The following is a 56287-nucleotide window of genomic DNA, read 5'->3' as shown; positions in this document are numbered from 1 at the left end:
TCTGACAAAGATCCTGCCATCATTGCGGCGTGATGAACGATTCAGACGTCAGTGACGACCTTGACCAGCGCATCGTGGCAGCGCTCCAGATCAACCCCCGCGCCGGAGTCGCAGAGTTGGGGCGCATCCTCGGCGACCACGAGCGCACGGTGGCACGGCGCATCCAGCGGCTCCTGAGCACGGGGACCATCCGCTGCACGGCCGACTACGACCCCCTGTACAGCGGACGGGGACACTCCGTGCACCTTCGGCTGCGGACCGCGATGGGTTGTCTGGAAACCATCCCTCAACGATTGGCAAAGCTCCCCGGGGTGCTTAACGTCGCCGCTGTGAGCGGAGGGGCCGGCCTGTGGTGCCACCTGCTCGTGGAGGGACGGCCACGCCTGCCCTCCCTGCCGCTGGAGGAAGTACCCGGTCTCCCCGAAACCACGGTGCTCAGCTCACACATCACACTGCGCTCGTTCCGAACCGAGGCCGAGTGGCACGCCCCTGTCCTGGCCGAGGAGGAGGAGAAGCGCTTGCGGGCAAGCCTGGTCCAGCCCTTGCCCGGACCCGCACCCCGGCACGACCTCACGCCCACCGACCGCCGCGTCGCCGATGCCCTGACGAGGAACGCCCGCATCAGCCTCACCGATCTCGGCAGGGACCTCGGCTTCTCCACCGCCACGGCGGGGCGGCGGGTGGCCTCCCTGCTGGAGCGCCGGGTGCTGCGGCTGCGCACCGTCGCCGACCCGGCCTTCCTGGGCCGCCCCGTGGAGGCACGGGTACGGCTGAAGGTCCATCCGGCGGGCATCGAAGTCGTCGGTACCGCCCTGTCCCGATGTCCCGAGGTGTCCTTCTGCGCAGCGGTGACGGGGTGTCACAGCATCCTGGCCGACGTGTGCGTCGAGGACGAGACCAGCCTGTACCGCTTCGTCGTCGACACGATCGGAGCGCTACCGCACATCCTCGACTGCGACACGGAGATCCTCACCCGCGTCTCCGGACCCGGATCCGCTGCGCCCGACGCGCCCTGAGGAGCCGTGCCTCCCCCTCCCCCTGCCAGCCGCGACCACGGGAGCCCTCTCTTGGCCATGCCGCCGAAATCCACGACGACCAAGCACCTCTTCGTCACCGGGGGTGTCGCCTCCTCGCTCGGCAAGGGGCTCACCGCCTCCAGCCTGGGCATGCTGCTGAAGGCCCGCGGCCTGCGCGTGACGATGCAGAAGCTCGACCCGTACCTCAACGTGGACCCGGGCACCATGAACCCGTTCCAGCACGGCGAGGTGTTCGTCACCGACGACGGCGCCGAGACCGACCTCGACATCGGCCACTACGAGCGCTTCCTCGACCGTGACCTGGACGGCACCGCCAACGTCACCACCGGCCAGGTCTACTCGACCGTGATCGCCAAGGAGCGCCGCGGCGAGTACCTGGGCGAAACCGTCCAGGTCATCCCGCACATCACCAACGAGATCAAGCACCGCGTCCGGTGCGTGGCGACGGACGCGGTGGACGTCGTCATCACCGAGGTCGGCGGCACCGTCGGCGACATCGAGTCGCTGCCGTTCCTGGAGACCGTCCGCCAGGTCCGCCACGAGGTCGGCCGGAACAACGTCTTCGTCGTGCACATCTCCCTGCTGCCCTACATCGGCCCCTCGGGCGAGCTGAAGACCAAGCCCACCCAGCACTCCGTCGCCGCCCTGCGCAACATCGGCATCCAGCCCGACGCGATCGTGCTGCGCGCCGACCGCGAGGTCCCGCAGGCGATCAAGCACAAGATCTCGATGATGTGCGACGTGGACGAGGCCGCCGTGGTCGCCTGCCCCGACGCCCGCTCGATCTACGACATCCCCAAGATGCTGCACGCCGAGGGCCTGGACGCCTACGTGGTGCGCCGCCTGGACCTGCCGTTCCGCGACGTCGACTGGACCACCTGGGACGACCTGCTGGACCGCGTCCACAACCCCGATCACGAGATCGTCCTCGCGCTGGTCGGCAAGTACGTCGACCTGCCCGACGCCTACCTGTCGGTCACCGAGGCGCTGCGCGCCGGCGGATTCGCCAACAGGGCCGGCGTGAGGATCAAGTGGGTCGCCTCCGACGACTGCGAGACCCCGGCCGGCGCCGAGGCCCGGCTCGGCGACGTCGACGGCATCTGCATCCCCGGCGGCTTCGGCGACCGCGGCGTCAACGGCAAGGTGGGCGCCATCACCTACGCCCGCGAGAACAAGGTCCCGCTGCTGGGCCTGTGCCTGGGCCTCCAGTGCGTCGTCATCGAGGCGGCCCGCAACCTGGCCGGCCTGCCGGAGGCCAACTCCACCGAGTTCGACTCCGCCGCCAAGCACCCGGTCGTCTCCACCATGGCCGAGCAGCTGGCCGTCCTCGACGGCAAGGGCGACCTGGGCGGCACCATGCGCCTGGGCCTGTACCCGGCCAAGCTCGCCGAGGGCTCGATCGTCCGTGAGGTCTACGGCGGCGAGCAGTACGTCGAGGAGCGCCACCGCCACCGCTACGAGGTCAACAACGCCTACCGCGCGGACCTGGAGAAGACCGGCCTGGTGTTCTCCGGCCTCTCGCCCAAGGGCGACCTGGTCGAGTACGTCGAGTACCCGCGCGAGGTGCACCCCTACCTGGTCGCCACCCAGGCCCACCCGGAACTGCGCTCCCGCCCCACCCGCCCGCACCCGCTCTTCACCGGGCTGGTGAAGGCGGCCGTCGAACGCCTCACCGGCCGCCACCGACTCGAAGCGCAGTCGACGTGCCCGCCTCGAAGCGGGGAGGAGCCCGGTCTCCGCCACCTCTGACGGCCCGCACCGGGCCGAACGCCGTTGACCGGGACAGCAGTTCGTCCGCCGCCCCGGCCGTCGGAGACTGCGGCGCACCCGGCACCACGGCAGCCGACCGAACAGGCTCCGGCGGGACGTCGTACACCGCTTGCCGGCCTCCGGGTCGTCAGCGGCCGTCAGCGACCAGGAAGCGCCCGGAGTTCCAGTGCAGCCGGGCCGGGCCGCCGGTCGGCCAGTCGTGGTTGAGGCGGCGGCGGTCGCGGCCGAGCGCGCCGAGGCCGCGCGGTCGCAGGGTGCCGGCGGTCAGGCCGGTGGCCTCGTCGGCGGTCACCGGCATGATCGTCACGTACTGGGCGTCGTCCCCGCCCATCCAGTCGACGACCTCGGTGAAGATCCAGACGAACCGCTGCGAACAGTCCCGGCAGCGCCGCAGGTTGACCGCGAAGCGCGAACCGTCCACCACCGCCGTCTCGTGCTCGAACCCCACCTGCTGCCGCCGCCACACCGCCTGCTCGTCCTCGCCGTAGCACTTCGCGCAGCCGAACTCCGCCATCGGCCTACCCATCGGTCGACTCCCTGTCCCGCGACGTCCCGGTCGCGGCCCATGATGCCCGCAGAGCCCCGGAGGCGGCTGGGCTGTCACTCTGACCGGTGAACAATTCACAGTGAGTTCCCGCACCGTTGGCGCCCGGAGGTGGATCCCGCGCACGCCGGTTGACGGCCGCGCCGCCGTCGCCGCCCGGGCCTTCCGGCGCCCGGGCCCGCGGCGCTCAGCCGGGCCGCAGCGTCGCGGTGGCGATCTCCAGGAAGTCGCGCAGCACCCTCTCCCGCCGGTCCGCGCGGGCGACCAGGCAGGTCTCGATCCCGAGGGCGTCCGTGACGGGCCGGTGGGAGGTCGGGGCGGGTGCCATCCGCTCAGCCGAACTCCAGCAGGACGGCCGGGAGCGCGGCCTCCCGCACCTGGGCGCGTGGCAGGGTGAGCCCGAAGTGGCGGCCGATCACCTCCAGGCTCGTCCGGTGGAGGTCGTCGCCCGCACGGTCGTGGTCGGGCACTCCGGCGGCGGCCGGCTCGGCTGCCAGGGCCGCGGCGGTGGCCGGCTCGCCGTCCACGCCGTCGGAGCCCCAGCTGCGGTCCCCGCCGTAGGCGATCGACTGGAATTCCGCGAACCAAGTGAGTGCGTCCGTCATGATGATCATCCTGCCGCACTCGCCGCCCGTTCGGTATTGCGAACGATCCGGCGGTGCGCCGAACCACCCGGGCCGCTCAGTGCCAGAGCCCCCACGCGGCCGGCCGGGCCGTCTCGGCGAGGTGGCGGTGCTGCTCGGCCCGGTACTGGAGCACCAGCACCGAGCGCACCGGCTCGCCGGCCACGGCGGTGTAGCTGTGCGGCAGCGAGGCGTCGAAGCCGATGTAGTCGCCCGGGCCGAGCTCGACCTCCTGGCGCCCCGCCCGCACCCGCAGCCGGCCGGCCTGGACGACGGTGTGCTCGGTCCCGCTGTGGCCGCCGGAGATCTGGGTGCCGTCGGTGCGCACCACCTGGTCGTACAGCTCGAACACCGCGTCCCCGGACTCGATCCGGCGCAGCGGGCGCAGGTCCACGCCCCGTCCGCTGAGCACCTCGGCCTCGGCCGCGCGCACCACCGTGACCTCGCCGGCCGGCCTGGCCTCGACCAGGTCGGAGATCGGCACGCCGAGCACCCGGGAGAGCCCGAGCACGGTCTCCAGGGTGGGATTGCCCGCCCCCGACTCCAGCTGGGAGAGCGTCGCCTTGCCGACCCCGGCCCGCCGGGACAGCTCGGACAGCGACAGTCCGCGCTGGGCCCGCACCCGCTTCAGGTTGGCGGCCAGGACGCCCCGGACGGATTCCTCGGCATCGTTCACGCTCGAACCTCTTCTCTCCCGGCATTGTTCGATATACCGTACGGGACGCACACCGACGGACGGGGCAGCGTAGCGAAGCACCGCGCTTCCCCCACCCTCACCAGGAGACCGCAGTGACCGAGCCCGCCGAGACCATCAAGTACCGGAAGAACGGCCTGACCCGCGGCGTCACGGACGAACTCGCCGCGAGCATGACGCAGGGCTGGGCCGACACCGAGCGCACCGCCCTGGAGCCGATCCCGCAGGCCGCGCACACCGCCCGCCGCCGCGCGGAGCTGTCCGCCGCCTTCCCTGGCGAGCTGCTGGTGGTCCCGGCGGGCAACCCCAAGGTGCGGGCCAACGACACCGACTACCCGTTCCGCCCCTCCTCCGACTACGCCTACCTGACCGGCGACCAGTCCGAGGACGCCGTCCTGGTGCTCACCCCGGCCGGGGGCAGCGGCCACGAGGCCGTGCTCTACCTGCGCGACCGCTCGCGCACCGACAACGGCGAGTTCTGGCTGGACAACCACGGCGAGCTGTGGGACGGCCGCCGCAACAGCCTGACCGAGAGCGAGCGGCTGTTCGGCCTGCCCTGCCGGGACGTCCGCACCGTCCGCGCCGACCTGCGCGCCGCTACCGGCCCGGCCCGCGTGCTGCGCCGCCACGACGCGGGAGTGGAGGCGGCCCTCGCCGACCGGGCGGTCGCCGAGCGGGACGCGGAGTTCGAGGTCTTCCTGTCCGGACTGCGCCTGGTCAAGGACGAGTTCGAGATCGAGGAGCTGCGCTTCGCCTGCGCCGCCACCGCCCGCGGCTTCGAGGACGTGGTGCGCGTGCTGGGCACCGACTCCGCGACCTCCGAGCGGCTGATCGAGGGCACTTTCTTCGTCCGCGCCCGGATCGAGGGCAACAGCGTGGGCTACAGCACCATCGCCGCGGCCGGCCCGCACGCCACCACCCTGCACTGGGTGCGCAACAACGGCCACGCCAGGCCCGGCGACCTGCTGCTGCTCGACGCGGGCGTGGAGACCGACCACCTCTACACCGCCGACGTCACCCGCACCCTGCCGGTCAGCGGCCGCTTCACCGACCTCCAGCGCAAGGTCTACGACGCCGTGTACGCGGCCCAGGAGGCCGGCATCGCCGCGGTGAAGCCCGGCGGGCGGTTCCGCGACTTCCACCACGCCGCCCAGCGCGAGCTGGCCGAACACCTCACCGCCTGGGGCCTGTTCGGCGACCTGAGCGCGGACAAGGTGTACGAGCTGGGCCTGCACCGGCGCTTCACCCTGGCCGGCACCGGCCACATGCTGGGCATCGACGTCCACGACTGCGCCCACTCCCGCACCGAGGAGCACGTCGACGGCCCGCTGGAGCCCGGCATGGTGCTCACCGTCGAGCCCGGCATCTACTTCCAGGAGAACGACCTGACGGTGCCGGAGGAGTACCGGGGCATCGGGGCGCGGATCGAGGACGACATCCTCGTCACCGAGGACGGCAACGAGAACCTCTCCGCCGGCCTCCCCCGCCGCTCCGACGAGGTCGAGGCCTGGCTGGCCCGGCTGCGCGGCTGAACACCGCTCTCTCCCACGGTGGTTGCTCCCGTCCTGACGGGGACGGGAGCAACCGCCGCGGCGGCCGTCAGGCGGGCAGCGGCTTGAGCCAGCGGCTCCACCGCGGCTCCGGGTGGCAGCCGGCCGCCTGCCAGGTGCGGTGGCCGAGCGCGTTGTCGTCCAGCACCATGGCGTCGGCGCGCCGCGCGATCCGATCGGTCATGCGGGCCTGTCTGGGGCGTGTCTGACAATTGGCGTCGGATCAGGGCGCGGCGTTGGGGTGCGTGCATCGCAAGGCGGAGGTGGGGGCACCTCCCGGCCGAAGGCTGGGGGCGGAGCCACTGCGGTGGGGGCACCTCCCGGCCGCCAGGCTGGGGGCCATTGGCGACCGACGACAACGCGGCGAGGTGCGTGCCCTGGGGGTACCTCCCGGCCGAAGGCCGGGGGCGCGTCGCGCACCCGGCGGGAATTGTCAGACACGCCCCAGCAGCCGCCCCCGCCGCGCCGCCGGGAATTCCACGACCCGGACAGCCCTCTCACGGCGTGACGTGCCGTCAGCCGAGCCGCCACACCGTGGTGGTCTTGACCGCGGTGTCCTCCAGGTCCGCGACCACCGGCACCTGGTAGGCCGCGACCGCGGTGAACCTGTCCCGGGGCAGGTAGGCCCGGCCGGGGTCGCCGACGATGACGGTCGCGCCGCGAGCGACGGCCCGCTCCAGGAAGGGCAGGAAGCGGGCGGCCATGGCCCGTTCGTAGAAGACGTCCCCCGCGAGCACCACCTCGGCCGGACCGCCGTCGCCGTCCACCAGGTCCACCAGGGCACCCTCCACCCGCACCCCGTTCGCCTCGGCGTTCACGCCGATCGCGGCCACCGCGTAGGCGTCGATCTCGGCGGCGCGCACCTCGGTCGCCCCGCGCAGCGCGGCGGCCACCCCGACCAGTCCGGAGCCGGCCGCGACGTCCAGCACCCGGCGGCCGGCCACCAGTTCGGGATGGTCCAGCACGTAGCGGGCGACCGCCACCCCGCCCGCCCAGGCGAAGGCCCAGAACGGCGGCGGCAGCCCGGCCCGCCCGCGCTCCCGCTCGGTGGTCTCCCACAGGGCGATGGCGTCCTCGGCCATGTACAGGCTGATCTCGGGCACGAAGGGGACGGGCTTCAGCTCGGTCTCCCGCCGGACGAAGGCGAGGTCCTCGACGGGCTGAAGAGTGCGCAGCTCACTCGGCATGCCCCGCAGCATAGGGCCCGCGCGGGGGTGTCCACGCCCGCCCGGCCGCCCGCTCCGTCGCCCGCCCCGCCTCCCGGCATGGCTCCCGGCATGACGGCGCGTCGGGTTCAACGCCGCTCGTCCACCACGCGCTTGATCTTCCCGACCGAGCGCTCCAGCGTGTACGGGTCCACCACCTCGGCCGCGACGGTGATCCCGACCCCGTCCTTCACCGCGCCGACGATCGCCGCCCGCGCCGCCTCCCGCAGCTCGGTGGAGGCGTCCGGCCTGGCCTCGACCCGGACGGTCATGTGGTCGAGCCGCCCCTGCCGGCCGAGCCGCAGCTGGAAGTGCGGCGCGACACCGGGGGTGCGCAGCAGGATCTCCTCGATCTGGGTCGGGAAGACGTTCACCCCGCGCAGGATGATCATGTCGTCGCTGCGGCCGGTGACCTTCTCCATCCGCCGGAAGGCCGGCCGAGCGGTGCCGGGCAGCAGCCGGCTGAGGTCGCGGGTGCGGTAGCGGACGACCGGCAGCGCCTCCTTGGTGAGCGAGGTGAAGACCAGTTCGCCGCCCTCGCCGTCGGGGAGCACCTCGTCGGTGAACGGGTCGACGACCTCCGGGTAGAAGTGGTCCTCCCAGATGTGCAGCCCGTCCTTGGTCTCCACGCACTCCTGGGCGATGCCGGGGCCGACCACCTCGGAGAGGCCGTAGATGTCGACGGCGTGCAGGTCGAGCCGCTCCTCGATCTCGCGCCGCATCTCCTCCGTCCAGGGCTCGGCCCCGAAGATGCCCACCCGGAGCGAGGTGCCGCGCGGGTCCACGCCCTGCTTCTCGAACTCGTCCAGCAGGGTCAGCAGGTAGGACGGGGTGACCATGATGATCTCGGGCTCGAAGTCCAGGATCAGCCGGACCTGGCGGGCCGTCATGCCGCCGGAGGCCGGGATGACGGTGCAGCCTGCCCGCTCGGCGCCGTAGTGGGCGCCCAGGCCGCCGGTGAACAGCCCGTAGCCGTAGGCGATGTGCACCTTGTGGCCGGGCCGGCCGCCGGCCGCGCGGATCGAGCGGGCGACCACGTCGGCCCACATCGAGAGGTCGTCGTCGGTGTAGCCGACCACGGTCGGCAGTCCGGTGGTGCCGCTGGAGGCGTGGATCCTGCGGACCCGCTCCATCGGGACGGCGAACATGCCGAAGGGGTAGCCCTCGCGCAGGTCGGCCTTGGTCGTGAAGGGGAAGCGGGCGAGGTCGGCGAGGCTGCGGCAGTCCTCCGGGCCGACTCCGGCGGCGTCGAACTTGCGGCGGTACAGCTCGACGTTGTCGTACGCGTGCCGCAGGGTGGCCCGCAGCCGGGTGAGCTGGTGGGCGCGCAGTTCGTCCGGGCCCATCCGCTCACCGGCGTCCAGGAGCTCGGGCGGGATCGGCTCCCCGAGGCGTCTGCGCGGGACGGGTGCGGTGCCGGTCATCGTCGCTCCTTCGCTGCTCTGCCCGATCGGAGCCACCTACCGATCGTTCGGTCAGGCTCGTCGGGCTCCATTGATCCAGTACCCGAACCACCTGTCAAGGGATCGCACCAGCCTTCCGGAATGTGAACTTCCGGCCACTTCACGGCGCCCTCACCCCGACAGCTTGGCTGTCCGATATGAAAATCATTACCGAAGTTTGACTTGCTCACGCCCCTTCCCACCTCGAACGCGTGGTTCAGTGGTGCGGTTTCTGCCCGAGCCCGGTTACCGCCCGAGCCCGGCCGCTGCCCGAGCCCCCGGAGTGATCACCGTGCCCACGACCCCTGCCCTGGTCAGCGCGCTGCGCGAGCTCGGCGAACGGCCCGCCGTCGTCGCCGACGGGCGCGCGATCAGCGGCATCGGCCTGCTGCTCGGCGTCTCCCCGCCGGGCGGCCTGCCCCGGGCCCTCGCCCAGCGCGTCGCCGAGCACGCCACGCTGCCGCCCTCCGCCACCCGGGCCGCCGAGCAGCGGCTGCGCTACTGGGCCGGCGTCCTCGGCACGCCCCCGATCCGCCACACCGTGCTGCACCCGGTCACCGACCTCGCCGTCGACCTCGCCCTCGCCACCCTGCTGGCCGGCGGCACCGTCCACTGCGGGGACCCCGACCAGCACCCCGACCAGCAGCTCGCCGCCGTCGCCGCCAGCCGCAGCACCCACCTCAGCCTGCCCTCCGCACTGCTCTGGCGGCTCGGCCGGCAGCCCGGCCTCGCCGCCCACGACCTCGCCGCGCTACGCCTGGTCCTGCACATCGGCCCCGAACCCCGCCAGGAGGACGTGTACGCCGCCGTCGACGCGCTCGGCGCCGTCCTCGCCCACGTCCGCGCCCCCGACAGCAACGCCGAGGCCGCCGACCGCCGGCTGCGCGCCGACGCCGAGAGCGCCTCCGCCGCCGCCTGGAAGCACGGCATCGGCGTCACCGCCGAGCAGGTCCACGCGTTCGGCGCCCACCTCGACCGGGCCGTACTCACCACCCTGCTGCACACCCTCCAGCAGGCCGGCGTGCTCACCGACCCCGGGCGCGGCCACCCCGAGGCCGAACTCCTGGCCACCGCCATGGTCACCCCCGCCCAGCGCCCCCGGGTCAGCCACTGGCTGGACGCGCTCGCCCGGCGCGGCCTGATCACCCGCCAGGACGGCGGGGCCCAGGGCCCGGTCTTCCGCGGCGGGCCCGGGCCCGGCACCGCCGAGGTCCGGCAGGCCTGGCGCCCGGCCGTCGAGGCCTGGGACGACGGGCTCGGCCCGGCCGCCGCCCTGGACCGGGTCCGGCGCGGCGCGCTGCGGCTGCCCGGGCTGATCACCGGCCAGGAGGCGCCCCGGGCGGCCGCCACCCCGGTCCGCTGGGCCGCCGCCCGCGGCTTCCTCGGCGCCGCCCTCGGCGCGATGGTGCGCGGCACCGCCGAGGCCCACGCCGGGCCCGTCCCGCTGCGTGTCCTCGAACTCGGCGCCGAGGACTCCGAGACCGCCGTCGCCCGTGCCCTCTCCGCCGGGCCGCCCCGTCAGCACACCGAGCACCACCGCGCCCCCGACGGCGGCCGCTACGACCTCGTGGTCGCCACCGCGGCCGCGACCGGGCGGCCGGAGGAGGTGGTGCCCGCGCTGGTCCGCCGGCTCGCCCCCGGCGGCCGGCTGCTGCTGCTCGCGCCCACCGCCGAACAGCTCGACCTGCTGATCACCGGCGACGTCGGCGGCGGCATCGCCCACCCGGCCGCGCAGTGGCGGGCGGCGCTCACGGCCGCCGGCTGCCCGACGGTGCTCACCCTGCCGGAGGACGGACACCCGATGGGCCTGCTGGGGCAACGGCTGTTCGCGGCCCGGGTGAACTGAGCGCCCGGGTGCGCTGAGGCCCGGGTCGACTGAGCGCCCGGGGCGGGCCGACTGCGGGCGCGGGGGCGGGGCGGGCTGGCTACGATCAAGGGCATGACCGCTTCCGCACGTCCGGCTCCGCCCTCCCACGGCTCGCTCGGATCCATCGGCTCCATCGGCTCCATCGGCTCGGTGCTGTCGATCGGTTCGGTCGGCTCGGTGCTCTCCATCGGTTCGGCCGGATCCGTCCTCTCGATCGGTTCGGCCGGATCCGTGCTGTCCATCGGTTCGGCCGGGTCCGTCCTCTCCATCGGCAGTCTGCTGTCCATCGGCTCCGTCGGCGCGGCCTGTTTCGCCTTCGGCGCCCTGACGGCCGGCTCCCGGCGCGGCCTCGGCTCACTGCCGGCGGAGCGCTCCCGCCGGTCGGTGCGGTCCCCGCGGCCCGGGCGCGGGCCGACCGTGGCCAGGCGGTGAAGCCCGGGTCACGCACCGCCACCCGATCCGTACCATTTCGATACCGAAGCCGGGATGAGCTGCGAAGATCCTCGCCGCCCGGGCCCGTCCCCGGGTAGGCTCCCGCATGTCCTCCGGCCCTCGCGCAGGCGGCCCCCTGCCGCCCTGCCGCGTTCTCCGGGGGCGCTCCCCCGCGGGCCATTCGGTGGGCACCGCGCACTCGACACCGCGCGCCAGGGCAGTCGCGCGAACGGCGAAGGGCATCGCATTGGCGGATCGGCTCACCGGAGGAGACTCCTCGCTGCTGCGGCGGATCAACGCGGCGGTCACGCTTCGGGCGCTGCGGAACGGCCACTCCGTGACCCTCACCCAGCTCGTCGGCGAGACCGGGCTCTCCCGCCCGACGGTCGAGGGCGTGATCGAGGGCCTGGTCGAGACCGGGCTGGTCGCCGAGGTCGAGCAGCCGAGGGAGGACGGCCAGCCGGGCACCGGCCGCCGGGGCCGCCCGGCCCGCTGGTTCCGCTTCCGCGCCGAGGCCGGACACATCCTCGGCATCGAGATCGGCGTCCATGACATCCGGGTCATCCTGGCCGACCTCACCGGCGAGGTGGTGGGCAGTCACTTCAAGCCGGTGGACGAGACCCTGGAGGCCGAGGACCGGCTTGCCGCCGTCCGCACCGCCGTCGCCGAGGTGCTGCGCAAGGCCGGCATCTCCCGCGACAACCTGTGGTCGGTCGGCATCGGCACCCCCGGCATCGTGGACCGCGAGGGCACCATCCAGCTGGGCACCGCGATGGCCGGCTGGACCGGACTCGACCTCGGCGCCAAGCTGCGGCGCTCCTTCCGCTGCCCGGTCCTGATCGAGAACGACGCCAACCTGGCCGCCATCGCCGAGCACTGGCAGGGCTCGGCGGTCGGCGCCGACGACGTCGTCTTCGTGATGGCCGGCCTCAGCCCGGGCGCCGGGTCCCTGATCGGCGGCAGGCTGCACCGCGGTTTCGGCGGCGCGGCCGGCGAGATCGGCGCCCTGCACCTGCTCGGCCAGGAGGTCACCCCCGAGCGCCTGCTGTCCACCACCGGAAAGCCGCTCAACCCGCTGGACGAGGCCGCCGTGGCCCGCGTCCTGCGGCTGGCCAGGGAGGGCGACGAGATCGCCAAGGTCGCCATGGACCGCTTCCTCACCCGCCTCGTCCAGGGCGTCGCCGCGCTCGTCCTGGCCATCGACCCGCAGCTGGTGGTCATCGGCGGCTGGGCGGCCGGCCTCGACGGCGTCCTGGGCCCGCTGCGCGAACGCCTGGCCCAGTTCACCCTGCGCGCCCCGGAGGTCGCCCTCGCGGCCCTCGGTTCCGAGGTGGTGGCGATGGGCGCCCTGCGCGTCGCCCTCGACCACGTCGAGGAGCAGCTCTTCGCCGTCGACCCGCCCCGGGCGTAGCCGCGCGACCCGCGGGGCGCTTCGCCGCCCCGCGGACTCATCCCCACGGGCGACGCTCCGCCACATCGAGCGCCCGGCCGGAGGCCCGCCGCCGCCGCGTCCTCCCGCGGCCCGCCCTCGGGAACGGCGACCACGCCGTCCGGTCGACGGCAAAGGCCCGGACGCCGATCGGCGCCCGGGCCTCGACCTGAGGGTTTCCGGAAAATGGTTCAGGGGGCGGTGCCTCGGACTGTGACGCCTCGGACCGCCGTACTTCGCGAAGCCGTACTTCAGGAAGTCGGCTTCAGGAGGCCGTACTTCAGGAGGCCGTGCGGACCGCGGCCGCCGCACCGACCGGGGTGACCTCGACCAGGCCGGTCTCACCGAAGGTCAGCTTGCAGGTGTCCGCCCGGTAGGTGGCGATCGCCAGCGCCGCGAGCCGGCCGGCCGAGGCGTACTGGGTGATCAGGACCAGGACCGGCGAGCCCGGCGGGCGCTCCAGCAGCGCGGCCTGCTCGGCCTCGGCGACACCCAGCTCGACCGAACGGGACTCACCGTCCACCTCCAGGCGCTCCAGCTGGCGCAGCACCGAACGGGCGCGGTCGCTCTCGGCCCGGAAGCCCGGCAGGTGCGGCAGCGCGGCGGCCGGGACGTGCAGCGACTCGGTCGCCACCGCACGGCCCTCGACCAGGCGGACCCGGCGCACGGTGTGCACGGTGGCGCCCTCCGCGATGCCGAGGCCCTGCGCCAGCTGCGCGGAGGCGGGAGCGGTGGTGCAGTCCACCACCCGCCAGGCCTGGCTGCGCGCGGCGCCGGGCCAGCCCTCCTCCTGCCGGTTGACCGGGACGCCGACCCGCGGGGCGGCGACCAGGGTGCCGATCCCCCGACGGCGCACCAGACGGCCCTCCAGCTCCAGCTGGTCGAGCGCCTGCCGCAGCGTCGCCCGCGCCACGCCGAAGCGGGCGGAGAGCTCGCGCTCGTTGGGCAGCACCTGACCGGTGGAGAACTCCGAGTCGATGGCCCGCAGCAGCACCGTGCGCAGGTGCCAGTACTTCGGCTCCGGCACCGCAGAAAGCTGTCCCGTCGTACCCACCGTGTCCTCCACCCTGATGTTGTCCGCCCTGCGACAAGGAGGCCGGATCCCGGGCCCACTGCTCGCTGTTGCGGCAGGTGGGAGAGCGGTCCTTTATCCGTCCTTCTTTATTAAAGGTCCTTGCAGTAAGTGACCCTAGGGGCTCCATCCGGAGATGGTCAAGACCAATGCCGAGGCTTGGTGTGACCGTCGCCCATATTCATGCCACGTTCACGACATCTCCTGTCAGTCACTGTCACCATTGCGGCGGGAGACGGCCGCCCGCCGCGCGTCACGGTTCGGGCCGGGGGTGACCAGTCGGTAGGCTGCCCGGGTGATCGTGGTGACGAGTGTGAACGTGAACGGAATCCGGGCGGCGGCCAAGAAGGGCTTCGTCGAGTGGCTGGCCGGCACCGAGGCGGACGTGGTCTGCCTCCAGGAGGTGCGCTCCGAACCCGGGCAACTGCCCGTCGAACTGCGCGACCTGGACGGCTGGCACGCGATCTGGGCCCCCGCCGCCGCCAAGGGCCGGGCCGGCGTCGCCGTCCTCTCCCGCGAGGAGCCGCAGCGCACGGCGATCGGATTCGGGTCGGATGAATTCGACAATTCGGGCAGGTATGCCGAAATCGACCTGCCCGGCCTGACCGTCGCCAGCCTCTACCTCCCCTCCGGCGAGGTCGGCACCGAGCGCCAGGACGAAAAGGAACGCTTCATGGCGGAATTCCTCGTCCACCTCACCGCCCTGCGCGCCCGCGCCGCCGCCGACGGCCGTGAGGTCGTCGTCTGCGGCGACTGGAACATCGCCCACCGGCCCGAGGACCTCAAGAACTGGAAGGCCAACCAGAAGTCCGCCGGTTTCCTCCCCGAAGAGCGCGCCTGGCTCTCCCGCGTCCTCGACGAGGCCGGCTACGTCGACGTCGTCCGCGCCCTCCACCCCGACCGCACCGGCCCCTACTCCTGGTGGTCCTACCGCGGCCGCGCCTTCGACAACGACTCCGGCTGGAGGATCGACTACCTGATGGCCAGTCAGAAGCTCGCGGACACCGCCGTCAAGGCCTACGTCGAGCGCGCGGCCTCCCACGCCGAGCGCTGGAGCGACCACGCCCCCGTCACCGTCGAGTTCGACTTCGGGGACAACTGACCTACGGGTAGCCGGAGTTGGTCAGGTCCCGGGAACGGCCGCCCAGCCACCGCGGTGGCGGGCACGGCCGCCCCCGATCAACGGTGCGCCCCAGACGAGGTCGGCCCGCGCCGGCCGACGAGGCCTGCGATCTCGCCCGGGCCGGTTCGACAAGTCGATGCGTCGCACCGTCTCCCACCCGACCGCCGACTGACGAGAAGGCCATGCGGCACCACCAGGGGATCAGGCAGAGTGACTCTCCCACATCCCCCACTGGCGTGCTCTCGGCAACGAGAGTGCGCCAGTGGGGGACGGCGTCTGCTTCACATCACCACATCGAACACGGTCGAGCCGCTTGTCGACGCCGGCGGTCTCAGCCGAACCGATGCCCGGCAGCGATCACCGGGACACCAGGTCACCGGGTCACCAGGTCACCTGGCCGCCGGAGGCCACCCCGTCACCGGATCACCCCCACGGCACCTCCACCGATCGGTGGTACTGCCACCCGAGCCCGGACCACCGCGGCGCGTGCGTGGCAAGCCGTACCCGGTACTCCTCCCATGCGCGGGCGCGGGCGGCGTGGCGGGCGCGGTGCGGCCGGGAGCCGCGACGGCGGGAGAGGTGAGGTGGGCGGCCCCGGCGAGACCGACGGCGCCGGTGATGAGGATACTGCGGCGGCGGTTGTGCTGCATCGTTCGCGCTCCTCTCAGGCCAGGGTGAGGTGGGGTTCGAGCGTCACCTCGAAGAGGCGGTCCCAGGGCAGTTCGATGTGGACGCCGCTGACGGCGGCGAGCTTGGCGGTGCGGGTGGTCGCGCCGCGGTAGCCGAGGACGAGGCGGTGGCCGGCGAAGTGGTCGGTGAAGTACTGGCGGGTCGCCGGGGCGAGGCGGTCCCGGACCCAGCCGTCGAAGAGGGCCTTCTGCTCGGCCGTCAGGTTCAGCGGGTTCCACCCCTTGGACCTGGCCTCCGCGTAGGCGGCCTTCTGGAGGACGTTCTTCCAGTGGTCGTCCTTGACGAACCGGTAGAGCAGGTACTCCGCGTGCGCCCGGCCCGGGTCGGTCAGCGCCGGCACCCCCATTCCGCTGGTCGAGCGCTTCAGGAAGGCCCAGCGAGCGGTGCCGTGGGCCAGGGCCAGACCGAGGGCGTTGCCGCCGGTGTTCCAGCCGGAGTACGAGAGCAGCGCGGCCAGGTCGACGCGCTGTTCCAGCTCGGCCACCAGGTCGTGGTCGGCGCGGTTGACGAAGATCGGGTCCACCACGACGACCGACTCCCCGGCCGCCGTCAGCCCGGCGACCCGGCGGGCGAACGCGGCGAGGTCGGCCGCCCGCCGGTCCTTGTCCGCCGAAGGGGTGTTGACCATGAGCACCAGGTCGGCGCGGCCGTCGACGACGGTGCCGCCGACGGACTTCACGTGCCGGCGGATGTTCTCCGCGAACGGGATGCCCTCGAGTTCCGCCGTCCACTGCTCGCCGGAGATCCCGGCGTACTCCACCCGGTAGGTGGGCGAGGTGCCCGCGGCGATCAGCCGGGCGACCAGCAGCGCGTCGACCTCGTCCGCGCCGGGGAAGACCTCGACCCGCCGGCCGACTCCCGACTGCTCGACCAGCTTTTCGAGTTCGACGCGTTCGGCCCGGGCCAGGCCCACCGGGGCGGTGTCGTCCTCGGAGAGCACCAGATGGCTGATGGTGCCGTCGGCGACCCACTCGACCATCTGCCGGTTGACCTCGTGGTTGCGGGCCCGCGCCTTCAGGTAGTCGTCGACCACCGCGTCCGGGATGGTGGCCCGCACTGCCGTGAGCCGGGGCCGCAGGTCCTCCCGGCCGAGGTTCTCCACCTGGTCGTACAGCTTGGCCCACTCGACCAGCGCGGCCACGTACTGTTCGAGGTCGGGGTTGCCGGGGGTCAACGCGAGGCGCTGGATGGTGTCGTGGACCACGATCTGCGCGCTCGGCCGGGCCGCCCGCAGGGCCCGGATCGCCGCGATGTTGGCCCGCGCCGACTCAAGCGTGGGCGTGCCCGTGCGGGAGGCGATCAGGCCGCCGTACGCGAGCATGCTCACCGAGATCACGTACTCGTCGGCGCCGGCCGAGCCCAGCCAGCGGGCGACGGCCGCGCCGTCCCCGGGCTGGAAGAAGCGGCCGAGGGTATTGCGCGGCGGCAGTACCAGGTCGACGCCGGCGACGGCGGCGGTCATGGTCGGGCAGTAGACGTTGACGGGCCGGTCGTCCAGGGGGACGAGGGCGATCCGGCGGCTCGGACGGGGGGCCGCGGTGGCTGCCTGCGGGGTGAGGCCCAGCAGCGGGGCGGCCAGGACGGCGGCTCCGGCGGTCAGGACCGTGCGTCTTCTCATCAGGGGTGCGCTCCGTTCGCGTCGGTGTGAGCGGGAACTGACCGGGCCAGCTCCCTGGTCAGGTACAGGGGTGAGGTGATGGCGTTGCCCACCACCACGGCGTGTGCCCCCGCGGCGTAGGCGCGTCGCAGGTCGTCCGCTGTGCGGTAGCGGCCTTCGGCGATCACCGGCACGGACAGCCGCGTGACCAGGCGTTCCAGCAGGCCGAGGTCGGGCCCCGGGGTCTTCGGGGTGTGCGGGGTGTAGCCGGAGAGCGTGGTGGCGACGGCGTCGGCGCCCGCGTCGGCCGCGGCCTGTCCCTCCGCCTCGGTGGACACGTCCGCCAGGACGAGGGCGCCGGCCGCGTGCGCGGCGGCGACGACGGCCGCGAACGGCTCGGGTCGCGAACGGTCGGTGGCGTCGATGGCGACCAGGTGCGCCCCGGCCTGCGCGACGGCTCGGGCGTGCCTGCCGGTCGGCGTGATCACGACCGGCCCGGGGCCGTCCTTCCACAGGCCGATGACCGGCACGTCCACCGCCGCCCGCACGGCGGCGATGTCCTCGGGGGCGTTGGCGCGGATTCCGGCCGCGCCGCCGAGGACCGCGGCGGCGGCGACCCTCGCCTGCACGGCTGCGTCGCGCATCGGGTCGGCGGGTTCGTCCGGCAGCGGCTGGCAGGAGACCACCAGGCCGCCGCGGAGGGTGTCGAGAACGTTCACTGTGGCTCCGTTTCGGTGGTGCGCGGGAAGGTGACCGACCGCGGCCGGCTGCCGGGTCCGGCAGGACCGGGACCGGCCCGCCCAGGACCGGCAGGCCCCGGATCGGACGGCCCCGGATCGGACGGCCCCGGATCGGACGGCGGGCTCATGGCCCGCCGGGTCATCGCCGCCCGGGCCGCGCCGACGGCGACCGCCGCGTCACCGAGCGCGGCCGGGACCAGCGTCACGTCGGCGTGGACCGGCAGCCGCTCGGCGGCATACGCGCTTCGGGCGTACGGCAGCAGCGCTCTGCCGGCGCCTCCGGCCACCACCACCGTCTGCGGATCGAGCAGCGCCACCAGACCAGCGAGGGCCCGGCCGAGGGCGTGGCCGGCGGTGGCGAGGACCTCCACGGCGGCCGCGTCGCCGGCGGCGCAGCGGGCGGCGACCTCGCGGCCGGTGACGTCCGCCCCGGTGCGCAGCCGGTAGGCGCGGGCGAGACCCGTGCCGGAGGCCACGCCCTCCAGGTGTCCGGTGCGCCCGCAGCCGCAGGTCAGCTCGTCGGCCTCCGGCGACGGAAGATGGGCCGTCTCTCCGGCGCCGCCGCGCGCCCCGTGGTCGACGGCGCCGCCACGGACCAGGCCGCCGCCGAGGCCGGTGCCGACCGCGACCAGCAGCACGTGTGCGTGACCGCTGGCGGCCCCGGCCCAGCTCTCGCCGAGGGCGGCGGCGTTGACGTCGTTGTCCACCACGACGGGCCGGCCGATGCGCCGGGCCAGCGCGTCGGCCACCGGTGTGCCGGCCCAGCCGGGCAGGGAGTCGGTGGCGTACCGGACGACGCCGGTGGCCGGGTCGATGAGACCCGCGGCGCCGACGCCGACCGGACCGGCGCCGCCGAGGCGCCGGGCCAGGTCGGCGGCGGTCCGCAGCACCGCGTCCGGGCCCCGCGCGGCCGGGGTGTCGGCTCGCGCCTGGTCGAGCACGGCGCCGTCGGGTCCGACGAGGGCGGCCAGCGTCTTGGTGCCGCCGATGTCGATGCCGAGTGTGGCGTTCACTTCAGCCCCGTGTGGGCGAGGCCCTCGATGAACTGCTTCTGGGCGATGACGAACACGATCAGCACCGGGATCGCGGTCAGCGACGCCGCGGCGAGCTGGACGTTCCACATGGCCCCGCCGTAGGAGTCCACGTACTGGGTGAGCGCCTGCGGCAGGGTGAACTTCTCCGGCGAGGAGAGGTACACCACCGGTTCCAGGTAGAGGTTCCAGCTCTGCAGGAAGGTGAAGATCGCGACGGCGCCGAGCGCCGGCTTGGCGAGCGGCAGGGCGATCCGCCGGAACGTGCCGAAGTAGCCGATGCCGTCGATCCGGGCGGCCTCCTCCAGTTCGTCGGGCAGGCTGATGAAGAACTGCCGCATGATGAACGTGGCCAGGACGCTCGGCGCGCCGAGCACCGGCACCAGGATCAGCGGCCAGTGGGTGTTGATCAGGCCGAGGTCGTTGAACATCTGGAAGAGCGGGACGATGGTGACCTCGCTCGGGATGAGCAGGCCCACCAGGACCACCAGGAACAGCGCGTTCTGGCCACGGAACCTGATGCGGGCGAAGGCGTACCCGGCGAGCGAGGAGACGATCATCGTCCCCACCGTCACCAGCGCGGCGATGTAGAGGCTGTTGACGTACTGCTGGACGAACGGGCGCCCGTCGAAGACCTCCTGGTAGGCCGAGAGCGTCGGGTTGGTCGGGAAGAGCTTCGGCGGGTAGGAGAAGATGTCGCCGATGGGCTTGAACGACGACGTCACCATCCACCAGGTCGGGAAGACGAAGGGGATCGCGAGCACACAGAGCAGGCCGTACATGGCGACTCGGGCGCGCAGCGGGATTTTACGATTCATGGAAGACCCACCTCTTGCGCATCTGCCACTGCAACACGGTGAGCGCCAGCACGACCAGCAGCAGGAGGATGGACAGGGTCGCGCCGTAGCCGAAGTGATGGAACTGGAAAGCCTGCTGGTAGAGGTAGTAGACGAGCACGGTGGTGGACAGCTTCGGGCCGCCCTGGGTGAGCACCGCGATCTGCGCGAACACCTGGAGCGAACCCACGATGGTGATCACCGACGTCAGCAGGATCGTCGGGCTGATCAGCGGCAGGGTGATGGACCGGAACCGGATCCACGCGCCGGCCCCGTCGACCCGGGCCGCCTCGTACAGCTCCTTGGGCACGCCCTGGAGCGCGGCCAGGAACAGCACCATGTTCAGACCGACGTTCTTGAACACCTGCACGACGATGACCGAGAGCATGGCGGTTCCCTCGCCGCGCAGCCAGTTGGGTCCGTCGATGCCGACGGTGCGCAGCAGGCCGTTGATGCCGCCGTTGGCCTGGAGCAGGAAGCCCCACACGATGGTCCAGGCGACCAGCGACACCACGACGGGAGAGAAGAACAGCGTGCGGAACACCGTCATTCCGCGCAGCTTCTGGTTGAGCAGGACGGCGAGCAGGAGGGCCAGGGAGAGGTTGAGCACCACCAGGCCGACCGAGAACAGGGCCGTGGACCTCAGTACCTCGGGCAGGTTGGCGTCGTCCAGCAGCTGGGTGTAGTTGTCGCCGCCCGTGTAGTGGAAGTCGCCGGCCAGCACGTTCCACTCGTGCAGGCTGTACCGGAAGACCAGGGCGATGGGCAGCAGCACGAAGACGGCGCAGCCGATGAGTTGGGGCGAGATGAACGCGAGACCGGCGAGCTGGTCACGTCGGCGCCGGGTCCAGAACGGACGTCGCGTCGGCTGCCCCGCGGTGGCGGACCCGCTCCTGGGCGGGTCTGCCACCGCTGTTCGCGGGGAGACGGGCATGGTCACTTCTCCAGCAGCGGGGAGATGTTCTTGCACAGGTCGCCGAGAACGCCCTTGACGTCGGCGTTCGGCTGCCACAGCGGGTCCAGTCCGGCGCGGACCCGCTGGGCGAGTTCGGCCTGGCCGGCGTGGCCCGGCTTGACCACACCCTTCTTGACGCCGTTGACGACCACGCTTTCGAGCTGCTCGTTCTTCAGCAGCGGGTTGGTCTTGGCCAGGTTCTCCGCGGTGAGCTGGGATTCCCGCGGCGGCGGGAAGTAGGCGGCGAGCTTGGCGGAGTTCTGCGGGTTGGTGAAGTAGGCGAGGAAGTCCTTGGCCTGCTTGGTGTGGCCGCCCCGCTTGACCACGCCGACGCCGGCCTGGCCGATCACCGAGTAGTCGCCGCTCGGTCCGGCCGGCAGCGGCACCAGGTCCCAGTCGAACTTGGCGCCCTCCAGCAGTGACGCCCGGCTGATCTGGGTGATGGTCATCGCCGCGTCGCCGGTGAAGAAGTCGGCGGACTCGCCGGGGCCCGGCATCGCCTTGTCCTCGAAGGCCGCCTTGTGCAGGGTGGTCATCGCGTCGACCATCGGCCGGCTGTCGAAGGTGCAGGTCTTGCCGTCGGCACTCCAGGGCTCGGCCTTCCAGCCGCCCCAGAAGGTGGCCGCGTTGCCCCAGTCCTTGTACTCGAAGTCACGGATCACGATGCCGGCCTTGCCGGTGGAGCGGTGCACCTCGGCGCCCTCGGCGAGCACGGTCGTCCAGTCCCACGTGCCCGCCTTGATGAGCTCGTCCGGGGTCTTCTGGCCGGCCTGCTTCAGCAGGTCGCGGTTGACGAAGACACCGAACGGCGAGGTGGAGAACGGGTACGCGTACAGCTTGTCGTCGCTCTTCCAGAGCTTGGTGGTGCTCGGGATCAGGTCGTCGTACTGGTAGCCGCTGGTCTGCTTCAGGGTGTCGTCGAGCGGCACCAGGGCCCCGGAGCTGACGAAGTCGGCCGCGTCCTTCTCGAAGACCCACGCGAGGTCGGGGGCGTTGCCGCCGGTCATCTGGGTGGTGAGCGCCGTGCTGTAGCTGTCGAACGGCAGCGGGTCGAACTTGACGTCCTTCACCTCGGGGTGGGACTTCATGTACTCGGCGGCGATCTCGTTGAAGAGCTGAAGGTGCGGCTTGTTGGACGTCCAGACCGTCATCCGCAGGCTCACCGGCCCCTTGTCGTCCCCCGAGCCCTCTCCACCGCACGCGGCCAGGACGAGCGTTGCGGACATCGCGGCGGCGGCCGTGGCCAGCCCTCTACGTATCATCATGGTGTTCTCCCTCAGTGGTGCGTGGAGGCCTAGTAGCCCGTGATGTCGGGCCAGCGCAGTTCGACGCCGGCCGCGGTGAGCTCGTCCTGGAAGGCCGAGAGCAGCTCGGGGTTCTCCCGGACCGCGCGGGGGCGGGTGCCGTGAGCGAGGCAGAAGGCGGCGAGCGCGCCGGCGGCCTCCCCGATGTTCCACTCGACCGGGTGGACCCGGTAGGCGCCGTTGGTGATGTGGGTGGTGCCGATGTTCTTGCCGGCGGGCAGCAGGTTCTCGACCCGCTGCGGGAGGAGCGCGCCCAGCGGGATCTCGAACGGGCTGCAGCCGACGTCGATGTAGTTGTCGCCGCCCGTCGAGGGGTGCAGGTCGATCCGGTACATGCCCAGGCCGACGGAGTCCGGGTACCGCACGGCGCCCCGCTCCCCGCGGACGGCGAGCGAGAGGTCCTGCTCGACGACGGTGTAGTCGGCCTTGATCCGGCGCGCCTCGCGGATGTACGGGGCCTGGGCCAGGCCGTCGGTGCCGCCGGTGATGTCGCCTCGCAGCCGCAGCCCCGGGAATCCGGTGCCGCCGTCAGGGCGGGGCGCCTCGGTCTGCATCCAGTACAGGAAGGCGAAGCTCAGCTCCCTGGCCCGGCGCAGGTGGTGGGCGGCGTCGGGGACGTCGAGGACCGGGCCTTCGAGGTAGTCGATCATCGGCCAGTTGACCAGGGTGATGTCGCTGGCGTAGGCGCCGTCGGTGAAGGTGCGTCGGGCGGCGATCCGGCGGAACGTCCACAGGTTGGCGTTGCCGGGATTGACGCGCTGGTCGGCGATGACCGCCAGCGGGTCGTCGCTGGGGTTGGGGCTGAAGTCGTGCCCGACCCGCTCCAGCGTCCTGGGGTGCGGGTACTGCCAGGACAACAGCGGTCCGCCCCACACCTCGGGCTGGTAGGACCGCCAGAAGTCGTAGTCCGCGGGCTTGTCGATGGTGTGGTCGCCGTCGACGTGGTCCATGGCGAAGCACACCGACACGGCCTGCATGTTCAGCGGCTGGGCGACCTGCGGGGCGCTCGGCTCGCCGGTGTCGGCGGCGGACTCGAAGCCGGTGACGTACTCGGTGCCGGTGAGCGGCAGCAGGTCGCCGGTCTCGGTGGCGTCCAGCACGTAGGAGGCGGTGGCGTGGACCTTCTCGCCGGTGTCGCGGTGGGTCAGGGTCACCGAGGTCACCCGGTCGCCGTCGGTGTCGGCGGCGGTCGGCCGGTACGGCTGGAGGACGGTGAGCCGCCCGCCGGCGCGGTAGGGCGCGAGCATCGCCTCGATGACCGCCACCGCGACCCGCGGTTCGTGGCAGAGCTTGCTCACCCAGCCCCCGCCGGGGTTCAGTTCGAGGCGGGCCCTGGCCCGTTCGGTGAGCGGGTAGTGCCGGCGGTAGTAGTCGCGGATGCCGTCGCGCAGGGCCCGGTAGCCGGCCGTGACGCCGAACTGCTCCACCCAGGAATGCTCGTCCGGCGGCACCGCCTGGCTGGTGAGCTGCCCGCCGATCCAGTCGAACTCCTCGGTCAGCACCACGGTCCGGCCGGCGCGGGCGGCGGCGAGGGCCGCGGCGACGCCGCCCAGCCCTCCGCCGACCACCAGCACGTCGCTGCGTATCTCAGTCAAAACGGTCCTTTCTCGGTTCGCCGAGGGTCCGTCCCTCGACGAAGTGGCACGGCAGGAGCCGCTGGAGCGGGGTGGCCGACTCGTCTTCCAGTAAGGCGGCGAGGAGTTCCACCGACTGCCAGCCCATCTCCCGGCGCGGAATGCGAAAGCCGGTGCTCGCGATGTCGGCGTCCGGCGACTCGGCCGGTACGCCGGTCACCACGACCGACAGGTCACCGGGCACGTCGACGCCTCGTTCCCTGGCCGCCCGGATCAGCGCGACCCCGTCGCCGTAGCCCTCGACCACGGCGGTGGTCACCCCGGCGGCGAGCAGCGCGTCCAGGGTCTCCCCCGCGGATCGGCCGGCCGTCCGTTCGTGCCGGCCGCTCCCCCGGGTGCCCGCGCGGAACCCGTTCATCCGGTCGTCGGCGGACTCCGCTCCCTCCCCCGCCCCGACGTAGGCGAACTCCCGGTGCCCGAGCTCCCGGGCCCGCTCGACCAGCTGCTCGGTGGCGGCGGCGTAGTCCGCCCCCACGCAGGGCACCGGGCCGCCCGCGTCGTCGCGTCGGCCGACCGCCACGAACGGGTAGTTCTCGCGGTTCAGCCGGGCCAGCTCGTCGTGCGGGATGTCCCGGCCGAGCAGGATGCAGCCGTCGGCGATCCGCAGCCGGTTGTTCTCGTGGAACACCTTGCGCCGCCCGTCGGTGACCGGAGCGCTGGTGAACAGCAGCAGGTCGCGCCTGAGCTGCTCGGCACACTCCTCGATGCCGCGCAGGAACGGGTAGTAGAAGTCGGCGCTGGTGCTCGGGAACACCGATTCGTAGGTGAACACGCCGATGATCTGGTTGAGCTGACGCACCATGCGGCGGGCCACCGGGTCGGCCGCGTACCCGGTCTCCCGGATCACGTCGAGGACACGCTGTCTGGTCTCGGGAGCGATGCGGGTCGTCGCGTCGGTCCTCTTGTTCAGCACGAGCGAGACCACCGCCTGGCTGACGCCGGCGAGGCGAGCGATGTCACGCTGCGTGATCCTTGACACGGGGGAACTCCTCCGGGGCTACTGAAGCCATCGCTGATAATACGTATTATCAACTCGGTGATCAGTGACGCTACTCGGGGCGTTACGCGGTGTCAACGGTCCTGGTGGACTTCGTCAGGGAACTTGAAAAATTCAGGCAGGTGGTCGATATGTCGTGACACTGATCGATTTGCCCCTCCCCCGCGTTCCCGAGGTGGCAAGCGTCCGTTCATCCGGTGTTCGGCAGAGCGGTACCCGAGCACCCGCGACCTCCCCTGGGCCCTGGCACCGACTACCCCCTGTTACTCGAAGAAACAGGCGAGTGCGGCGGCGGCCGGCCGGGGACTTGTCGGTGGGGCTCGCTAACGTTCGTCTCCTGATCATCGGTTCGAGGAGAGGGGCGGGGCCGTGCGGCGCTGGGAGTTCGTCGAGGGCGGCTCGGACAAGTTCTGGGAGGCCGCGGTCGACGGTGCCGCGGTGACCGTCCGGTACGGGCGGTCCGGTACGGACGGCCGGGAGCAGGTCAAGGCGTTCCCGACCGCGGAGGAGGCGCGGGCGCACGTCGCCAAGGCGGTCGCCGAGAAGGAGCGCAAGGGCTACCGCGAGATCTGCGCGGGGGCGGGCACGAAGCCGGGCGCCGCGGCGGATCCGGTGCCCGTGGCGCGGCCCGGCGTGTCCGCGCCCACGGCCGAGGCCCCCGGTCCCGAGGACGAGGACGTCTTCGTCATGCCGGACGCCTGGCGCCGGGCCCTGGTCCCGCGCCGGGGCGGCATTCCCCGGAAGCCGTCCGCGCCGGGCAAGGCCCCGGTGACCGCGTACCGCGACGGCCTGCGGCAGGTGGGTGACTGGCTGGAGCAGACGCTCGCTTCGGAGCACAGCGACCCGGAGCTGGTCGCGGCCGCCCGCGCCCACCGGTCCGGCAGCCGGGACCCGCTCGGTGCGGCGGTGCTCGCCGCCGTGTTCTCGTATCCCGGCAACAACGGGATCCGCGCCGCCGTGGACGCCTGGGTCGCGGAGTTCGGCCTGCCGTTCGCGGCCAGGGCCACCGTCGAGCTGTTCACGACGGCCGTCGAGACCGACTGGATCCACCAGAGGTCCGTCCACCCCCGCGTCCGGCGCGGGGCCAACCAGCGGCACGCCGTGTACCGCCCCGCCGCGGACCGGGTCCGGTCGCTGCTGGCGGCCTGCGACGGGGAGACCCACCGCGCGACGGTCGAGGCCCTGGCGGGCTGCCGGAACAACCTGACCCGCCTGGTGGTGGCGGCGTACCTGGTGCCGTCCGAGACCGCCTGGGTCGAGGAGTGCGTCGCGTCCGGCTCCCGGCCGGCCGCCGTCGAGTGGTCGATGCTGCTGTGCTCGCTCTCCTCGGCGGAACCGCTGGAGAAGCTCTCCCCACTGCCGAGCCTGGGCTATGACGGATGGTCAACCGAGATCATCGCGACCGTGGCGGAGGGCCTCGGCAGCGCCGCGGCACCGGTGATGCTGCACGACCTGACCACCGGCTACCACTACAAGGAGGGCAAGAAGCGGATCCTGGACGCGCTCGCCGAACTCCCCTCCGACGAGGGCTTCCGGGGGCTGCTGGCCCAGCAGGACGGCATCAAGTCCACCCGCGCCGCCCTCCTGGCCGGTCTGCGCCGCTTCCCCCGGCGTGCCGTGCGCCTGCTCGCCGAGGCCGCGGTGGCCTCCACCGACCCGGCCGCGCGGCAGCTCGCCCGGCAGCTCCTCACCGGCCACGTCGCCGTCCACCGCGCGACGGCCCTCGAACTGCTGCCGGAGCTGACGCCGGAGCAGGCGGCCCTGGTCGAACCGCTCACCGACCTCGGCGAGCGGGTGCCGGAGGTCGGCCCCGACTCGCTGCCGGAGCTGTTCACCAGCCCGCCGTGGACGCGGCCGCGCTCCGCCGGCAGGCCCCGCGTGCTGACCGGCCTCGCCGTGCCGCGGGAATCGCGGGTGCGGTGGCTGCCGGGTGAGCGCGAGGCGTGGGCGGCGACCTCCGAGTCCTGGTACACGAGCTGGTCGGACGAGGACTGGCAGCGGGTCGCGGCCACGATCCGGGCCCGGATCGGGCAGCCCGAGGACGCCCGGCTGCGCGGCGGACAGCACGCCGAGCTCGCGCTGTTCGCTTACGGCGACGAGGAGTTGGCCCGGCCCCTGCTCGCGCAGTGGCGCGTCGGTGAGCGCATCTGGGACTCCGGGGACTCCCTGCGCCGGGTCGCCGCCCGATTCGGGACGGACGCCGTCGAACCGATCCGGGCCGCCGCGGTGGGGCGCCCGTCCACGCACGCGCCCCTGCTGCTTCCGTACCTGGACGCCCGAGTGGCCGAGACCATGACGGACTGGCTGGTGCGCCTCAAGTCGGCCGGGAGCACCGCGCGTTCCTGGTTCGTCCGGCACGGCGTGGACGCGGCCCGGCTGCTGGTGCCCGCCGCGCTCGGGAAGGCCGGGGCGGCCCGGCTCGGCGCCGAGCAGGCCCTGCGGGTGATCGCCGAGGCCCACGGCGCGGCGGCGGTCCGCGCGGTGGCCGCCGAGTACGGGCCGAAGGCGGAGGAAGCCGTGGGCGCGCTGCTGTCGGCCGACCCGCTGGTGACCGCGCTCCCGGCGAAGCTGCCCCCGCCCTGCGACTGGGCGGAGCCGGTGATGCTGCCCCAACTCCTGCTGCGCGGCGGCGAGGGCGCCCTTCCCGCCGAAGCGGTGCGGCACGTGCTCACCATGCTCGCGCTGTCCTCGCCCGGGGCGTTCTACCCGGGCCTCGACGAGGTCGTCCTGCTGTGCGAGCCGCGGTCGCTGACGGAGTTCTGCTGGGCGGTGTTCGAGCAGTGGCGGCTGGTCGGCATGCCGGCCCAGGACGGGTGGGCGCTGCACGTGCTCGGCCGCTTCGGTGACGACGAGACGGTCCGCCGGCTGACGCCGGTGCTCCGCGCCTGGCCGGGCGAGGGGGCGCACCACCGGGCGGTGGACGGCCTGGAGGTGCTGGCCGCCATCGGCACCGACACGGCCCTGCTGCACCTGCACGGCATCGCACAGCGGGTGAGGTTCAAGGCGCTCAGGACCCGCGCCCAGGAGAAGATATCCGAGGTCGCGGCCGGTCTCGGCCTGACCGGGGAGCAGCTGTCCGACCGTCTCGTCCCGGACTTCGGGCTGGACGCCGACGGGACCACCGTCATCGACTACGGCCCCCGGACGTTCACGGTCGGCTTCGACGAGCAGCTCAAGCCGTACGTGCTGGACGCGGCCGGCGCCCGTCGCAAGGACCTGCCCGCCCCGGGGGCGCGGGACGACGCCGAGCTGGCGCCCGCCGAACGCAAGCGCTTCGCCGCGCTGAAGAAGGACGTCCGCGCGGTGGCGGGGGACCAGGTCCGGCGCCTGGAGGAGGCGATGGTCACCCAACGCTCGTGGACGGCACAGGAGTTCGACCGGCTCCTGATCGGGCATCCGCTGCTGTGGCACCTGGTGCGCCGCCTGGTGTGGCTGTCCGAGACGGACGGCACGGTGACGGCCTTCCGCGTCGCCGAGGACCGCACCCTGGCGGACGTCCGGGACGAGGCGTTCGCGCTGCCGGCCACGGCCCGCGTCCGGCTGGCGCACCCGCTCCTGCTCGGCGAGGGCCTCGCCGACTGGTCGGAGCTGTTCGCCGACCACGAGATCCCGCAGCCGTTCCGTCAGCTCGGCCGCCCGGTGTACGCGCTGAGCGACGAGGAGCGGGCCGGCCACCGCCTGACCCGCTTCGAGAACGGTCCGGTGCTGCCCACCACCCGGCTGGTCGGCATGGAACGGCGCGGCTGGCGGCGCGGCGAGCCCCAGGACAACGGCGTCGAGCGCTGGCTGTCCCGCCGGATCGGGCCCGACCTCTACGTGGTGATCGCCCCGGAGGACGGCATCGCCATCGGCGGGTTCGACGCGTACCCCGAGCAGCGGGTGGAAACGGTGTGGCTCGACAGGCGCCCGGACGACTACTGGCCCCGCAACCGCACCTTCCCGACCTTCGCCGAACTCGACCCGGTGATCGCCTCCGAGGTGATCGCCGACCTCACCGAGCTGACCACGCTGTGACCCCTCGCCACCGCGCCGACGACCAGTCGGGACAGCACGCGGAAGCGGGCCCCGGGCTGATCGGATGCGATCAGCCCGGGGCCCGCTCGCGTCGACCCGAGCGGCCCGCCGGGGCCGGCGCTCCGGCGGGCCGGTCCGGTCCGGCTGTCAGGCGGTCAGGCTGCCGTCGAGCCGGACGTCGTGGAGCCTGAGCCAGGCGTCCAGCCGGACCGGGGGCTCCGTGTACACCGAGCGCTGCATCATGGAGTAGGCGTTCTCGACCGGCGCGGCGAGGTGGGCCCGGACGGCGTCGAGGTTCAGCAGCGGCTGCACCGGGGCGTCCCGGTCGGCGGCGATCCGGGCGAGCTCGCGGTTGATGGCCTGGTCGTAGCCGAGGTCCTGGGTCGAGGGGTACGGGGCCTTGCGGCGCTGCACGATGGACTGCGGCAGCAGGTCCTTGGTGGCGTGGCGCAGCAGGCTCTTCTCCCGCCCGTCGAAGGTCTTGAACGCCCACGGCGTGTTGTAGACGTACTCGACGAGCCGGTGGTCGCAGAACGGCACCCGGACCTCCAGGCCGGTCGCCATGCTCATCCGGTCCTTGCGGTCGAGCATCATCTGGAGGAACCGGGTGATGTTGAGGTGGCTGGCAAGGCGCATCCGCCGTTCGAGGTCGCTGTCGCCGGGCAGGTGGGTGACCTGGCCGACGGCCGTGCGGTACTCGTCTGCGACGTACTCGGCCAGGTCGAGGGACTTGACCAGGCCCGGGTCGAGGAAGCTGGTCGCCTGCTCGCTCACCGGCACCCGGTTGATGGCGTGCCAGGGGAAGGTGTCGGCCTGCGAGGCCACCGGGTCGTGGAACCAGAGGTACCCGCCGAAGACCTCGTCGGCCGACTCGCCGGAGAGGGCGACGGTCGAGCTCTCGCGGACCGCCTTGAACAGCAGGTAGAGCGAGGGGTCGTGGTCGCCGATGCCGTAGGGCAGGTCCCAGGCCCGCAGCACGGTGTCGCGGACGCCGGGGTCGACGAGCTGGGCGGTGTCGAGGAGGATCTCGCGGTGCTCGGTGCCGACGTGGCGGACGAGTTCGGCGGCGAACGGGGCGTCCGGCGCCTCCCGGAACTGCTCGGGCTTGAACTCCCCGGCCAGTCCGACGAAGTCGACGGAGAAGGTCCGGACCCGGCTGCCGTCCTTGGCGTCGAGCGAGCGCTGGGCCAGTGCGGTGAGGGCGCTGGAGTCGAGGCCGCCGGAGAGCAGCGCGCAGAGCGGCACGTCGGAGACCATCTGCCGGCTCACCGCGTCCTCGATGAGCTCGCGGACGGTGGAGACGGTGGTGGCGAGGTCGTCGGTGTGCGGGCGGGTCTCCAGCGACCAGTAGCGCTCCTCGCGCAGCCCGTCGCGGCCGACCCGCAGGATGTGGCCCGGCCGCACCTCGTAGAGGTTCTTCAACGGGGTCCGGCCGGGCACCCGGGCGAGGGCGAGGGCATCGCGCAGGCCGTCCGGGTCGAGCGTCGCGGTGCTGCGCGGGTTGGCCAGGACGGCCTTCGGCTCGGACCCGAAGAGCACCCCGCCGTCGATCGGGTAGTAGAACAGCGGCTTGACGCCGAGGCGGTCGCGGACCAGGAGCAGCTCCTGCGTCCGGGTGTCCCAGATGGCCAGGCCGAACATGCCGTTGAAGCGGTGGACGAACTCGCTCCCCCACTGGAGGTACGAGCGCAGCACCACCTCGGTGTCGCTCCGGGTCAGGAAGCGGTGGCCGAGCAGGACCAGTTCCTCCCGGATCTCCTGGAAGTTGTAGACCTCGCCGCTGTAGCTGAGGACCACCAGCGGCTGCCCGTCCGGACCGGTCTCGGGAGTGATCATCGGCTGGGCACCGCCCTCGATGTCGATCACCGCGAGCCTGCGGTGGCCGAGCATCGCGTGCGGAGCCGTCCAGACGCCCTCGGCGTCGGGTCCCCGGCAGGCCATGGTGTCCGTCATGGCCTGCGCGGTCGCTCCCTCCCTGGTCAGGTCGCGACCGAAGTCAACCCAGCCGACTATTCCACACATCTCGGGCATGCCTTTCGTCGAGTGATCGAGGGCATTTCAGTGGTGCGTATCGACCTCCGACGGCTCCGCCGCCGGGGTGCGCGAGGACGCGGTACGCGAGGACAACCGGTGCGCCAGCTCGGACAGGCCCAGGGCGACCACGGCCAGCCCCACGCCGATGAAGCTGATCCGGTTCGCGCCGATCGAGCTCATGCCGACTGCCCCGATGACGCCGGAGAAGGCGATGGCGAGGTAGAGGAAGGCCGCGTTGAGCGAGATCAGCAGGGGTGCGGACTCGGGTTCGAGGGTGATCAGACGGGTCTGCTGCGGGGCCGTGATGGCCCAGGCCGCGACACCGTACGCGACGATGACGACCAGCGCGGCCGGGTAGGTGCCGGTGGACAGCGGGAGGACGAGGAGGCTGAGGGCCAGCAGCGCGATGGCGCCGCCCACCACCGGCCGGGCGCCGATCCGGTCGACCAGCGAGCCGGCGTAGAAGTTGCCGACCGTCCCGGTCAGACCGAAGGCGAACATGAGGATCGCCAGCCTGGTGCCGCTGCCGCCGGTCGCGGAGGAGAACACCTCGGCCATGTAGGTGTAGACGATGTACGCGGCGGTGAAGGCCACCAGCGTGGTCGCGAGCACGGTGACCACCCGGCGGTCGCCGAGCGGGGCGAGCCGCTGGCGCAGCCCGCCGGGAGCCGGCACCGACACCCGGGGCACCAGGGCCAGCACCCCGAGCAGGCCCAGCACGGTCAGCAGCGTGATGAACCACATCGTCGCCCGCCAGCCGAGGACGCTGCCGACCACGGTGCCGATCGGCGCGCCCAGGGCCGTCGCCGCCGTCAGCCCGGTGGTCACCGCGGCGATGGCCCGGCCCCGGCGTTCGGGTTCGACCAGGCTGGCGGCCGTGACGCTGGCCGCGGGGATGTACAGGCCGGCGCCCGCCGCGGCGATCACCTGGGCGGCCAGGACGATCGCGAAGGACGGGGCGAGCCCGGTCGCGATCACGCCCGCCATGTACAGCAGGACGGCGAGCTTGAGCACCCGGTGGCGGGGCCAGCCCGCGGTCAGGGTGCCGAGGACCGGCGACATCACGGCGCAGGTCAGCGCGAACACCGTGACGGTCTGGCCGGCGGTGGCGATCGAGACGTCCAGGGACTTGCTGAACTCGGGCAGCACCCCGGCGAGCACGAACTCGTCCGTACCGAGCGCGAAGGTACCGAAGCCGAGCACCAGGACGGCTCGCCACGCACTCCTCGCCTTCGCCGCCCCGGCGGCGTCGTCGTCCACTAATGCTGTTCCCTCGTCGGAAGCGGTCAGCCGGGCCATGGGCCCTCCTTCATTCGGTACCGATCGGTTCTATTCAAGAGAACGGTACCGCTCGGTGCCGTTTGCGGTCAAGATCCGCTACCGTGGACCCATGGCGACCCATGCACGCGACCGTCTCCTCCAGACCGCGGAGGAGCTCTTCTATGCCGAGGGGATCCACGCCGTCGGCGTGGAGAGACTGCTGGCCGTCTCCGGAGTCGGCCGGGCCTCCTTCTACCGGCACTTCGCCAGTAAGGACGCCCTGCTGGCGGCCGTCCTGGAACGCCGGGACAAGAGCTGGCGCAGCTGGCTCGAAGACGCCGTGGACGCCCACGGGGGCGGACCGCTGGCGGTCTTCGACGCCCTGGCGGAGGGGGCGACGGACGTCAACTTCCACGGCTGCGCGTTCATCAACGCCATGGCGGAGATATTCGACCCCGCCAGCGAGGTGTACCGGCTGGCGGGAGCGCACAAGCAGGCGGTGACCGACTTCCTCGACCGCCTGCTCGAAGCCGCCGGGCACAGCCGGCACTCCGAACTCGCCCCGCAGTTCGCCCTGCTGATGGACGGGGCCATCGTCACGGCGATGCGCGAGCGCGACGGCGGGCCCGCCCTGCTGGCCCGCCGGATGGCGGAGCGGCTCCTCGGCTGAGCGCCGCCCCCGGCCCGGGGCGGGCCGGTCCTCCGGTGGTCGTGACGGTCGTGACGGTCGCGGCACGGATTCTCCTCCTCTCACTGTCCGTTCGTCGGCCGGGGCCGGTGCCCGGCCCTGGCCACCGGCGCCGGAGCGTCGACCGCGGCACCGTCCGGTGTCCCGATCGCGGCGGCGATGACCAGGCCCCGCTTGTGCGTGATCGAGAGCCCGATGCGCGCGATGCCGCGCTCCCGGGCCCGCTGTGCGGCCCGGCCGCCGAGCCGGACCACCGGAGCCCCGCCGGCGGCGCGCAGGACGGCCACCTGCCGGGGGGTCACTCCCCCGCCGAAGCCCGTGCCGATCACCTTCAGCACGGCCTCCTTGCCGGCGAACCGGCCGGTGAGGAACTCCCGGGCCCGCTCGGCCCCGTAGGAGTCCGCGATCTCCAGCTCCGCCGGCGCGTAGGCGTACGCCCGGAACCAGGGCCGGCCGAGCAGCGCCGCCAGCTCGTCCTCCTGGAGGACGTCGACACCGATCCACACCGTCAGCCCACCTCCGGGCGCGGCGGCCGGACGCACCGGGCCCGCACGGCGCTCGCGGAGACCGGGCTCACCGGGCTCACCGGGCTCACCGGAGGAACGTGCCCTTGAGCACGCCCTGGAAGACGGCCAGCCGCTGGATGTGCCCGGTGCCCTCCATGAACTCGAAGGCCCGCGCGTCCCGGTACAGCTTGTCGAGCAGCGGATCCGCCAGCAGGGAGCCCGGGCCGAGCAGTTCGGCGGCGGCCAGGGTGCTGCGCTCGGCGAGTTCCGCCGCGCGCGTCTTGACCCCGGCGATCCGGTCCGCGCGCACCTCGCCCGCGTCGATCGCGGCGGCGACCTCGTAGTTCCGGTGCCGCAGCGCGGTGAGGGCGTCCACCAGATCGTCCAGCCGCAGCCGCGCCGTGCCGGTGAGCCGCGGGCGCTCCTCGCGCACGTGGTCCAGCACCGCGCGGACCAGCCCCAACGCCGTCCCGGCGAGCACCGGACGGAACCGCTGGAGGGTCCGGATGGCGCCGACCAGCCCGCGCCGGCTGGGCTTGAGCGTCTCGTAGCCGAGGATCTGCTCGCGCTCGACCCGTACGTCCTCGAACCGGATCGCGGAGATCCGCGCGCCGCGCAGGCCGACGGTCGGGATCAGCTCGGCCCGCAGGCCCGGCGCCGTGGTGTCCAGCAGCACCGCCTCGATGCCGAGCGGGCCCGGTGCCCGGCGGCAGAACACCACGCCCAGCTGGGCGAAGGCGGCGTTGCCCACGTAGCGCTTGGCGCCGTTCAGCCGGAATCCGTCCCCGTCCGGGGTGAGCGCCGTCTCCAGCTCGGTGGCGGCGGAGCCCTTCCCGGGCTCGGTCAGTCCGAAGAAGGTCCAGGTCGACCCGGGGGCCGCCACGCGCTCGTAGTAGGCCTGCCGCTGCTTGTCGTCCCCCAGCGCGGCGACTGCCACGCCGGACATCAGCGGGCCTGGGCAGGCCAGCATGAAGCCCGCGTCGCCGTAGCTCAACTCCTCGATGGCGATGGAGTGTTCGAGGCACGAACTCATGTCGAAGGTGTGTCCGCCGATGCGCAGGGGCTGCTCCAGGTACTCCACCGGGACGGTGGCCTTGCGCATGATGTCCACGGCGGGGAGGTGCAGCCAGCGGTCGATCGCCTCCGGATCGCGGTCGATCTCCAGGCCGATGCCGCGCAGCTCTCCCGCGAACTCCCGGATGTGGGACCTGAGCGCGGCTGTCCGGCGCGGGCTCGGCTCACTCATTCCCGTCCTCGTCTCGTTCTCGGCGGTCCGGCAGAAGGTAGGTGTTGCCGAGCAGTTCGGCGAGGTACAGCAGCCGGCCGGGCCCGTCGGCCACGAAGCCGCTCGCGCCGTACAGCTTGATCGCGACGCGGCCCGCGTCCACCAGCCCGCGGTGGATCCGGTGGCGGCGTGCGGCGGTGCGGTCGGGGATCGCCAGCAGGTCGGCCGCCTCGGTGAGGGCCAGCGCGACGTCGGCCACCGCGCTCCGCACCAGCTGTCGGTTGAGCAGGTTGGCGCCCTCCGAGGTGCGGTGGCCGAGCCGGACGACGACCGCGTCGAGCAGCTCGCGGAGCAGCTCCAGGTGGAGCCGGAGCAACCCGTCGGCGAACAGCTCCCGGTCCCGGTCCGGCGACGGCGTCCCCGAGCCGGTCGCCCGGAGCGCGCCGGAGCCGCCCGGCACCGGCGCGCCCTCCGGCAGGCGCCCGGCCGAGGCGACGGCCCAGCCGCCGGGCGAGGTGACCGGCGCGCCCGGACCGGCCTGCTCGTGGCAGGCGTCGAGCGCGGCGGCGAAGTCCCGCAGGGCCGCCGCGGCGGCCTCGGCTCCGTCGGTGCCGGCAGGGCCCGCGGGCGCGGTGCCGGGCAGGGTGTCCGCCGCCGGCATCAGAGCACCCCCTCGCCGGAGGCCCCGGTCTCGGCGGAGTCCGAGGACAGCACGGCCAGGTGGCTCTCGCCGGAGCGCGGGTCGGTGTCGCAGAGCAGCACCGTGGTGTACCGGTGCTGCCAGGAGCGCCAGTTCCGGGCCAGCGCCAGCCAGACGCTGGTGCAGTAGCTGCCGGGCTCCACCCGGTGCCGGGGGCCGTCCTGGTCCAGCCCGCGCTGGTCGAACCAGGGCCCGGTGACCACCAGCGTGCCCGCCGGGTCCTTGGCGGCGAGCTCCCCGATCCGGTCGAGGGGCGACTCGGTGGCGGGGATCGTCTCGACCCCCGCGACCCGGGGCCCGCCGGTGGTGCCGAGGACCAGCGCGACCCCGGAGTCGACCAGCCCGTTGTCGTGGACCAGCGGGAACCGGGTCGGCAGGGTGGTCTGTTCGAGGACGGCGAGCACCGCCGTACGGCTGCGGCCGGCCCGCTGGAAGGCGGAGACGACCCGCAGCGCGGTGAACGGTGCGGCCAGGCCCTGCTGGCCGATGCCGAGGTTGTTGGCGGACCCTCCGCCGAGCAGCCGGTCGAGGTAGGGCGCGATGGCGACGAACGGCGTCACGTCGGGCAGCGCCTGCGCCACGATCACCAGGTCGGGCGCGCTGTCGCGGATGCCCTCGATCGCCGCGAGCCGGTCGACGAGGTCGCGGTGGGTGACGTTCGGGGCGGAGCGCAGCAGGTCCTGCGCCACCTCCAGGCCGAAGGGCTCGACCAGGTCGCGGTAGTAGGAGAGCGTCGTCGGGTCCTCGTCGTACGGCCTGCTCGGCGGGGAGAGCACCGCGCCGGCGGCCTGGAGGGTCATGGACATCGCGGTCTCCCTCATGCCCCGTCGGCCTGGGACAGGACGTAGTCGGTGAGGGTTCCGACCGACTTGAAGTCGTCCATGTCCAGGGCCTCCGGGTCCACCGAGATGTCGACCGTGTCCTCCAGGACCATCAGCAGTTCCAGGACGGAGGTGGAGTCCAGGTGCAGGTCCTCGAAGAGCCGGGCGTCCTCGGTGAGGCCGGTGACGGCGCGCTCCAGGACCTCGCTGAGAGCGGTCTCCACCGCGGACACCACGTTCTGACGTTCCATGTGCCGGATCACTCCTCTGTGCCGGGGCTGTCGGGGGCTTGGTCGCGCGGTCGGGGCTCGTCGCGCCGTGGGGGGCGGAACTACGGGGCGGGCCGGCGTCAAGGGCTGCCGAAAGGGGCGGCCGGCCAGGGCGGCCGGTGCGCCCGCCGACCGGTCAGCCGAAGTCGACGAGGTGCTGCTTGGCGAGGATCTCCTCGTGCCGGTCCCGCTCCCGGACCAGGTGCGCGGCGCCGTTGTGGACCAGTACCTCGGCCGGGAACCCGTGGCTGAGGAAGAGTCCGGGGGAGGCGGTCGGCCCGTAGGCGCCGGAGCGTTCGACGCCCAGCAGGTCGCCGGCCTCGACCGGCGGCAGGGCGACCTTCTTGCCGATGACGTCGTTGGGCGTGCAGAGCGGCCCGGTGACGGTGTACGTGTCGCCGGCCTCGTCCCGGTACCTGGTCAGCGAGCGGATCGGGAAGTTGCGCTTGACGAAGCTGCCGACGCCGACCGCCGCCATGTGGTGGTTGGTGCCGCCGTCGGCGACCACGAAGCGCTCGCCGAGGGACTCCTTCACGTACAGCGCGCGCACCACGTACGTACCGGCCTGCGCGGTCAGGTAGCGGCCGAGCTCGTTGATCAGCCGGCAGCCGGGGTGCGCCCGGACGAAGGGCTCGACGACCTCGTTGATGCCGGCGACGACGGCCCCCAGGTCGAGGTCCTTCTCGTTGTCGAAGTAGGCGACGCCGAAGCCGCCGCCGAAGTCGACGGTCTCCAGGGGGATGCCGAGCGTCTGCGCCAGCTCCTCGGCGATCGCCAGGATCTGCCGGGTGTTGTGCACCAGGTCGTCGGCGTTCAGGAACCGGGTGCCCATGTAGGCGTGGAAGCCGCGGACCCGGACCCGGCGCAGTGCGTCGATCACCGGGCGGGAGCGGCGCAGCAGTTCCGCGTCGATGCCGAACTGGCGCGGTTTCCCGCTCATCGCGAGGCCCGAGCCCTTGGTGTGGAAGTCGGGGTTGACCCGGAGCAGGACCGGCACCTCCTCGCGCCCGGCCGCTTCGGCGATCTCCTCCAGGAGGCGCAGCTCGTCCAGTGACTCGCAGACGATGGCGTGCAGGTTCGCCGCGACGCACGCCTCCAGCTCGGCGCGGGTCTTGCCGGGCCCCAGGAAGATCACGTTCTCCGGCTCGATGCCGGCCCGTCGGACGGTCATCAGCTCGACCAGGGAGGAGATCTCGGCGCCGGCGCCGAGCGAGCCGAGGTATCCGCAGACGGAGACGTTGGGGTTGGCCTTGAGCGAGAGGAAGACGTCCACCGCCGGGTGGAGCCCCTCGCGCAGCGACTGGTAGACGGTGCGCAGCACCTCGGCGTCGTAGACGAACAGCGGGGTGCCGAACTCCTCGGCGATCTGCGAGACCGGTACCCCCTGCACCCTCAGTTCGCTGGTGTTCATGGCGTCCTTTCGGTGGTGCCGAGACGGTGGAGCGCCCCGGAGACCCTGCGGTCGAGGTCGCTGAGGCCGTTCCGGTCGGCGGCGAAGAGCAGGGTGTAGAGCCGGCCGTCGAACGGGAGCGAGGTGCCGGCCTGCGCGTTGACCGTGCCGAAGCAGGTGACGACCAGCCCGGTGCCGTCGACCGGCGGGCGGGTGAGGTCCCCGAGGGCGTGGGCCACCTCGTCGAAGGAGACCGGGGCGGATATCCGCAGCGGGTAGTGCTTCGCCAGCGCGGCCCCGCCGGGGGCGAGGAAGCGCTCGGTGACCTGCCCCTGGTAACTGGACATGTTCAGGCGGGCGTTGATCTCCAGGACGGGGTACACCAGGTCGTCCTGGCCGAGCAGCGCGTCCACGCCGACGACGCCGAAGAAGCCGTCCTCGTAGAGCCGGGCGCCCAGCCGCCCGGCGGCGTCGGCGAGGGTCTCGTGCTGGGCGGGCGAGAGCGCGGCGGGCATGACGTGCCCGAGGTGGACGCCGCCGGCGGTCAGTGCCTCCTTGGCGAAGTCGAACCTCACCCGCCCGTCCCTGGCGATGGTGAACTGGTAGTTGAGGTCGAACCGCTTGGGCAGGAAGCGCTCGACGACGACGTGGATCGTGTCGTCGCCGCTGGTGTGCGCCCGGCGGTCGACCATGCGCAGCAGCCGGTCGGCCTTCCTCCGGCTGTCGAGCACGATCAGGCCCTTGCCGGAGACGCCGTAGGCGTCCTTGACGATCACCGGTCCGCCGTCGCGCAGCGACTCGTCGAGCGCCCGGTGGAGTTCGCCCACCGTCTCGCAGGTGAAGCCGGGAATGGACCGCAGGCCGAGCTCCTCGGTCAGCCGGCGGCTGTAGATCTTGCTGTTGACCCGCGCCGAGGTCTCCGGGTCGGGCACCGCCGGGCGCAGTCCGGTCCGCCGGCAGATCTCCTGCTCCAGGGGGGAGTTGCCCATCGGCATCAGGTAGGCGCCGCCGCCCGCGAGCACCCGCAGCCGGTCCAGCAGCTCCGGGGAGTCGAGGACGGCCCGGCTGGTGCCGCCCTCGCCGGCCGGGGCCCGGGTGATCAGTTCGGTGGGCGCGCCGAGCCCGGTCTTCTCCGTGTACGCGCGGTAGCCCGGGTCCAGCGGGCGGTCGAGCAGCAGGTGGTCGGTCGGCTCGGCGAGCAGCGCGCCGAGCTCCTCCATCCGCTGCACGGTCGCGGCGGTGGCGCTGATCCGCGCCGCCGGGAGCCCGGTGTGGCCGTGTGCCCACTGGTTCTCCACCTCGAAGTTGCAGAGCCAGACGAACCGCGCCTCGCGGTCGCCGGTGAGCGCCTCCTTGAGGTCCGCCGTGTAGGCGGTGCCGGTCATCGGGTGTCTCCCTCGCGGTGGGTGATGACCATGGCGCCGAAGGTGGCGCCCAGGCCGACCGAGACCAGCACGTAGTGGCCGCCGTCGACCAGCCGGCCCTGCTCGCGCAGGGTGGTGTAGTTGAGGAACACGTCCGAGGCGAAGCAGTGGCTGTAGAGCGGGATGTTGTCCAGGAAGAAGCGGTCCGGGTCGGCGCCCATCTGCTTGATCGTGTGACGCCAGGAGACGGCGTTGACGTTGTGCGGGATGACCATGTCGATCTCGTCGAAGGTCAGGCCGGCCCGGCGGACGGACTCCTCGATGACCTCGCCGAGCACGGTGGCGTAGTCGTGGCCGAAGCCGTTGATCTCCTCCGGGGTCATCTCCAGGCCCGCCGCGTACTCGCCGAGGGTGCGGGTCAGGTAGGAGCGCACCTCGTCGCCGGGGCCGCCGACGGTCAGCAGGCAGGCGGAGGCGGCGTCCGCCATGATCGCGCTGTTCGGGATCAGCTGGACCTTCGGGGAGTACGCCCGCTCCCCCGTCACCATCAGCGCGTACGCGCCCTCGGGTGCCTCGGCCCGCAGCAGTTCGCCGGCCAGGTCGATGGCGCCGAGGCTGCTGACGCACGCCTGCTGGGTGAGGGCGAACGCCTCGGCGTCGTGCAGCCCCAGCTTCGCCCGGATGGCCCGGGCGGCGTCGATGTGCGGCGGTGCGAGGGTCTGCATGGTGTGGGCGTAGACGACGTAGTCGACCCGCCGTCCCTCGGGAAGTGCCGCCAGGGCCCGGCGGGCCGCGGGCAGCACCAGGTCCAGGAGGCCGGTGTCCGGGTCGAACCGCAGCCGGTCGAGGCCGTAGATCTTCCGGAACACGCCCACCTCGGCGCGGCGCAGCCCCAGGCTGTCGGCGAGGTCGTCGATCCGCACGCTCCGTTCGGGGAGGAACGACTCGATCCGCTCCAGTGTGGTCGCGCCACTCATCCGGGTACTCCTCTCATTCGCCTCTCCTCAGCGGCCGGAGAACTCGGCGCGGACCAGCCAGCTGCGCGCCACGCCCCGGCGGTCGCGGGGCTGCACCTCGTACGGCCAGCGCCCCTGGCCCGCGCCGGGCTCACCCGGCTCGCGCAGTTCGCGGACCTTCCAGCCGGTGCCGGCCAGGAACTCCTCCGGCTCGTCGGTGCCGAAGAGCCAGGGCGTGCCGTCCTCGCGCAGTCCGGCCAGGAAGGCCCTGGAGAAGGGGCTGCGCAGCAGCGCCCGGCTGGCGAAGTCGACGGCCAGCCGGCTGCCGGGGGCCGAGACCGAGCCGAGGACGCCGAGCAGGTGGGAGGCCTGCTCCTCGGTGAGGAAGAACATCAGTCCTTCCGCGACCCAGAGCGTGGGCAGTTCCGGGTCGAAGCCGGCGCCGTGCAGCGCGGGCAGCCACTCCGTGGCGAGGTCGGCCGACACCTCGCGGCGCTCCACCGTGGGCTCGGCGCCGAGCGCGGCCAGCCGGGTGCGCTTCTCGTCGATGAGGCCGCCGTGGTCGACCTCGTACACCGTGGTGCCGCTGGGCCAGGCCAGCCGGAACGCCCGGGTGTCCATCCCGGCGGCGACCAGGACGACCTGCCGGATGCCGCTCTCCTCCAGCAGCGCCTCGATGCTGTCGTCCAGGTACCTGGTGCGGATGGCGATGAACGGGATCAGGCCGCCGCCGCCGTACTTGTCGAGGAGTTCGAAGCCGCGCGGGGCCGCGAGGTCCCGCGCGAACCTGTCCTGGAACATGGCGTCGCCGGGACGCTCGGATTCGACGGCGCGGGCCGCGGCCGTCCACTGGGCCGTGTACGAGACAGCTTCCATGGAGACACCTCCTACGGGAGTCGGACCGGGGCGAAGAATGCCTTCTCGATCGACGAGAGGGTCTGGAGGTCCTGCATCTGGATGGTGTCGAAGTCGATCTCGACGCCGCTGGCGCCCTCGATCGTGTAGACCAGCTCCACGAAGGAGAGCGAGTCGACGAGGCGGCTCTCGATGAGGTTCTCGTCGGGCGCGATGGACTCCCGTTCCGGGTGCTTGGCCAGGATCCAATCGCGGACCTGGTCGATTCCTGCCGAAGCCATTGCCACTCCTGGGGTGTTGGGTCGATCCGGGCGTGCCCGGGCCGTGCCGGATGTGCTCGGGGGCGTACGGGAACTGCTCGGGGGGCTCCGCCCCTCAGGAGACCTGCCGGGCCGCGGTCCGCACCGCGTCCAGGGCCTCGACCGCGTCGCCGTGGTGCAGGTCGGTCAGGACGGAGAGCCATCGCTCCAGGCCGAACGCCACGCAGCTGGTGAAGGCGAACTCGTTCTCCGGCCCGCGGATGTCGCAGCGTTCGCCGAAGAAGTTGCGGTGCGTGTTGACGGAGGAGATGGCCAGGTCGCCGGCCTGGAACTCGTACTTGACCGGGCTGAGCTTCTGGAGCAGTGCGCGGGCGCCGTCGTTCTGGAAGAACGGGTCGAAGGCGGGGACCTTCTCCAGCCGCAGGGACAGCGCGTCGGCGAACGCGGCGATCCGCTCGGCGAAGGACTGGAGGACCTGCTGGGTGTGCTCGTACGAGCCGAGTGCGACGACCTCGCGCATCTGGAAGCTGAGCAGCCGCCGCAGGCCCTCGTAGTGCTCCTCGTTGCGGAAGCAGCGGTTGACCAGGGTGATCAGCTCGTCCGCGGCCACGACGGAGTTCTCGTAGTACAGGAAGGCGCTGTAGCAGGTCGCGTGCGACAGGCCGACCTGCGCGCCGCGCAGGGCGGCGGGTGCGAACGTGCCGTCGACGGGCTTGTTCTCGCCGCTCTCCAGGTCGAGCCCGGCACCGACGTAGGCCAGGTGCGGGAAGTTGGTGTAGACGTCGAACTTCTCCAGGTCCGACACCGGGTACAGCGGCGGCGGGAGGATCTCGCGGGCCCCGGCGGCGCGGCCCCAGCCGGCGAACGTCCGGTCGAGTTCGAGGAGCAGGTCGGTCTGGTCCGGGTCGAGGATGACCAGTCCGCGGGAGGGGTCGGCGGATCCCGGGGCGGTGCCGGCCATCAGATGAGACCCGTCTTCTCGAGGTACTTGGCGGTCTTGCGGAAGACGCTCTTCTCGAACTCGGCGCGCTGCGGGGACTCCAGGAGCTGCCGGCGCAGGTCGTGCGGCTTCTCGATGCCCGCGTCCCGGTAGACCTGCGGGCTGTACAGCGTCTCGAAGCTGTAGGTCATGTAGCGCCGGATGTAGGTGGCGACGTCCCGCATCTCCTCCTCGGTGGAGGTCTGCCTGACGTCGGTGGCCAGCGCGGAGACCAGTTCCCGGCCGAACGCGATGTGCCTGGACTCGTCCTGGTGGTGGATCCGGTTGATGCCCCGGATCGTCTCGTGCAGGCGGTCGTCCAGCGCCATCCGGGAGTTGAAGTGGTCGACCAGCTCCTCGAAGATCAGGATCCGGGCGAAGACCAGCAGGCTCTCCACGTTCGAGCGGGGGATCTCGACGGTCGCCCCGGCCGGCTGCCGGTAGATCCTCCCGCCGTAGCGCAGGCAGAACTCGGCGAAGAACCACATGTGCTCGTTCTCCTCACCGATGAAGTGGTGGAAGAAGTCCGAGGGCGTCTCGAAGCCGGTGGTGTGGATCCGCTTGGTGACCTCGATGAGGAGTTCCCGGATACCGTGCACATTGAGGCTGTAGAAATTGATGCTCTCGTAACGCGACAGCGCGTGGAGCTGCTTTTCGGTGAGCCGCCGGGCGGCCTCGGTCCCGTGGGTGGTGGTGAGTTCGGGACTCATCCACCACATCTCCTCGGGCAGGCTGTCCGGCCATTCGAAGAGCTTGTAGGGGTTGTAGTAGTCGTCGATCGACTTCGTGGTCAGACGGTCCAGGATTTCCAGGAACCGGCCGTCCTGGTCGATCAGTTTGCTGACCATGCTGGCGTTGACCTCCGAGTTTTCCCGGGCCACCCCGCGGTGATCGGTGGCTCCCGATGCCGTGCCGTTTTCCGGCACTCCTCGAAGGTAAGGACGCCCCGGCGGGCGCCGCAATGACCTGATGTGGTGTGGCCACATACGGCCATATCGGAGCGGCACGACGCCCGTCGGGAATGACGGCGCCCAACCGGTCAGCCGGCGGCGGCCCGGACCGGCAGGAGTCCGGCCTGGACGGCTGCCGCGCCCGCCTGGAACCGGCTCTCGGCGTTCAACTCGTCCATGATGGTGGCGAGGTGACGGCGGAAGGTGCGCGAGGACATGCCGATGCGCCGGGCCACCACCTCGTCCTTGAGCCCGGAGGCGAGCAGTTCCAGGATGGCGCAGCGGACCTCGTCCCTGGTCTCGCCGTACCTGACCACGTTCGAGTCGATGTCCGTGCCGGACGCCCAGGCGTGCTCGTAGGAGCGCACCATCCGGGCGACGATGGCCGGCTCGTAGACGACGGTGACGCCCCGGAGGTCCTCGTCGCCCCGGGGGTCGGTCAGGAAGGCCACCTCGCCGCCCACGATGACCAGGTGCTCGAACGCCTGGGTCGAGGTGCGGACCCGCGCGCTCGCCTCCGCCAGCGCCCGCAGGCTGCCGCGTGCGGCCAGGCTGCTGCGGGCGGTGTGCGGGTACAGGACCCGGATCGGGATCCCGGACGGCAGCGCCGACAGGCCCAGGGCGTGGGAGTCCTGCCCCTGGACCGGGGCGAGCGGTTCCATGACGAGGATCTCGGACGGGCGGTCGCGCAGGGCGTCCGCCATCCGCAGCCCGGTCTGCTCCGGATCCAGCCCGCTGAGCACCGGGTCCCTCCGCAGCCGAGTGCGCTGGAGGTTGCTGTAGGTGTCGACGAACGAGCCCAGCTTGTCCTGGAAGTCCGTCAGTTCCCGGCGCTTGTCGCGGATCGCCTGCTCCAGTGGCATGAGCAGCTCCAGTTGGGCGATGTCGGGGCTGCGCGCCGCGTAGTACCCCTGGTCCGGGCAGTACCTGACGAGTTTCAGGCAGCGCAGGGCGGAGAGCGCCTGTTCCGCCCGCTCCGCCGTGATGTCCAGGTCGGCGGCGAGCTCCGAGGAGGTCACCCCCTTGGTCGCCAGGAGCCGCTCGTAGGCCCGGACCGCCAGATCCTCGTCGATCGAGCAGAGTCCCCGCTTCACGGCCTTTTCCCGTCCTCTCGTCCGGTGGATCCGACACCCAGGTCCGCGGTGATCGTCCCGACCACCGCGGCCAACTGCTGATCGAGGAAGAAGTGCCCGCCGGGGAATGAGGTGAGCCTGAACTCCCCGGTGGTGTGGCTCTTCCAGGCGAGCGCCGCCGCCCGGTCGAGGTAGGGGTCCGCGTCCGCGAACAGGAAGCTGACCGGACAGGCCACGGTGGTGCCGGGCCGGGCGGTGTAACGGGAGTTGGCACGGTAGTCGTTGCGGATGACGGCGAGGATCGACTCCCGGTACTTCGGGTTGTCCAGCAGCCGCGCCGGGATCCCGCCCAGCTCCCGGAGTTCGTCCAGGATCTCGTCGTCCCCCTGGGGGATGTCCAGGCCGAGCCCGGCGGAGGGCGAGCGGCGGCCCGAGACGAGGAGCCGCACCGGGGCCCGCCCGGCCTCCTCCAGCCGGCGGGTCACCTCGAAGGCGACGACCGAGCCCATGCTGTGGCCCAGCACGGCCAGCGGCAGGTCGTCGAAGCCGAGCAGTTCGGTGCCGATCCGGTCGGCCAGCGCGCCGATGTCGTCGATCCCGCGCTCCCGGGTCCCCCCGCTCCGCCCGGGGTACTGGACCGACAGTGCCTCGACGCCGCCGGGAAGGGCGGCCGAGAGCCGGCGATAGGTTCCCGCGGAGGCCCCGGCGTGCGGGCAGCAGACCAGGCGCAGCTCGGCCTTCGGCGCGGGGTCGAATATCTGGATCCGTGTCGTGCTATTGGTCGGGCCTTGTTCTTCCATCCCAGTTGTCCGTCCTGTCCGATCGCTGAGCAGCGGAGAGGCAAAAAATCCACGCAGGTGCGGAAGTTCTTCGGTGGGGGGAGTCGGCAGAAGGCAGACGTGGCGCTTTCCTCGTGCCATGATGGCCGTCGGGGCGGAGTCGACGGCGGCAACTGGTGTTCTGTATCGTCAGGCCGCAACAACGTTTGCGGCCACGACAGTTGCCATGACGTCAGCTTACCTTGCGGCACATTCATGTCAACAATCAGAATCCGTGTGCGGCGTGTTCCCTGTGGGACTGTTGGTGAGGAGCGGAACGCAATGAAAGAACGCGCACCATCCTGCCCGGGCAAACTCGGGACGCGCCTCAACCACCTCTTCGCGACCATCCACCCCCGGGGTCGCGGCCCGTACAGCAACGACGAGGTGGCGAAGGCAATTTATCTCAATGGCGGAGATATCTCGAAGGCATATATTGCCTATCTACGCAAAGGCACCCGCAACAATCCGACGCTGCACCACCTGGAGGCCCTCGCGACCTTCTTCGGCGTCAAGCCCGCGTACTTCTTCGACGACGAGGTCGCCCAGGAGACCGACTCGGCGCTGTCGGCACTGGTCGCGCTGCGCGAGGCCGGCATCCGGCTGAGCGAGTGGGAGGTCTTCCGGGACACCGGGATCACGAAGATCGCGGCACGGGCGGACGGGCTCTCCCCCAGGGGCCTGATGGCGGCGGCGGCGATCATCGACCAACTGCGCGCGCTGGAGGGCCTGCCGCCCAAGAACTCCACCGGCGGCTGACCATGTGGACACGGCCGCCGGCACCGGGACAGCGCCTGTCGTACCGGCGTCTGCGCCGCCACTGCCGATCCATGCTGGACACCCTGGACCTGGCCGCGCCGTTCTCCCTGGAGGGGGTCTGCGCCCGGCTGGCCACCGCGCGCCGGCGGCCGATCCACCTGCACCCGCTGCCGCCCGGGGCCGCCGAGGCGGGAGCCTGCGGACTGTGGCTGGCCACCGGCACGGACGACTACATCTTCTTCGAGCAGCAGACCAGCCGCCCGCACCAGGAGCACATCGTGCTGCACGAGATCGGGCACATGCTGTTCGACCACCCGGCGCCCGCGGCACTCGGCGCCGTGGTGCCGATCGAACGGCTCGGCCAGGTCGACCCCGCCCTCGCCCGGCACCTCCTGGCGCGCACCGACTACACCACCCGTCAGGAGCAGGAGGCCGAGATGCTGGCGAGCCTGATCCGCACCCGCGCGGCCAGGGCGGAGGAGCCGGCCACGGAGCGGGGCCCGTGCGGCTGCACCGCCGCCTACAGCGCCATCTGTACTGGCTGCTGAACGGGCGGCCGAACCGGCGGCGGGCGGCGCGCACCGGCCCTGCCCTCCTCGTCACCGTCGCCCGCCCGTACCCGCCGAAGCACCACTGCCGCCGGTCGGAGCCGGGCCGATGGAGGGATCCCCGTGTTCAGCAGAGCCGTTCTCCGGATGTTCACCCTGAGCGTCACCGTCGCCGCCCTGGTGCCCGCGATGCCCGCCGCCGTCGCCCTCCAGCGCGTGTGGCGGGACGCGACGACCTTCTGGCTGCTCTGGCGGCTCTGGCGCGACCTGGTCGCCGCCGTACCGTCGGTGGCCCTGGCACCGCCCCGGCCCCGGGTGCTGGAACTGCTGCTGCCGAGGGCGCCCTGGCGGCTGCTGGTCTACCGGCAGGTGATCGAGATCCGGGACGCGATCCTGGTGCTGCGGGACTACGGGCCGCCCGGCGGCCGGCACGGCTGCCGGACCGCCGACCCCTGCGCGGTGCACGCGGCGGCGGTGGCCGCCTGGCTCCGGGCGGCGTGCCAGGCCAAGCGGTGCGGCCGGCGGCCGCTGCGGCCGGCGACGTTCGCCGTGGACGGCGCGCACGACCTGGTCGGCGAGACGGCGTTCCTGGTGATGGTCGCCCGGGCGTACGGCTCCGGTCCCGGCGGGGCCCCGCGCCCGGCCGCGACCCCACGCCCGGCCGCAGCCCCACCCGCCGGCGGAACGGGCGCCCGGTGACGCCCGGCCGCCGCCCGGCGGCCTCACTCCGCGGCCGAGGACACCGGCTCGGCCGGGGTCCCGGCGGGAGCCGTGCGACCGGCGGCCCGGCCGGAGAACCAGGCGACGCCGGCCGCCGACACGGCGAAGGCCGCCGCGGCCGGCAACAGGTACCCGGCGGAGTCGAAGGCCTTCAGGCCGATCCCCCCGAGGACGCTGGACAGCGAGACCGCCAGGTACAGCACGGCCGCGTTGAGCGAGACGACGAGGGCCTCGGACCCCGCCGGGGCGAGCGCGATGATCCGCTGCTGCTGCGGCGCGGTCAGCGACCAGGAGGCCACCCCGCAGAACGCCACCGCCACCAGCGCGGCGGCGAACGAGTCCCTGGCTCCCAGCATCGCCAGGAACACGGCCGCGAGCCCCAGGGTGGCGGTGATCACCACCCGGCGCGGCCCGTACCGGTCGGCGAGGTTTCCGGCCATCAGGTTCCCGGCGGTGCCGGCCGCTCCGAAGACCAGCAGCAGTACCACCTGGCGCCCGCCGTGTCCCCCGATGGCCGGCGCGAAGACGGAACTGATGTACGTGTAGGGGAGGTAGACGCCGACGAAGGCCAGCAGGGTGCAGGCGAGCACGCCCGCCACCCGCCGGTCGGTGAGCGGGGACAGGCGCCGGCGCAGTCCGGCCGCGGTGCCGAGCCTGGTCTCGGGCAGCCGCAGCGCGATCACGGCGGCGACCGGGACGGCCAGGGCGGTGACGAACCACATCGTCGCCCGCCAGCCGGCCGCGTTGCCGATGGCGGTGCCCAGCGGAGCGCCGAGGGCGAGCGAGGCGGTCAGGCCCACGGTCACGACGGCGATCGCCCGGCCACGGTGGCGCGCACCGGCGAGCGCCGCCGCCGTGGCGCCCGCGTTCGGGGTGAACATCGCCGCGCCTGCCGCCGCGACCACCCGGGAGACCAGCACCAGCCCGTAGCCGGGGGCGACCGCCGTCACCACGTTGCCCACCCCGAACACCAGCAGCGCCGTGACCAGCACGGTGCGCCGTGACCACGTGCCGGTCAGGGCCGCCAGGACCGGGGAGAGCACCGCGTAGGCGATGGCGAAGACACTGACCAGCTGGCCCGCCCCGGCGACGTCGACGTGCAGCGAGCCGGCGATGTCGGGGAGCAGGCCCGCGATGACGAAGGCGTCGGTGCCCACGGCGAAGGTGCCGAGGGCCAGGAGCATCGCGGGGGGCCTCCAGGGGGCGGCCGGGGAGGCGTCGGCGGTGTCGGTCATGGTGCTGCTCCCTGTTCGATGAATTCCGCCCGTTACGACCGGCATCGTAACCATTGGGGGTTTCCGACTGGGTCCGCCGATGCGACCGACCGGTGGTTTCCGGCCAAACACCCCTCGGCGAAGGCCGGTTGAAGCCTTCCGCAACCTCCGGACGTGCCGCGCCGCCACTCCCCGGCGACGGCCGGAAAACCTCACAAGAGTCAATGCTCATCGGAAAAGCCGACTACTATCGGAGTGCGGAAAGGCCCCCGACCGGGCGGCCCGGACGGATGGGTATCGTCGGCACCGCTACACGGCCACACCGACGAGCAGGGCGGAGAGCGGATGCACGCGATCGAGGAGACCTGGCTGCCACAGCCCGACCTTGCGGCGGTGGACATCGGCACGGTGCTCCAGGCGCTGGCCGATCCGGTGCGCCTGCAGATCCTCCGCGCGCTCGACGCCTCCGGCGAGGAGTCGTGCACGTCGCTGGACCTGCCCGTCAAGCGCTCGACCGTCTCGCACCACCTGCGCACCCTGCGCGAGGCCGGTGTCGTGGCGACCAGGCTGGTCGGCAACAGCCGGCTCAGCCGGCTGCGCCGGGACGACCTCGAAGCCCGTTTCCCCGGGCTCCTGACCTCGATCCTCGCGGCCGCCCCGGCGACCGTCCCCATCGGGTGACCCGGCGGGCCCGGTGATCCGGCCCGCCACCGCACCATCGCGTCCACCCACCCGCCCGACCGGCGAGAAGGAGCACAGCATGGGCCGCTACGCCCACCTGGCGTACACCGAAGAGGTCCGCCGGGTCCAGCGGGAACAGGGAAGCGAGTTATCGGCCATCCGCCAGCTCGCGCACGGCGACGAGCCCGAGGAGCTGACGGAGGCCGAGGCCGGCTTCATCCACTCCCGCGACGGGTTCTACCTGGCCAGCGTCAGCGAGACCGGCTGGCCGTACGTCCAGTTCCGCGGCGGCCCGCCCGGCTTCGCCCAGGTCGTCGACGAGCGGACGATCGCCTTCGCCGAGGTGCGCGGCAACCGCCAGTACATCAGCACCGGCAACATCCGCGCGGACGGCCGGGTGGCGCTGTTCTTCATGGACTACGCCCGCCAGGCCCGGCTGAAGCTCTTCGGCCGGGCCTCGGTGCAGGAGCTGGAGAAGGACCCGGAGCTCGACCGGCGCCTGCTCTCCACCCGGACCGGGGGGCGGGTGGAACGCCTGATGACCGTCCACGTCGAGGGCTTCAACTGGAACTGCCCCCAGCACATCACCCCGCGCTTCTCCGAGGCCGAACTCCGGCCCCACCTCGAACAGTTCCAGGACCGGCTGGCCGCCCTGGAGGAGGAGAACCGGGTCCTGCGGACGCGGCTGGAGCAGCAGGCCGGGTAGCCCCCGCCCGGGAAGGCACCGCGGAGCCGCGCCGGTCGCGGCGCGCCGGGCCCTCCGCGTCAGCGGGAGGGTTCGATCCCCCCGGCCGCGGCCCGGGCGGCGGCGGCCGCGCGGTTCGGAAGGCCGAGCTTGGCGAGGATGTGCTCGACGTGGGTCCCCACGGTGCGGGGCGTGATGTACAGCCGCGCCGCGATCTCCCGGTTGGTTCGGCCGGCGGTCAGTTCGGCCAGCACCTGGAGCTCCCGCGGCGAGAGCCCGCCGAGCCGGCCCGCGTCGGCGGCGGGGCCGGCGGCGGCCTGCCGGGGCGGCCGGCCCGGGCGGGGGGCGACGGCCGCGGCGAGGCTCTCGGTGAGCAGCGTGACCACGGCACGCGCCGGATCGGGCGCGCTCCGCGGCCGGCAGGTGCTGACGTTCAGCATGCCGACGTACCGGCCGTCGGCGGCGAACAGGCACTGGGACACGCCGTCCTCGACGCCGAGGGGGGACAGCACCTTCCGGAAGCCCGGCGAGGCCGCCAGCAGCTGCCGGGGGACGTCCCTGAGCCAGAGCCCGCCCCGGGCGGGGCTGCGGAGCACGGGGAACACCGGGTCGTGGTGGAGGCGGGTCTCGATGTAGGCCGTGGCGTCGTCCGGGTAGCTCCCGGCCAGGGTGGTGTGGCGCCGGCGCAGCGGATCCCATCGGGCCAGGGAGGCGTGGTCGTACTCCATCACCTCCGACAGTGCCGCCAGGACCGTGTCGAAGCCGGCCGTACCGGCCGTGGCGCTCCTGGCGGCCTCGCGGACCCGGACGGCCGCGTCCAGGATGTCCGCCCCACTCCGCTCCGGTGCCATCCCCCCAGGATGATCACGGACCAGGAGTACGTCAATCGCGGAGGGCGTCGTACACGACCTGCCCGTCCACGACGGTGAGGACGACGGGCATCGCCGGGATGTCGCGGGGGTCGGCGGCGAGCAGGTCCCCGTCGAGCACGCAGAGGTCGGCGGCCTTGCCCGGTTCCAGGGAGCCCTTCCAGTCGTCGGCGAAGTCCTGCCAGGCCGCGTCGATCGTGTAGGTGCGGATCGCCTCGGCCAGGCCGATGCGCTGCTCGGGACCACTGACCCGGCCGGCGGCCTTCGACTCGCGCAGCACCATCGTGGCGAGGCCCTGGCGCCAGTCAGGGAACGTGACGGGGGCGTCGGAGCCGCTCGCGACCCGCACGCCGGCGTCGATGGCGTCGCGGTAGGGCCAGGCGTACGCGGCCCGCTCGGCGCCGACGAACTCCTCCTCCATGTCGGCGACGGTCCACTTGATGGTGGGGTTCATGTTGACGCCGAAGCCGTGCGCGGCCAGCACCTCCATGCTGTGCGCGGTGAGGAAGTCGCCGTGGATGACGTAGTGGCGGGCGTCGGGCCGCGGGTGCTCGGCCACGGCCGCGGCGAAGGCGTCCGCGACGGTGTCGATGGCCCGGTCGCCGGTGACGTGGACGCCCAGCTGGTGCCCGGCGGTGTGGCCGAGCCGGATCATGGCGGCGATCTCGGCGGTCCGCTCGGTGTCCGTCCCGCCGCCGACGCACAGGGATCCGCAGCCGCCGCCGACGTACGGCTCGTGCATCCAGGCCGTCTTGTTGGGCACGACGCCGTCCGCGAAGACCTTGATCCCGTGGATCGCGAGGCGGCGCGGATCCTCGTCCCCGGCTCCGCCGAGGGCCGCGAGGCCCCGGGCGAACTCCGCGGTGGTGCTCGTCATTCCGGTGGGCAGGAGCAGGACGCCGACCCGGGCGGTCAGTTCGCCGTCGGCCAGCAGCCGGCGGTAGACGTCGAGGGTCTCCGCGCCGAGCGCGCCCCGCATGATGCCGGCGCCGCCGGAGCCGAGCCCGGGCTCGGTGTAGCTGGTCACACCGAGCCGGGCGAGCGTGGCGAGGGTCGACCTGATCGCGTCGGTCCGCTCCTGCCGGCTGAGCGGCGGCAGCGCGTGCTGGACGAGGTCCTGGGCCCCCTCGTGGAGCAGCCCGGTGGGCTCCCCGGTCTCGTCCACGACGATGGCCCCGCCGGGCGGGGCGACGGTGTGCCGGTCGATCCCGATGAGTTCCAGGGCCCTGGAGTTGACCCAGGTCGCGTGCCCGGAGAAGGAGTACAGGACGACGGGGTGGTCCGGGCTCACGGCGTCGAGGTCGCGCCGTGAGGGCCGCCGCGACGGATCCAGGACGCACTCGTCGAGGTAGCCGGTGTCCCAGCCGTGCCCGGTGATCCACTGCCCGTCCGGGACTCGCCCGACGGCCTCCCGGACCGCCTCGGCCACGCCGCCGAGCGAGGACACGGCGGGGTGGCCGAGGTCGAGGGAGAGCGGCGGTGTCGCCATGCCGAAGGCGCATCCGTGCAGGTGGGAGTCGTTGATGCCGGGAAGCAGGGTCGCCCCCCGCAGGTCGACGACCCGGGTGCGGGGGCCGACGAGCGGCGCGACGTCGTCCCGCCCGCCGACGGCGCTGATGACGCCTCCGGTCACGGCCAGGGCCGAGGCCACGGAGAACTCCGCGTCGACCGTGACCACCCGCCCGTCGAGAAACACCAGATCCGCATGCGTGTCCATGGAAGGCCCTTTCGGAGACCGGGCGCACCGCGGCCACCCGCGAACGCCCTCCCCGGGACTATGGCCGCGCCCCCACCCTCCGCACATCGGTCATCCCACCGATACGGCGGCTGCCGTCCCCTCTCCGTCAGCGCGTCTTCGGCCGACGGAGTCAGGGCCGACGGGGTCAGGGGCGCGGGGTCAGGGGCGCGGGGTCAGGGGCGCGGGGTCAGCGGGGGCTCACGGCGTCGCCGCGGCTGGTCGCGGTGCCGGGCACCGGCTCGGCCGGGTCGTCGGTCCGGGCGAGCGGCCGGTTGGCGGCGTCCACCATCAGCACCGTGGGCACCAGCGCCTTGGCCTCGGCGTCGCTGACCGTGGTGTAGCTGATGATGATGACCAGGTCGCCGGTGTGGATCAGCCGGGCGGCCGCGCCGTTGATCCCGATGATCCCGCTGCCGCGCGGACCGGCGATGACGTAGGTCTCCAGGCGCGCGCCGTTGTCGATGTCGACGATGTGGACGAGTTCGCCGGGGAGCAGGTCGGCCTCGTCCATCAGGTCCTGGTCGATCGTCAGCGATCCCACGTAGTGCAGGTCCGCCTGGGTCACGGTGGCACGGTGGATCTTGGACTTGAGCATGGTGCGGGTCACGGCTGGTCTCCGTCTTCGTCGTGGTGGGGTGGCTGGGCGCCCCGCGCGGACCCGTGCGGCCGCCGGCCGTCCGCGTCCGGCCGCCGGAACCGGCGGCCGGCCACCAGCCGGGGCATCTCCTGGGTCGGGCGCTTGGCGTACTGGGGCAGCGCCGCGGCCAGCGCGGCGACGGTGGAGCGGTCGAACAGGGCTCGGACCGGTACGTCCAGCCCGGTCGCGTCGCGCAGCCGCAGCGCGATCCGGGTGGCCAGCAGGGAGTGGCCGCCGAGCTCGAAGAAGTTCTCGTGCACGCCGACGCGCTCGACACCGAGCACCTCGCACCAGGCACCGGCGACGAGCCGTTCCTGCTCGGTCCGCGGCGCCAGGTACGCGCCGGTGCGGGCGGCCTGGGCGGGGGCGGGGAGCCTGCCCCGGTCGACCTTGCCGCTGGGGGTCAGCGGCAGCGCGTCCAGCACGACGAAGGCCGCCGGGATCATGTAGTCGGGGACGAGCCGGCCCACCAGGTCACGCAGGTCGCCGCTGTCCGGCGGCGTGGCGCCGGGGTGCGGCTCCAGGTAGGCGACCAGTTCGGTCTCCCCCGCTCCCCAGGCGGTCGGGTGGACGACGGCGGCCCGTATCTCCGGGCAGCCCAGCAGCACCGCCTCGATCTCGCCGGGCTCGATCCGGTGGCCGCGGATCTTCACCTGGTGGTCCGCCCGGCCGAGCAGCTCGACCCGGCCGTCGTGGTGGCGGCGGCCGAGATCACCGGTCCGGTAGAGCCTGGCCCCTGGCTCCCGGCCGTGCGGATCGGGCACGAAGGCCCGCGCCGTGACGCCGGGCCGGCTGAGGTACCCCCTGGCCAGGCCGGCGCCGCCGAGGCAGATCTCGCCGGGGACGCCGACCGGCACCGGTTCCAGCCCGCCGTCCAGGACGTGCAGGACGGTCCCCGGCACCAGCGACCAGTGCGCCGGGGTGCCGTCCGGGTGCAGCCGGGTCACGGTGGTCCACACCGTGGTCTCGGTGGGGCCGTACAGGTCCAGCACCCGCGCGCCGTCGGCGGCGAGCCGGCGGGCCAGTTCGGTGGGCAGCCGCTCGCCGCCGCACAGCACCACCAGCCCGGCCGGGGCCGACCAGCCGCTGTCCAGCAGCATCCGCAGGGTGACGGGGGTGGACTGGACGATCGCGGGGGCGGTGGCGGTGATCAGCGCGGCCATCCGCAGCGGGTCCCTGACCTCCTCCGCGGTCGCGAGCACGACGGGGGCGCCGACCAGCAGCGGCAGGTAGAGCTCCAGGACCGACGGGTCGAAGGAGACCGTGGTCAGCGCGGCCACCGGCGCGCCGGGGGCCAGTCCGGGCAGTTCGAGCATCGCGGTCAGGAAGTCGGCCAGGCCGCCGTGGGTGATCATCACGCCCTTGGGCCGGCCGGTGGAGCCGGAGGTGTAGATGACGTACGCGAGGGCGTCCGGGTCGAGCCCGGGGCCGGCGAACACCGGGCTCTGCCGGGCGATCGCCTCCCGGTCCGCGTCGAGCCGCACGGTGGCCGGGCCGGCGCCGGCCGGTGGCAGCCCGGTGAGCCGCTCCTCCAGGCCGGTCCGGGTGACGATCACCGCGGCACCGGTGTCGGCGAGCACGAACGCGTTCCGCTCGGCGGGGTGGTCAGGGTCCAGCGGTACGTAGGCGCCGCCCGCGGCGAGCACGGCCAGCAGGGCGACCAGCAGCTCGGGACCGCGTTCGAGGTACACCGCGGCCGTCGAGCCGGGGCCCAGCCCCAGCTCCCGCAGGTGGCCGGCCAGTCGGGCGACCCGTTCGGCCAGGTCACGGTAGGTCAGCCGCTCGCCCGAGCAGAGCACGGCCACGGCGTCCGGGGTGCGGGTCGCCTGCTCCTCGAACAGCTCGACGAGGCTGCGCCCGGCAGTGGCCGGCGGCTCGGTGTTCCAGCGCTCCAGCAGCATCCGGCGGTCCGGCTCGGGCAGCGCGGTGCGGCGCGGGTCGGCCTGCGGGTCGGCGGCCAGGCCCGCCAGGACGTGCCGGTAGGTCCGGGCCAGCAGGTCGAGTTCGGCCGGGCCGACCCGGTCCGCGTCGGCCTCCAGCAGGAGCCCGCCGGTGACGGTGGAGACCGAGAGGCCGAACTCGTTCGGCGTGCGCTCCCCCGCCTCGTCCGCACCGACGGAGTCGCCGCCGGAATCACCGTCGGAATCGCTGTCGGAATCGCCGTCGGACACCGACAGGTCCGTGTGGTTGAAGAAGACGTCCACCAGCGGCGTCCGCTCGCCCCAGGCCCGCTGCATGGCGGCCAGCGGGTAGTGCCGGTGCGGCCACAGGGCGGTCTCCTCGGCGAACACCGCGCGGGCCAGCTCGGTCCAGCTCGGGGCGTCCAGCGTCTGCCCGAAGGGAACCGTGTTGAGGAACATGCCGCGCGCCCGGTCGCCGTCGACCGTCTCCGGCCGCACGTTGCAGACCAGGCCGGTGTGGAAGGCGGCCGGGCTCTCGGTGCCGCCCCTGACCATGCCCAGCACCGTGAGGTGCGCGGCCAGCAGGACGCTCTTCAGCGGCACCCCGGCGTCCCGCGCCACCGCTCGCAGCTCCGGCAGCAGGCCCCGCAGGTCGACCCTGGCCACCTCGCCGGCCCCCGCCCGCCCGGCCTCGCCGCCCGCGCCGGGCGGGGCCGCCCAGGCCTGCGGGACGGTCAGCGGGGTGAACCGGGCGACCCGGTCACGCCAGAACTCCTGGTCCGCGGCGGACCGCAGGGCCCGCTTCTCCAGGGCGACCGCGTCCGCGAACCGGGCCACCGGCGGGGCGGCCGGAGCCGGCTCCCGGCCGGCCCGGAGGTCCCGGTAGTAGCCCAGCAGCTCGGCGACCAGCGAGGTCTGGCTCCAGCCGTCCAGCACCGCGTGGCAGTTGCTGACCGACAGCTGCCAGTGCCGCTCGTCCAGCCGGTAGGCGGCCAGGCGCAGCAGCCCGGGCACCGCCAGGTCGAACGGCGCCAGCCGGTCGCGGGCGACGGCCGCGGCGAGTTCGGCCCGCTGCTCCGCCGCGCCCAGCTGCCGCAGGTCGTGGTGGGTGACCGCGATCGTCGCGGCGGGGTGCACCAGTTGCAGCGGCTCGGAGTACGAGGACAGGTCGATCGAGGTGCGCAGGATCTCGTGACGCTCCGTCAGCAGGGCCGCGGCGGCGCGCAGGGCGTCCGCCGAGAACGCGCCGTCGTCGCGGACCGGGTGGCTCAGGTTGTTCAGGTACGCGCCCCGGTCGGCGCCCGCGAGCATCTCGTAGACCATGCCGGCCTGGGCGAGCGAGAGCGGGTAGGCGTCCACCGGCCCCGTCGGCCCTGCCGGGAGGCGGTCGCGGTCGGCCTCGGCGAGCAGTTCGAAGGGGGCCGGCCCGGTCTGCTCCGCGCTCGCGTCACGGGGGGCGACGGCCTCGGCGAGCCGGGCGACCGTCTGGTACCGGAAGACGTCCTGGACGGCGATGTCGAGCCCGGCGGCGCGCAGCCGGCCGACCGCCCCGATGGCGCGGATCGAGTCGCCGCCGAGTGCGAAGAAGCTGTCGTGGATGCCGATCAGGTGCGGCTCGATGCCGAGGGCCTCGGCCCAGCCGCGGGCGATCAGGTGCTGGGCCGGGGTGCTCGCCGGGGTGCGGTCCGGCGCCTCGGCCGGTGTCAGGTCGGGTGTGGGGAGGTTGTTGCGGTCGATTTTGCCGTTGGGGGTGAGGGGGAGGGTGGGGAGGGTGTGGTAGTGGGTGGGGAGCATGTGGGTG

Annotated in this window: 51 protein-coding genes; 14 read left to right on the top strand and 37 right to left on the bottom strand. The window is 72.9% G+C overall.

Features of this window, described 5'->3' with window-relative positions:
- Window positions 1-32 precede the first annotated feature (32 nt).
- The gene (locus tag ACIQOW_RS29865) at window positions 33-1016 is read left to right on the top strand and encodes an Lrp/AsnC family transcriptional regulator (protein ID WP_401090102.1); all 984 of its coding nucleotides are present in this window, start codon (window positions 33-35) and stop codon (window positions 1014-1016) included.
- 57 nt (window positions 1017-1073) lie between these two features.
- The gene (locus ACIQOW_RS29860) at window positions 1074-2786 is read left to right on the top strand and encodes a CTP synthase (protein WP_401090100.1); all 1713 of its coding nucleotides are present in this window, start codon (window positions 1074-1076) and stop codon (window positions 2784-2786) included.
- A gap of 148 nt (window positions 2787-2934) precedes the next feature.
- Here ACIQOW_RS29860 and ACIQOW_RS29855 read toward each other — a convergent pair whose 3' ends face one another.
- From ACIQOW_RS29855 to ACIQOW_RS29840, 4 genes are all read right to left on the bottom strand, one after another.
- A complete protein-coding gene (locus ACIQOW_RS29855) occupies window positions 2935-3333 on the bottom strand; it encodes a hypothetical protein (RefSeq protein WP_401090098.1) in 399 nt (132 codons plus the stop codon).
- A 205-nt stretch (window positions 3334-3538) separates the two neighbouring features.
- Window positions 3539-3679 carry a hypothetical protein gene (locus ACIQOW_RS29850; protein WP_401090096.1) on the bottom strand — a complete coding sequence of 47 codons (141 nt, stop codon included), beginning with the start codon at window positions 3677-3679 and terminating at the stop codon, window positions 3539-3541.
- A 4-nt stretch (window positions 3680-3683) separates the two neighbouring features.
- Window positions 3684-3956, bottom strand: a complete 273-nt coding sequence (locus ACIQOW_RS29845; protein WP_401090094.1) for a hypothetical protein — start codon at window positions 3954-3956, stop codon at window positions 3684-3686.
- A 76-nt stretch (window positions 3957-4032) separates the two neighbouring features.
- On the bottom strand, window positions 4033-4650 hold the full coding sequence (locus tag ACIQOW_RS29840; RefSeq protein WP_401090092.1) for a helix-turn-helix domain-containing protein: 618 nt from the start codon (window positions 4648-4650) through the stop codon (window positions 4033-4035).
- A 113-nt stretch (window positions 4651-4763) separates the two neighbouring features.
- Here ACIQOW_RS29840 and ACIQOW_RS29835 point away from each other — a divergent pair, with 113 nt between their 5' ends.
- Entirely contained in the window at window positions 4764-6200 is a 1437-nt protein-coding gene (locus tag ACIQOW_RS29835) for an aminopeptidase P family protein (protein WP_401090090.1), read from the top strand.
- A 67-nt stretch (window positions 6201-6267) separates the two neighbouring features.
- On the opposite strand, the gene ACIQOW_RS29830 is transcribed toward ACIQOW_RS29835, so the two are convergent.
- The 3 genes from ACIQOW_RS29830 to paaK form a co-directional block, all read right to left on the bottom strand.
- Complete coding sequence (locus tag ACIQOW_RS29830; protein ID WP_401090088.1) at window positions 6268-6402, bottom strand: hypothetical protein; 135 nt, start codon at window positions 6400-6402, stop codon at window positions 6268-6270.
- Window positions 6403-6733: 331 nt separating this feature from the next.
- Window positions 6734-7405, bottom strand: coding sequence for a class I SAM-dependent methyltransferase (locus tag ACIQOW_RS29825; RefSeq protein ID WP_401090086.1), 672 nt, complete (start codon window positions 7403-7405; stop codon window positions 6734-6736).
- A 107-nt stretch (window positions 7406-7512) separates the two neighbouring features.
- A complete protein-coding gene (gene paaK / locus ACIQOW_RS29820; protein ID WP_401090084.1) occupies window positions 7513-8847 on the bottom strand; it encodes a phenylacetate--CoA ligase PaaK in 1335 nt (444 codons plus the stop codon).
- A gap of 310 nt (window positions 8848-9157) precedes the next feature.
- On the opposite strand from paaK, the gene ACIQOW_RS29815 reads away from it, so the two are divergent.
- The 3 genes from ACIQOW_RS29815 (at window position 9158) to ACIQOW_RS29805 (ending at window position 12575) form a co-directional block, all read left to right on the top strand.
- Entirely contained in the window at window positions 9158-10711 is a 1554-nt protein-coding gene (locus ACIQOW_RS29815) for a hypothetical protein (protein ID WP_401090083.1), read from the top strand.
- Window positions 10712-10804: 93 nt separating this feature from the next.
- Window positions 10805-11164: a hypothetical protein gene (locus ACIQOW_RS29810; RefSeq protein WP_401090082.1), complete on the top strand. Its 360-nt coding sequence runs from the start codon at window positions 10805-10807 to the stop codon at window positions 11162-11164.
- A gap of 247 nt (window positions 11165-11411) precedes the next feature.
- Window positions 11412-12575 carry an ROK family protein gene (locus ACIQOW_RS29805; protein WP_223244575.1) on the top strand — a complete coding sequence of 388 codons (1164 nt, stop codon included), beginning with the start codon at window positions 11412-11414 and terminating at the stop codon, window positions 12573-12575.
- 298 nt (window positions 12576-12873) lie between these two features.
- Here ACIQOW_RS29805 and ACIQOW_RS29800 read toward each other — a convergent pair whose 3' ends face one another.
- Window positions 12874-13647, bottom strand: a complete 774-nt coding sequence (locus tag ACIQOW_RS29800; RefSeq protein WP_401090080.1) for a GntR family transcriptional regulator — start codon at window positions 13645-13647, stop codon at window positions 12874-12876.
- A 313-nt stretch (window positions 13648-13960) separates the two neighbouring features.
- On the opposite strand from ACIQOW_RS29800, the gene ACIQOW_RS29795 reads away from it, so the two are divergent.
- Window positions 13961-14767, top strand: coding sequence for an exodeoxyribonuclease III (locus ACIQOW_RS29795; protein WP_401090078.1), 807 nt, complete (start codon window positions 13961-13963; stop codon window positions 14765-14767).
- Between the two features lie 685 nt (window positions 14768-15452).
- On the opposite strand, the gene ACIQOW_RS29790 is transcribed toward ACIQOW_RS29795, so the two are convergent.
- Genes ACIQOW_RS29790 through ACIQOW_RS29755 form a run of 8 tightly spaced genes read right to left on the bottom strand, consistent with a single transcriptional unit; the run spans window position 15453 to window position 24554 of the window.
- A complete protein-coding gene (locus ACIQOW_RS29790; protein ID WP_401090076.1) occupies window positions 15453-17096 on the bottom strand; it encodes a DUF4127 family protein in 1644 nt (547 codons plus the stop codon).
- Window positions 17096-17794: an N-acetylmannosamine-6-phosphate 2-epimerase gene (locus ACIQOW_RS29785; protein ID WP_401090074.1), complete on the bottom strand. Its 699-nt coding sequence runs from the start codon at window positions 17792-17794 to the stop codon at window positions 17096-17098. The genes ACIQOW_RS29790 and ACIQOW_RS29785 overlap by 1 nt, the downstream gene beginning before the upstream one ends.
- A complete protein-coding gene (locus ACIQOW_RS29780) occupies window positions 17791-18828 on the bottom strand; it encodes an ROK family protein (RefSeq protein ID WP_401090072.1) in 1038 nt (345 codons plus the stop codon). Before ACIQOW_RS29780 ends, ACIQOW_RS29785 begins: the two co-directional genes overlap by 4 nt.
- Window positions 18825-19664 carry a carbohydrate ABC transporter permease gene (locus ACIQOW_RS29775; RefSeq protein WP_401090071.1) on the bottom strand — a complete coding sequence of 280 codons (840 nt, stop codon included), beginning with the start codon at window positions 19662-19664 and terminating at the stop codon, window positions 18825-18827. Before ACIQOW_RS29775 ends, ACIQOW_RS29780 begins: the two co-directional genes overlap by 4 nt.
- Window positions 19654-20616 (bottom strand): carbohydrate ABC transporter permease, encoded by a 963-nt coding sequence (locus ACIQOW_RS29770; protein WP_401090069.1) that lies wholly within the window; start codon window positions 20614-20616, stop codon window positions 19654-19656. The genes ACIQOW_RS29775 and ACIQOW_RS29770 overlap by 11 nt, the downstream gene beginning before the upstream one ends.
- A gap of 2 nt (window positions 20617-20618) precedes the next feature.
- A complete protein-coding gene (locus ACIQOW_RS29765; protein WP_401090347.1) occupies window positions 20619-21899 on the bottom strand; it encodes an ABC transporter substrate-binding protein in 1281 nt (426 codons plus the stop codon).
- Window positions 21900-21931: 32 nt separating this feature from the next.
- Window positions 21932-23527: an FAD-dependent oxidoreductase gene (locus tag ACIQOW_RS29760; RefSeq protein WP_401090345.1), complete on the bottom strand. Its 1596-nt coding sequence runs from the start codon at window positions 23525-23527 to the stop codon at window positions 21932-21934.
- Between the two features lies 1 nt (window position 23528).
- Window positions 23529-24554: a LacI family DNA-binding transcriptional regulator gene (locus tag ACIQOW_RS29755; RefSeq protein WP_401090067.1), complete on the bottom strand. Its 1026-nt coding sequence runs from the start codon at window positions 24552-24554 to the stop codon at window positions 23529-23531.
- Window positions 24555-24941: 387 nt separating this feature from the next.
- On the opposite strand from ACIQOW_RS29755, the gene ACIQOW_RS29750 reads away from it, so the two are divergent.
- A complete protein-coding gene (locus ACIQOW_RS29750) occupies window positions 24942-28586 on the top strand; it encodes a DUF4132 domain-containing protein (protein ID WP_401090065.1) in 3645 nt (1214 codons plus the stop codon).
- 147 nt (window positions 28587-28733) lie between these two features.
- On the opposite strand, the gene asnB is transcribed toward ACIQOW_RS29750, so the two are convergent.
- Complete coding sequence (gene asnB, locus ACIQOW_RS29745) at window positions 28734-30608, bottom strand: asparagine synthase (glutamine-hydrolyzing) (RefSeq protein ID WP_188299623.1); 1875 nt, start codon at window positions 30606-30608, stop codon at window positions 28734-28736.
- Window positions 30609-30644: 36 nt separating this feature from the next.
- Window positions 30645-31919 (bottom strand): MFS transporter, encoded by a 1275-nt coding sequence (locus ACIQOW_RS29740; protein ID WP_401090062.1) that lies wholly within the window; start codon window positions 31917-31919, stop codon window positions 30645-30647.
- A 91-nt stretch (window positions 31920-32010) separates the two neighbouring features.
- On the opposite strand from ACIQOW_RS29740, the gene ACIQOW_RS29735 reads away from it, so the two are divergent.
- Window positions 32011-32550, top strand: coding sequence for a TetR/AcrR family transcriptional regulator (locus tag ACIQOW_RS29735; protein ID WP_188299621.1), 540 nt, complete (start codon window positions 32011-32013; stop codon window positions 32548-32550).
- Between the two features lie 80 nt (window positions 32551-32630).
- Here ACIQOW_RS29735 and ACIQOW_RS29730 read toward each other — a convergent pair whose 3' ends face one another.
- From ACIQOW_RS29730 to ACIQOW_RS29665, 14 genes are all read right to left on the bottom strand, one after another.
- Window positions 32631-33074, bottom strand: coding sequence for a holo-ACP synthase (locus tag ACIQOW_RS29730; RefSeq protein WP_401090059.1), 444 nt, complete (start codon window positions 33072-33074; stop codon window positions 32631-32633).
- A gap of 85 nt (window positions 33075-33159) precedes the next feature.
- Window positions 33160-34320 carry an acyl-CoA dehydrogenase family protein gene (locus ACIQOW_RS29725; protein ID WP_401090057.1) on the bottom strand — a complete coding sequence of 387 codons (1161 nt, stop codon included), beginning with the start codon at window positions 34318-34320 and terminating at the stop codon, window positions 33160-33162.
- Entirely contained in the window at window positions 34313-34960 is a 648-nt protein-coding gene (locus ACIQOW_RS29720) for a hypothetical protein (RefSeq protein ID WP_401090056.1), read from the bottom strand. The genes ACIQOW_RS29725 and ACIQOW_RS29720 overlap by 8 nt, the downstream gene beginning before the upstream one ends.
- Window positions 34960-35805, bottom strand: a complete 846-nt coding sequence (locus tag ACIQOW_RS29715) for a hypothetical protein (RefSeq protein ID WP_401090055.1) — start codon at window positions 35803-35805, stop codon at window positions 34960-34962. The genes ACIQOW_RS29720 and ACIQOW_RS29715 overlap by 1 nt, the downstream gene beginning before the upstream one ends.
- Before the next feature lie 11 nt (window positions 35806-35816).
- Window positions 35817-36071, bottom strand: a complete 255-nt coding sequence (locus ACIQOW_RS29710; protein WP_188300238.1) for a phosphopantetheine-binding protein — start codon at window positions 36069-36071, stop codon at window positions 35817-35819.
- A gap of 154 nt (window positions 36072-36225) precedes the next feature.
- Window positions 36226-37500: a type III PLP-dependent enzyme gene (locus tag ACIQOW_RS29705; protein WP_401090053.1), complete on the bottom strand. Its 1275-nt coding sequence runs from the start codon at window positions 37498-37500 to the stop codon at window positions 36226-36228.
- Complete coding sequence (locus ACIQOW_RS29700; protein ID WP_401090051.1) at window positions 37497-38864, bottom strand: ATP-grasp domain-containing protein; 1368 nt, start codon at window positions 38862-38864, stop codon at window positions 37497-37499. Before ACIQOW_RS29700 ends, ACIQOW_RS29705 begins: the two co-directional genes overlap by 4 nt.
- Window positions 38861-39820: a 3-oxoacyl-[acyl-carrier-protein] synthase III C-terminal domain-containing protein gene (locus ACIQOW_RS29695; protein ID WP_188300241.1), complete on the bottom strand. Its 960-nt coding sequence runs from the start codon at window positions 39818-39820 to the stop codon at window positions 38861-38863. The genes ACIQOW_RS29700 and ACIQOW_RS29695 overlap by 4 nt, the downstream gene beginning before the upstream one ends.
- Before the next feature lie 27 nt (window positions 39821-39847).
- Window positions 39848-40675, bottom strand: coding sequence for an SAM-dependent methyltransferase (locus tag ACIQOW_RS29690; protein WP_401090049.1), 828 nt, complete (start codon window positions 40673-40675; stop codon window positions 39848-39850).
- A gap of 11 nt (window positions 40676-40686) precedes the next feature.
- Window positions 40687-40935 (bottom strand): phosphopantetheine-binding protein, encoded by a 249-nt coding sequence (locus ACIQOW_RS29685; RefSeq protein WP_401090047.1) that lies wholly within the window; start codon window positions 40933-40935, stop codon window positions 40687-40689.
- Window positions 40936-41029: 94 nt separating this feature from the next.
- Window positions 41030-41875, bottom strand: a complete 846-nt coding sequence (locus ACIQOW_RS29680; protein WP_401090045.1) for a hypothetical protein — start codon at window positions 41873-41875, stop codon at window positions 41030-41032.
- On the bottom strand, window positions 41875-42741 hold the full coding sequence (locus ACIQOW_RS29675; protein WP_401090044.1) for a diiron oxygenase: 867 nt from the start codon (window positions 42739-42741) through the stop codon (window positions 41875-41877). The genes ACIQOW_RS29680 and ACIQOW_RS29675 overlap by 1 nt, the downstream gene beginning before the upstream one ends.
- 191 nt (window positions 42742-42932) lie before the next feature.
- Window positions 42933-43937, bottom strand: coding sequence for a LuxR C-terminal-related transcriptional regulator (locus tag ACIQOW_RS29670; RefSeq protein ID WP_188300246.1), 1005 nt, complete (start codon window positions 43935-43937; stop codon window positions 42933-42935).
- Window positions 43934-44716, bottom strand: a complete 783-nt coding sequence (locus ACIQOW_RS29665) for a thioesterase II family protein (protein WP_188300247.1) — start codon at window positions 44714-44716, stop codon at window positions 43934-43936. Before ACIQOW_RS29665 ends, ACIQOW_RS29670 begins: the two co-directional genes overlap by 4 nt.
- Before the next feature lie 300 nt (window positions 44717-45016).
- Here ACIQOW_RS29665 and ACIQOW_RS29660 point away from each other — a divergent pair, with 300 nt between their 5' ends.
- The 3 genes from ACIQOW_RS29660 to ACIQOW_RS29650 all read left to right on the top strand — a co-directional run bounded on the left by ACIQOW_RS29660 (window position 45017) and on the right by ACIQOW_RS29650 (window position 46740).
- Entirely contained in the window at window positions 45017-45493 is a 477-nt protein-coding gene (locus tag ACIQOW_RS29660; RefSeq protein ID WP_401090041.1) for a helix-turn-helix domain-containing protein, read from the top strand.
- 71 nt (window positions 45494-45564) lie between these two features.
- The gene (locus ACIQOW_RS29655; protein WP_401090039.1) at window positions 45565-46041 is read left to right on the top strand and encodes a hypothetical protein; all 477 of its coding nucleotides are present in this window, start codon (window positions 45565-45567) and stop codon (window positions 46039-46041) included.
- 123 nt (window positions 46042-46164) lie between these two features.
- A complete protein-coding gene (locus ACIQOW_RS29650; RefSeq protein WP_401090038.1) occupies window positions 46165-46740 on the top strand; it encodes a DUF6545 domain-containing protein in 576 nt (191 codons plus the stop codon).
- 23 nt (window positions 46741-46763) lie between these two features.
- Here ACIQOW_RS29650 and ACIQOW_RS29645 read toward each other — a convergent pair whose 3' ends face one another.
- Window positions 46764-47996, bottom strand: a complete 1233-nt coding sequence (locus tag ACIQOW_RS29645; protein WP_401090036.1) for an MFS transporter — start codon at window positions 47994-47996, stop codon at window positions 46764-46766.
- A 324-nt stretch (window positions 47997-48320) separates the two neighbouring features.
- Between ACIQOW_RS29645 and ACIQOW_RS29640 the strand changes: the two genes are divergently transcribed.
- Both ACIQOW_RS29640 and ACIQOW_RS29635 read left to right on the top strand, forming a co-directional pair.
- A complete protein-coding gene (locus tag ACIQOW_RS29640; RefSeq protein WP_188297063.1) occupies window positions 48321-48656 on the top strand; it encodes a helix-turn-helix transcriptional regulator in 336 nt (111 codons plus the stop codon).
- Between the two features lie 79 nt (window positions 48657-48735).
- Window positions 48736-49362 (top strand): pyridoxamine 5'-phosphate oxidase family protein, encoded by a 627-nt coding sequence (locus ACIQOW_RS29635; protein WP_401090034.1) that lies wholly within the window; start codon window positions 48736-48738, stop codon window positions 49360-49362.
- 59 nt (window positions 49363-49421) lie between these two features.
- Here ACIQOW_RS29635 and ACIQOW_RS29630 read toward each other — a convergent pair whose 3' ends face one another.
- The 4 genes from ACIQOW_RS29630 to ACIQOW_RS29615 form a co-directional block, all read right to left on the bottom strand.
- Window positions 49422-50192 carry a LuxR C-terminal-related transcriptional regulator gene (locus ACIQOW_RS29630; protein ID WP_401090033.1) on the bottom strand — a complete coding sequence of 257 codons (771 nt, stop codon included), beginning with the start codon at window positions 50190-50192 and terminating at the stop codon, window positions 49422-49424.
- A gap of 31 nt (window positions 50193-50223) precedes the next feature.
- On the bottom strand, window positions 50224-51927 hold the full coding sequence (locus ACIQOW_RS29625; RefSeq protein ID WP_401090031.1) for an amidohydrolase: 1704 nt from the start codon (window positions 51925-51927) through the stop codon (window positions 50224-50226).
- Window positions 51928-52135: 208 nt separating this feature from the next.
- The gene (panD, locus tag ACIQOW_RS29620) at window positions 52136-52555 is read right to left on the bottom strand and encodes an aspartate 1-decarboxylase (protein ID WP_188297067.1); all 420 of its coding nucleotides are present in this window, start codon (window positions 52553-52555) and stop codon (window positions 52136-52138) included.
- Window positions 52552-56287: amino acid adenylation domain-containing protein (locus ACIQOW_RS29615; RefSeq protein ID WP_401090029.1), on the bottom strand; the 3736-nt coding region annotated here is incomplete at its 5' end. The genes panD and ACIQOW_RS29615, both read right to left, overlap by 4 nt.

Origin of the sequence: Kitasatospora sp. NPDC091335, assembly GCF_044757205.1 — a bacterium.
In the GTDB taxonomy this organism is placed as follows: Bacteria; Actinomycetota; Actinomycetes; order Streptomycetales; family Streptomycetaceae; genus Kitasatospora.
This window is presented reverse-complemented; position numbering and strand designations above follow the sequence as displayed.

Bases quoted from the DNA above. Each gene is read 5' to 3' on its own strand.
- ACIQOW_RS29865 (WP_401090102.1), top strand. From the start codon at position 33: ATGAACGATTCAGACGTCAGTGACGACCTTGACCAGCGCATCGTGGCA.
- ACIQOW_RS29860 (WP_401090100.1), top strand. From the start codon at position 1,074: ATGCCGCCGAAATCCACGACGACCAAGCACCTCTTCGTCACCGGGGGT.
- ACIQOW_RS29855 (WP_401090098.1), bottom strand. From the start codon at position 3,333: ATGGGTAGGCCGATGGCGGAGTTCGGCTGCGCGAAGTGCTACGGCGAG.
- ACIQOW_RS29850 (WP_401090096.1), bottom strand. From the start codon at position 3,679: ATGGCACCCGCCCCGACCTCCCACCGGCCCGTCACGGACGCCCTCGGG.
- ACIQOW_RS29845 (WP_401090094.1), bottom strand. From the start codon at position 3,956: ATGACGGACGCACTCACTTGGTTCGCGGAATTCCAGTCGATCGCCTAC.
- ACIQOW_RS29830 (WP_401090088.1), bottom strand. From the start codon at position 6,402: ATGACCGATCGGATCGCGCGGCGCGCCGACGCCATGGTGCTGGACGAC.
- ACIQOW_RS29825 (WP_401090086.1), bottom strand. From the start codon at position 7,405: ATGCCGAGTGAGCTGCGCACTCTTCAGCCCGTCGAGGACCTCGCCTTC.
- paaK (WP_401090084.1), bottom strand. From the start codon at position 8,847: ATGACCGGCACCGCACCCGTCCCGCGCAGACGCCTCGGGGAGCCGATC.
- ACIQOW_RS29810 (WP_401090082.1), top strand. From the start codon at position 10,805: ATGACCGCTTCCGCACGTCCGGCTCCGCCCTCCCACGGCTCGCTCGGA.
- ACIQOW_RS29790 (WP_401090076.1), bottom strand. From the start codon at position 17,096: ATGAGAAGACGCACGGTCCTGACCGCCGGAGCCGCCGTCCTGGCCGCC.
- ACIQOW_RS29775 (WP_401090071.1), bottom strand. From the start codon at position 19,664: ATGAATCGTAAAATCCCGCTGCGCGCCCGAGTCGCCATGTACGGCCTG.
- ACIQOW_RS29770 (WP_401090069.1), bottom strand. From the start codon at position 20,616: ATGCCCGTCTCCCCGCGAACAGCGGTGGCAGACCCGCCCAGGAGCGGG.
- ACIQOW_RS29765 (WP_401090347.1), bottom strand. From the start codon at position 21,899: ATGATACGTAGAGGGCTGGCCACGGCCGCCGCCGCGATGTCCGCAACG.
- asnB (WP_188299623.1), bottom strand. From the start codon at position 30,608: ATGTGTGGAATAGTCGGCTGGGTTGACTTCGGTCGCGACCTGACCAGG.
- ACIQOW_RS29740 (WP_401090062.1), bottom strand. From the start codon at position 31,919: ATGGCCCGGCTGACCGCTTCCGACGAGGGAACAGCATTAGTGGACGAC.
- ACIQOW_RS29735 (WP_188299621.1), top strand. From the start codon at position 32,011: ATGGCGACCCATGCACGCGACCGTCTCCTCCAGACCGCGGAGGAGCTC.
- ACIQOW_RS29725 (WP_401090057.1), bottom strand. From the start codon at position 34,320: ATGAGTGAGCCGAGCCCGCGCCGGACAGCCGCGCTCAGGTCCCACATC.
- ACIQOW_RS29720 (WP_401090056.1), bottom strand. From the start codon at position 34,960: ATGCCGGCGGCGGACACCCTGCCCGGCACCGCGCCCGCGGGCCCTGCC.
- ACIQOW_RS29715 (WP_401090055.1), bottom strand. From the start codon at position 35,805: ATGTCCATGACCCTCCAGGCCGCCGGCGCGGTGCTCTCCCCGCCGAGC.
- ACIQOW_RS29710 (WP_188300238.1), bottom strand. From the start codon at position 36,071: ATGGAACGTCAGAACGTGGTGTCCGCGGTGGAGACCGCTCTCAGCGAG.
- ACIQOW_RS29705 (WP_401090053.1), bottom strand. From the start codon at position 37,500: ATGAACACCAGCGAACTGAGGGTGCAGGGGGTACCGGTCTCGCAGATC.
- ACIQOW_RS29700 (WP_401090051.1), bottom strand. From the start codon at position 38,864: ATGACCGGCACCGCCTACACGGCGGACCTCAAGGAGGCGCTCACCGGC.
- ACIQOW_RS29695 (WP_188300241.1), bottom strand. From the start codon at position 39,820: ATGAGTGGCGCGACCACACTGGAGCGGATCGAGTCGTTCCTCCCCGAA.
- ACIQOW_RS29690 (WP_401090049.1), bottom strand. From the start codon at position 40,675: ATGGAAGCTGTCTCGTACACGGCCCAGTGGACGGCCGCGGCCCGCGCC.
- ACIQOW_RS29685 (WP_401090047.1), bottom strand. From the start codon at position 40,935: ATGGCTTCGGCAGGAATCGACCAGGTCCGCGATTGGATCCTGGCCAAG.
- ACIQOW_RS29680 (WP_401090045.1), bottom strand. From the start codon at position 41,875: ATGGCCGGCACCGCCCCGGGATCCGCCGACCCCTCCCGCGGACTGGTC.
- ACIQOW_RS29675 (WP_401090044.1), bottom strand. From the start codon at position 42,741: ATGGTCAGCAAACTGATCGACCAGGACGGCCGGTTCCTGGAAATCCTG.
- ACIQOW_RS29665 (WP_188300247.1), bottom strand. From the start codon at position 44,716: ATGGAAGAACAAGGCCCGACCAATAGCACGACACGGATCCAGATATTC.
- ACIQOW_RS29660 (WP_401090041.1), top strand. From the start codon at position 45,017: ATGAAAGAACGCGCACCATCCTGCCCGGGCAAACTCGGGACGCGCCTC.
- ACIQOW_RS29655 (WP_401090039.1), top strand. From the start codon at position 45,565: ATGCTGGACACCCTGGACCTGGCCGCGCCGTTCTCCCTGGAGGGGGTC.
- ACIQOW_RS29645 (WP_401090036.1), bottom strand. From the start codon at position 47,996: ATGACCGACACCGCCGACGCCTCCCCGGCCGCCCCCTGGAGGCCCCCC.
- ACIQOW_RS29640 (WP_188297063.1), top strand. From the start codon at position 48,321: ATGCACGCGATCGAGGAGACCTGGCTGCCACAGCCCGACCTTGCGGCG.
- ACIQOW_RS29635 (WP_401090034.1), top strand. From the start codon at position 48,736: ATGGGCCGCTACGCCCACCTGGCGTACACCGAAGAGGTCCGCCGGGTC.
- ACIQOW_RS29630 (WP_401090033.1), bottom strand. From the start codon at position 50,192: ATGGCACCGGAGCGGAGTGGGGCGGACATCCTGGACGCGGCCGTCCGG.
- ACIQOW_RS29625 (WP_401090031.1), bottom strand. From the start codon at position 51,927: ATGGACACGCATGCGGATCTGGTGTTTCTCGACGGGCGGGTGGTCACG.